This is a genomic window from Ruegeria sp. H6, from assembly GCF_056532975.1.
On the sequence record NZ_JBQFOA010000019.1, the window covers coordinates 1 to 55313 of the forward strand.

Sequence of the window (55313 nt, forward strand, 5' to 3'; positions counted from 1 at the left end):
TAGCGAAAGCCCTTCAGGCGCGGCATGCGGGATGAAATGTTCATTCATCGCCTTTAGTCGTCGTCGAAACGCCAGGCAACTTGGCAATACCTTCTGTTCACAGTCGGGCTTTTTCGAAGGTAGCGACAGAATTCATCCATTGTTTTTGGATTGTGCCCTTCGATTGAAAGCAGGACTACAATGACCAGGGGGCGATCTTCTAGCTTTGGCGAAACAATTGCAACTTCGCGCTCGATCGCGCCAATTTTCCGCAACCGCTGCACCCGACGCAGACAAGCGGCCGGAGATAAGCCGACATCGCCGGAAAGCTGATCGCCAGTCCGACGACTGTCCACCTTCATAAGCGCAAGAATGCGCCTGTCGAATTCATCAACTTCTTCCATAGTCCGACACCCAATAAACAGCTCTACTGCGGAAATCTCGCAGAGATCGCGAGTGGATGCGAGATTTTAGTGCGACGGCAGCGCGTTTTACGAGTTCGCCGCTTGGGCAATTGTTAGGTCTTGTTTGCGAAAACGAAGGAGGCAAACCGGATGAGTGTTGGAACAAAATGCAATCCGCCCAAAGTTCGAGACCGGGATAAACGGACTTTTTTTGTACTTTTGCGGCTATGGCTCACCAAGCTTTGCGCCGTTGCAGGCGTTCGCACATGATACGCGGCGCGATTGCCATTCTGCCGCTTGCACTGGCTGCATCGTTCTACGGATTCGCATTCGGTATTCTGGCCGCACAAGCAGGTTTCACCTGGTGGAGTGTGGGCGTACTTAGTGCTTCCGTATATGCGGGATCATCGCAGATCGTCGCCGTCGAACAGTTTTCCACGACCGGCTCGGTTATTGCAGCAACCATCGCGGGGGCGGCGCTTAATCTGCGCTATGTCGCAATTGTTGCTTCTCTGTCAGAGGTGCTGGACGGTCTTTCCATCAAACAAAAACTACTCGCCATCCATCTGGTCAGTGATGAAAACTGGGCACTGACGATGGCGCAACGAGAAAGATCACCCGATGTTGGAGCGGCATTTCTTTATGGTTCTGGCCTCGTCATGATAGGTGTATGGGTCTTGTCCACCACCATGGGCGCCGCGGTCGGGAACGCTCTGCCTGGTCTGGAGCGCTACGGAATTGGTTTTGCGTTTACGGCTGCATTTATAGCGATGACTTATGGTCTCTGGCAAAGAAAGTCTCAGTTACTGCCATGGTTTACCGCGGCAGTATTCGCCTTGGGAACCTGCAGTACTGGCGTCTCTTCCGCGTTTGGAATTTTGGCCGGTGCCTTCGCAGGATTAGTCGCAATTTATCTGCAGAAAGTTCTGCAGGAGGAGCACCCATGACCTCGGTTCATTTGTATCTTATCGGATTTCTGGCGATAGCGACGATAATGGTCAGATTATCAGGGCTCGTTGCCGGCCAATGGATTCGACGGTCCAAGCATACCTGGATTCTGAAGGAGCTTCCTGGGTTGATCCTTGTCAGTCTGATTGCGGTGTCTCTTGCAAATGAGTCTGTGGTTGGCTGGATCTCGGCGATGGCGGCTCTTGCAGCAACCTATTTCACGAACAACGTCGTCATGGCGATGTTGTTTGGCGTGTTGGCTTTCAATGGCGTCGGCGTGTTCATCGGCTAAAGTTTGGACCAACCTTTCAGACGAAGGCCGCGAGAAAGCCTCGCGATAAACCTTTGGCCAAGGTCCGCATTGGGCCGCTCGTTTCGGCACGAACTTTACTGACTTATAAGTTGCTACGGGTTCTTCAAAATTGGCAAATTGCCCAGACTAGTTATGACTCAACGGGCATCAATTGTTCCCTTCGCCCAGCTGATTGTCACTCACTTCAACTACAGGTTTCGGGCGTAATGCTGCCGCCTTGTCTTATCTCTCCATCCTCCAGGATATCGGCTCTTAAGCCGCCACGATGAACAAGACCTCGGAGCATGCCGGGCGGCGTCGTTCTTTGCAGCCATGCGCACGGTTCCGCCAGCCGAGATCCCTGGCACAGGATGCCGCCAACCCGAAAGCGTTGACCCATTAAGGCATTTAGATCGATACCGCGCGTCACAATGTTCCTTCGAGCGTCCACGGCTGACATCTCGACATCGTGTTCCGATGCCAAAAACTCTATTGCTTCTGCTTCAATGAGCGTGAGAGCCTGACCCCAACGGCCTTCGCTCTGGAAGTGTCCCTTTCCGAGTGCGTAGCGGTCGCCGTCAATGCCGACGCCTGCAATAAGGCGCGCCGATGACAGCAATTCTCCGGGTGCGCCGGAGTCTGCAAACCGGAAAATTGCTTCGATGGTCCCTTGCTTTTCATCGCGGCTGGGCAGAGCCAATGCAGGGGGGGCGATGACCCAACCCTCCAAGACATCTCCACATCCACTCATGATTCCTTCTGGCACCCAGGCCACACCGGATGGCGTACCCGCCATCACAACATACCCATCACCGCCCTCAAGTCGCCCGATCCACCATCCGGCCCATTGAAAACAATCGGGCGCACGGACAGGGATCAGAGCAAGGTTTTGAGCGGCCAGCCAGTAACCGATTTTCTCTAGCCCAAGGTCATCGGGCGCAGCGGGAATTTCGTTCAAATCAGCGCCCAGAATTTGGGCCAAACAATCCGAAAAAGACTTGTTTTCGGAGGACCGGATAGAGGATGGGAAAGCTGTCTTTTTCATAGCTGAAGATATCCAAACTTAGATCGTAAACGACGAAAAACTCCGAGCCAGCATCAGGAAACACCTTCCGCGATCAGAAAATCTGCATCTGCATTTGCCTGCCTAATGGCGCGCGCAGCGCTGTATTCGGGAGAGTTATAGCATGCCAATGCCGTTTCGAAGTCCTTGAACTCAACCACCACATTTCGGTCACGTGAGGCACCTTCAAGGGCGACGTATCGACCTCCACGCACGTGGAATTTTGCATCGAACTTTTCAAAAGCCTCTCGCGCGGCTTCAAGATACTCGGGATACTCACTGTTGTTGTGTACGGCTACCCGCACAATCCAATACCCTTTTGGCATTTTTGTTCCTCTTTTGATTTAATGTATTATGTCGCTTGCGGGGGCGATCATGGGGACGTCTGCATTGGGTGAAATGTGGATTTGGCTTTCCAGGACATGTGCGGGGTCTTGGTTGTCCATTTCGTTCTCCTGAAACTCGAGATGTGGCTTTCAGTGCGTTTAATGCAGTGGTGCCATCGACAAAAACGAGTTATTCTGATCTAAAAGATCGATTTCGGAGATGGATAGATGGAGCTTTCCGATTTGCGGGTTCTTCGCGCGGTCGTGCACGAGGGCGGCGTAACACGCGCTGCAGAGCGTCTGGGTCGCGTGCAATCCGCAGTTACAAGCCGCATCCAGCAACTTGAGGGTCGATTGGAGACGACGCTCTTTATCCGACAAGGTCGTAAGATGGTTCTTACCCCGGCTGGCAAGATTCTGATGGAGTATGCCGAGCGACTTCTGGCGCTGGCTGAAGAAGCAGAGGACGCACTGCATTCGGACAAGCCAACAGGCGTCCTGCGTATCGGATCGATGGAAAGCACCGCGGCGGTTCGCCTCCCCGGACCGCTTGCTACGTTCTCCGAACGTTTTCCCAGTGTGATTCTGGAGATGCAGACGGGCAATCCTGTCATGCTTCTCGATGCTTTGATGCAAGGTGAGATCGACGCTGCCTTTGTCGCGGAGCCTGTTCCGGAGAAGCGATTTGACCAGATGACCGCTTTCACGGAAACGCCGGTCCTTGTGACGTCGGATACACATGCACCGATTGGAGGTAAGAATGGCTGCCCTCGAACAGTATTGGTTTTTGAGCATGGATGCCCCCACCGCAAGCTTCTTGAGCAATGGTATGCGCAACAAGCAGATGTTGCTGAGCGCACAATCCAAATGGGTTCTTATCATGCCATGCTGGGCTGCGTACTGGCTGGAATGGGTGCGGCACTCGTTCCGTACAGCGTCATTGATACCTTTCCATCGGCTCGTAGGCTGCGGGTCACGCATCTGCCGGAAGGGAGCAACACGTTGCGAACAAAGCTGGCGTGGCCGAAGGGTAGATTGTCGCCCAATGTCGCAGCGCTAAAAAGTGCCGTCAAAGATCATTGCGACCAAGCCCGAAACTTGGAGCAACAAACAGACTGTTGAGACGAGAATGGCTACGGAGATGTTTGGCCATCTTTGCGAACTCACACCGCTACGGCGCTCTGAGCCGCGCAATCGCCGAGGGTTTGATCGATAGAAGACACTTGACCGAGATAGACGCGCTCACCGGCGTTGTGCCGAAATTAATAGGCAAAACAACGATAGCGTGCTTGTCAGGTTTGGGAATTCAGGACTTAACTACCGTCAATACGTTTTGTAGCAAATTACAATCTGTTTCAGACAGCAAAGAACGCAGTTTCAAGTAGTTATTCTGAGGTCTAATACCGCTGGCGTGCTGATCGGGAGAAACCATGCGGAAAACCATTGTGCGCCCTGAGTTGTTGGTTATCGTATTTGGGGCGGTTCTGTTAAATACTGTTCCAATTTGGGTAGGTAGTTTGGCTCGGGCTCACGTACTCACCGACACTGCCTCGGGACTTCATGCAAGTTTGCTCTTGCTCTCCGCTGCCAGCACATGTGCTGGCTTCATACCTTTTCTGAATGAGCGGTTTTCAACGGTATTGGCGTTTCTCGCGCTAGTGACCCTCTCGGCCGGAGCCCACCTTTCTGTATTCGTGGCGACGGTAGCATGTGGGGCTCTTGGTCTGGCACTAGGCGCTCTCAGTCGGGGGGCACTTAGTTGCGTGTCCCAGGACCCACGACGGGTGCGTCAGTTGAGTGTCGCTCTGACTATCGGGCTTGGTTTGTCCCTTTGCGTCTACCTTGTTGAGCCGTTGCTTCGGGTTGGTCCATTTCCGGTTTTGACGGTTCTTGCAGTCATCCTCTTTGTACCGCGATGTGAAGTTTCCAAATCGCGCCTGCCAATCCGATCCGAGATGGTTCTTTCCGGCACCACACTTCGAATGGTCCCGTTTTTCGTGATGATGGGGGCCTATTGGACGTTTCTGGAGCTTTTTGGACAAACCATCGGTTCGGCCGAGGCGATGTCATACTGGCTCTTGGGGAGTTTGGTAGCGAGCGCCGTTGGATCGTGGATCGCTGGAGTGGTTCCAGTGTTTGGGACAAGAATTTTGCGCGACGTGTCCTTGTTGGCGGCGGGGATTTCCGGCGCTGCAAGCTACGTGACATCCGACATGCTCGCACTGGGACTCATGATCCTTGCAAACGGTTTTGCGTTGTTTCTGTTCTTTCCGCTTTACCTTGGCCTGGCGGGCGCGCGGGCGACAGAGGCAATGGCAATTTACCTTTTGGGTTTTGCCTTCGGTGGCGTCGCAGGGGCGCTGATCATTTCGCTCGGAGGATACACTCTGCTTGCCGCGACTATTCTTGTTGCTGCGTTTGCGGCATTGTCACGATCGCCTTTTCGTCGGGAAGACTGACTATGAGCCCTGCCTTGCGCCATCCTTCAAAAGCCTTGTTGACCAATGGCCCTGTGAAATGATTAAAGACCATTTCTTCGGGAACGTGATCTTCGAAGTCCGGCAATATCCCCAGCAGTGCGTCGCGTGCGGCCTCCGCCTCTCTCAGATTGCCTAGTTCCGCGTGAAACCATGCGAGGTGTGCATGGTACCAGGGGAATCCGTCCATCGGGACTTTTTCGATCTCCAGAAGCGCGGCCTGCCAGAAATCGCCAAGGGCAAATCGCCAGGCATGGGCATAGTGATACCAGCCGGGGTGAATGGGGCTTAGGTCAATCGCTTGATCAAGCAAAGGAATTGCGCGGTCAAAATCACCCAAAAAGGCATGGCAATGCCCGATTTCGGCGAGGATATCGGCATGTCCCGGATTAAGTTTGAGGGCCGTGTCTGCGGACGCTCGAAAGCCCGGAAGATCGTGTGTGTGGAACTGGCAAAGCGCCAACACCATACGGGCGAACCCGCTTTGAGGATCGCAAGCGACCCCCCGCTGCGCTGCTGCCAAGGCCTGGTGTGGGGCGTCGATACCGGGACGTTCGTTCAGGTGATACCGCCGTTCTTCCAGCAGAACATGCGCATACGCGGCCCAACCGTCGGACGAGCCTTGATCGACTTGCAGCAGCACTGGCAAAGTATTGCGAAGTTCCAAGTGTAGCTGCGGGTCGTAGGTTTTATAGAACTCATAGAACTTTGCGACCGCCGCGTAGACGTCCCAGGTTTTCGATTGCCCAGTGACCGCTCGCTGCCGGATGCGGTAGCCGAGATCACCGTGCTGGGACCCGACGCGACCGGCGGTCAACAGTCCAATCTCGTTCTGCAATTCAAAGATGTCCTGCGGCTGCGCGGTTCGGTCAAATTGCTCGATCAGGGCAATCTCACCCGAATAGGCGTCGCTGACTTGAATGGTCACCCGCAGTCGCTCAGAGGATCGGCGCAAACTGCCTTCCAGGATAAAATCGACGCCATAATATTCAGCAATTCTTGCGTGATCCATCCGGTTTTCATGAATGTGCAGGCCGGTGAGTTGCGACAAGACGCGCAGATTACGGAACCGTGTCAGGTTTGAAGTGATTTCTTCGCTGAACCCGTCGGCGATTTGTTGGTCGTCTTCTTGCGCACTGAGGCTGCGAAAAGGCAAGACGATCATGCAGGGCAACTGCGATCGCGCATTCGCGCCACAGGCGATGGGTTTGGCGACTTCGGACAGCCGAAATCCGACCCCATGCACGGTCTTGATCACTCTTTGAACATTGCCTGAGTCCCCGACGGCACGCCGTGCCTCTTTGATCGCCGTCGAGAGTGTTGCATCCGTGATGATACGCCCGTTCCAGACTTGCTCGATCAATTCGTCCTTGCTTACGATTTCTCCGCCCGCCGCGTGCAGCGCGCGCAATATACCGAGAGTTTGACGGGTAAGCGCCGCCGTGTGACCGCCCCTGAGGGTCGTCATCTGATCAAAGTCGATCTCGGTATCAGCGATCATGATTCTCATGGCCGGGCTAGAATCCTCTAACTTCTTACCGAATAAAAGCACGATCTCAGGAAATTCTCAGACTTCTCTCAAGCTCTGCGTGTCAACGCAGCGTAGGTCCACTCTCAACACCTTGTCGCGATTCAACGATGCGTTTTGGAGAGTAGACCATGAAATACCGCAGTGCTTTGCCGCAATTGAACGGTACACAGATGATCACTGATGGCGGACTTGAGACGACCCTGATCTTTCACGAAGGCATCGATTTGCCTTTGTTCGCTGCCTTTACTGCGCTCGACACCGATAAAGGTGTGGCGACGATGGACGCCTATATGGAACGTCACGCACGGATCGCCCTTGCCGAGCAGCGTGGATTTCTAATGGACACGCCAACCTGGCGTGCCAGTGCCCGATGGGCGGCTGAACTTGGTGTATCGCATGACGAACTTCGCGCAGTGCATCGTGAAGCCGTTTGCGCGCTCAGGGCCTTGCGGGAACGGCTAGAGCAACCTGAAACGAGCCCATTCGTCATAAACGGGGTAATCGGCCCGCAAGATGATGGATACGCGCCCGCACGCCTGCTGACCGAGGATCAGGCGGAAGCCTACCACGGCGTTCAGATCGGCTGGTTCTATGAGTTTGGGGCGGACATGGTGTCTGCCATAACCGTGACCTACTCCGAAGAGGCCATCGGCATCGCCCGAGCGGCCAAGGCGAAGGCCATGCCGCTTGCAATCGCCTTTACGGTGGAAACCGACGGCAAACTTCCCTCCGGTGAGACGTTGAAGGATGCCATCGCGCGGGTTGATGCTGCCACGGACGCAGCACCGGCCTACTACATGATTAATTGTGCGCATCCGGATCACTTCGCGCACGTCCTTCACGGGGATTGGACGGCGCGCATCAGGGGAATCCGGGCGAACGCTTCGCGCCTGAGCCATGAAGAGCTCGACTCAGCTGATACGCTTGATGATGGAGACCCAATTGAACTTGGTGCGCTCTATGCGGGCCTCGACGTCCTATTGCCCAACTTGACGGTAGTCGGTGGCTGCTGTGGCACTGACCATCGGCATATCGCGGCCATCTGCGAAGCGCTTGGCACATCGGATCACGCAAATCGCAGTCAAAATCGCATCGAAGGAAAGAAACATGCCAGCTGATACGACCTTTACGACCTCTTGGGCGTTGCCCCCGTGTCGGCGCGGTGGCTTATCGTCGGCCATTCTTCAAGTACGCAAAGCGCTGCGAGCGCGTTGGCGTCAACGTCAGATGGGATCCTTGGTCGACTATCTGGATGATCACCTGCGGTCTGACATCGGGTTGCCGCCGCAAGGTCGGCGGGAAATGCCCAACCTAGAATTTCCGCGGCTCTGAAGATCTCGCGTGAATCAAGAACGACCGACCGGTGCAGAAACCGGACGGCGCCACAGGCGTTACCTGCGCCCATTTCCAACCTCAACCGCTATTTAAAAGGAGACCAAAATGAAACCGAACAACCTTCTGATCGCCACAGCGATCGCCCTTGCGCCCGGGTTTGCAAATGCCGAGATGCTGTCGGCCTTTGACGTGGCAGAGGACCACACACGCATCTTCATGGCGGCCCAGCCCGTCCATGAAAACGGAATGCCCGCTCATGGCAATGCCTTTGTCAGCCAAGGTTACATCTACCCGGAAGGCACGCTTGCCGATGGGACGGTAGGCGTTCTCGAGGACGGCAGCCCAGCATTCCCGGATCTCGTTCTTGGCACATGGACTTGTGATGGGTACTTCGTCGGCGAAGGTGGGAATGCCACCACCGGTGTCTGGATCATCAGCCGTCAGACCTTTGCGTTCGACGACGGCGCAACGGTCGTCACCCAAGGCACCGAAATTGCAGATATCGGTCAGCCCAACCTGCGTCCGGTGACCGGGACAACCGGCGACTATGCGGGAATTGATGGTGGCCTGATCCAAACGACGCTGGGCTTCACCGATTTCTGGGGACTGAGTGCAACATATGCGTTCGAACAGCCTGTTGAGGCTGCGGCTGGCGCACAAGACGCAGCTTACGAAAAAGGAGACGAGCGACCGTTGCCCATCGACGAGCATGACCACCTGGAGTGGGATTCCGGTGTGCCGGTAGGACCAATCTCTGAAGCGCACTTTGCCCCGTCAACATAAACTTCGATCAGTTGGCGAGCCACTTACTGGCTCGCCCCTATCTCTCCTTTGAGGCTTAGAAATGAATATCCAGACACCTCCTCCTATTCGCCAGGCAGAACCTTCGGACGCTGAAAGCATGGCCAAGCTGATCAATCTTGCGGGTGAAGGCATCCCGAACTGGCTCTGGACCCGCGCCTGTGTCGAAGGGCAAACGCCCCTCGAGATCGGCATCGAACGAGCCAAGCGCAAGATCGGTGGGTTTTCCTACACGAATGCGTTGATCGCTGAGCCACATGGATATCCTGTTGGCATGGTGTTGAGCTACGCAATTACCGAAGTGCCAGCGGATAATCCTGATGATCTACCGGCACCGATAGCACCATTTGTTGCACTCGAAAAGCAGTCGGAGAACACATGGTTCATCAACGCCTTGGCCGTATTCGCCGAAGGACGGAACCAAGGCATTGGTACGCGATTGTTGGCGGCAGCCGAAGATCAGGGGCGCGCAAACGGATTCGAAAAGATGAGTATTCAGGTCTATGCGCAGAACACCGGAGCAGTGCGGCTTTATGAACGGCTAGGGTACGATCGCGTTGCAAGTGAACCCGTGCGTCTGCATCCAAGTCCGCCCTACTACACAGGCAATGTACTTCTGTTGATGAAATCCCTCACAGTCCACGTTGCGTGAAGCAGCAACGTTCCGAAGGAAACAACAATGACGTCCTATTGGTTCGTTCTTTCTGCGGCCGGTGCCAGCTTCACTTTGGGCAGCGTACTGCTCAAACAGTTTGCTGACACGGGTGCCGGTTTTGTCCTGCTGATCGCCATTGTCGTACTTGGGCTTGGCAATTTGGCCTATTTTCGACTGCTAGCGCACGGGCTTGGGCAAGGTGCAGTCATGTCCAACATGAGTCAGGTCATCGCGCTTTCTGTACTTGGCGTGCTTCTTTTTGGCGAGCGCCTTGGGTTGCCGCAATTGGCTGGATTGGGGCTGGCCATCGTCAGCATCTGGCTCTTTTCCCAACCGCGTTGAATTTTTGTGAGGTATCAAAAGTGAACAATCGACCTCAATCCCTCTTGGTATTTGCCGCGCTTGCTGGCGGCCTGTTTATTGCAGTTCTGGCTTCAGCATCTAGCGAAGAGACTCAGACTGCTATTTCCCTTCCCTCGCCGTTGACGGACCTAGACTTTCTTTATGACGGTGCGCCCGAGCCACCCCTCGTGGAGCTCGGACGCAACCTCTTTTTTGATCCGATCCTGTCGGGCAATCGCAACATATCATGTGGTACCTGCCATGATCCCGCGCTCGGATCGGGCGACGGCTTGGCACTTGGCATCGGAGAAGGTGGCTCAGGAGCAGGACCAAAGCGCGTGGCCGTTGACCCGGTCACTGGGCGGGTGCCCCGCAACGCGCAGCCGCTTTGGAACATAGGCGCGCGAAGCTATGTCTCGCTGTTTCACGACGGGCGTGTGGAAGCGTTGAACCCAGCCGATCCCACAGGCACCATCCGTAATCCCGCAGGGTCGGATTTACCCAAGGACCTATCCGGCCCCTTGGCGGCACAGGCATTCTTCCCCGTGACTTCACCGATTGAAATGGCCGGGCAGTACGGCGAGAACCTGATCGCCAACGCCGCCCATCACGAAGATAGGCCACAGATCTGGGAAAACCTAGCGCAGAGGGTTGCGAATGTTGCTGAGTACCTAGAGATGATCCGCGCTGCATTTCCCGAGATCACGGGTGCCGAGGATGTTGATTATTCTCATATCGCAGAAGCACTGGCGGCGTTCCAAACGACTGCGTTCCGATCTGATGAAAGCCCTTTCGATACGGTTTTGCGAACTGGGAATTTGTCGCTGCTAACGCCGGATGCGCAAGCTGGTCTTAGACTTTTCTACGGCGCTGCAGGTTGCGCAAACTGCCATAGCGGCCCGTTACTGACCGATCATCGGTTCCATGCCATCGCCGTCCCGCAAATCGGACCGGGCAAAGGGCATGGAGGAGATATGACCTATCTGCAAAAGACCGGTTTACCGGGCCGGACAGAAGATGAAGGCAGGTTCCGAGTGACTGGTGATCCCGCAGATCTGTTTGCCTTTCGGACGCCATCCTTGCGCAATGTGTTTTTGACCGGACCGTGGGGCCACAGCGGCGCGTTTGCTTCGCTTGAAGACATGGTGCGGCACCATATTGATCCCAAGGAAAGCTTTGCCGACTTCGATCCCATGGATGTGTCTCTGCCAAATCTTGACCACGTGCAGCGCCTTGTTTCTCGCGGTTCGGCGCTTGAATTCGGACCACTGGAAGATACACGCCGTGATGCTTTCGATCTGCGGGACGGATGGGTGATGAGTTCACCCGCATTGCGCGACCGCATTGTCGCGGCAAATTCGTTGGATCCTGTTGTCTTGAACGATGAAGAAGTCCGCCAGCTTGTCGCGTTCCTTCATAGCCTTACCGATCCAACTTTCCTGAACCGAGGTGAGATGGTCCCGACCGATCTGCCGTCCGGTTTGCAACCGCAACCACGAGCCCAAATTCACCCAACTCGACACTGAGGCGTTGCGAGATTCTGAGCGGCACATTCCATTCGTCGGTGCCGCTCTGCTTTTGGCTCCGCTCAAAAAACCATTAATCGCAGTTCGCGATCCAATGCCGAATGACAGATAAGTCCGCAATCTGTGAATTCGTCCAATTACAAATTTTGCAGGCGCGGCGAATGACCGGAATGCGGGCGCAAATGCAGAAATTCGGCACCGTGTCGAGTGACCGGTATGGGCCGGGCTTACCAGTGGAAACCGTTCCTTGGTTATAGGATGTTACGCTGCCTCTTAAGTCCAATGGGGAGCCCAAATTGACTGAAGTCGCTCGACGGACTTATGTCTGCCTTAGATTAAGTGAGCCCAGAGTTGCCAAGTCCTTCAGGCAAGCATTCACCGCTCCAGAGCCCAACTGCATTAGAAATTGCGGGGGTATTGGCTCATCATCACCATGATCCCGAGGTCGTTCTGCAAGGCTTCGGGATTGCACGCGATCACTTCGCGCAGAAAAGCGCGCTCTGCATAGGCTGCTTCATGTTCTGGCACTTTGCTTTCAGTAGATGTGGCGTCGGTCGTTGTGATGGCCACTTTCAACACGGACAGATTGAATGTCGGGAACGTTAGTGTCATTGGGTGATCCTTTCATGGGTGTTGCACTCAGCTTAAGGATCGACTTATCGGGGTGGTATCCGCTCTGGCATTGTGCTGTTCTACGAAAATGAAGAGCGTTTTCCAGAGCCTTTCGGACGTGCGTGTTTTCCTTTCGGTTATACGTGAAGGTTCCACGCTTGGTGCTTCCAAGACGCTTGGGATGGCACAACCTACTGTCGCCAGACGGATAGAAGCGCTGGAACACACACTAAATTTGGTTCTGTTTGAACGGAGTACACAGGGCTTTCGGCCAACCCAAGATGCTTTGGCATTGGTTGAGAGCGCTGAAGCGGTCGAACAGGCAGCCAAAAGTCTGGATGTGCTGGCCGACCGATTGGCCTCTGCCAAGTCTTGCACAATTCGAGTTACGGCCGTGACAGATGCCTTTAACCCAAGGCTTTCTGCAATTCTCGAATCCTTCGTGGACAACTACGGACGAAACGTAAAGTTCGAGCTGATCCCCAGTGATGAGTCCGTCGACATTTCCGGTGGCGACGTTGATGTTGCAATTAGATGGACAAATAAGAAGATAGATGATCCATCATTGATTTGTCGGAAGCTAGCGTCGGTTAGCCTTTCGCTGTTTGCCTCAAAATCCTATGCGGCGAAATCTGATCTTCCGAAATCGGAAACAAGTATGGGTGGTCACAAATATCTGGTTTGGGGCGGTAAACTTGCCGACGATGCAATGAATCAATGGTTGCTTGAGCGTATTGAGCCCGAACAGGTCGCCATGACGTGTCAGGATTTCAAATCGATGGAGACCGCAGTTCAAATGGGTGCTGGTATCGGCATGCTTCTGACGCGTTTCATGAAAACCGACGAAACACTCGTCCAGTGTTTTGAGTTACCGGAAAGTCTGGCGTCATCGGTTTGGTTGTTGGTGAATCCTTCCTCCTACCGCCGCCCTGAAGTTAGGGCGTTCACGGCATTCTTTGCTCCGCGATACAGTGGCATAATCCGGGACACGTAGGCTTGGTATCTTTAACTACGGTAATTGGTTCTCAGGCAGCACAAAGCTGCTCTCGTCCGCTCTCTTGACCTGCGAGGTCCTGCGCATCTCGCCATTGCCGAGAATGGCCGAATTGTTAAAGGCTGAAGCGCGCCTTGGCACAGTGTGACATAAGGCTACGATGGACCGTCCTTGTTTTGGCGGTGCTGCCTGGAACGGACAACTAGTGTGATCGATTTAATGAGAGCGGTGAGCTCCAATCGCCTTTTATCGATACACACTGACCCGTTCGAGCAATCGGCGCATTTCGTGGTCTTCAATGTCCAGTTCGTTCAAGTGGCTGACGAGGGAACGGAGGTAGTCGAAGTTCGAGCCAAGACCGCCTTCGGCTACTGCGATCATCTTCGCCGCCTCTTCTTGATCGAGGTGCGGCACATAGCGACGGTTGCTGCGATCCATAACGAATACCAGGGCCTCCACCGAACCTTGCGGTGTATCGACCTCAAGGAAACGCGGTTCATATGCACCGGCAAACATTTCGCGATGCCACAGAAACTTAGTTTCCTGATCTACTAGGCCCGCTGTTATTCTGAAGACAACGCCATCACATTGACCGCCTTCATCCAAAGCGGCCATCAACCCCGGACGGTCGTGGCTGCCACGCCCGCCTTCCAACCGCATACAGAAGCTACGGTGCCAGCCCTGAAGAAGGCCGCGCCGGTATTCCGTTACATGCACGGCTGGGTCCCAGATGAGCGAGCCATAGGCAAACACCCAAAGGTCCGTCTTCAAGCGGCCGGCGAGTATCTTTTGCCGATTGGCCTCACGGTCTTCGTGGTCCATGCGCCACCCCGGCGGCCAACCTTCTTCCAGCGCTTGTTCGTCAAGTTCAGCGAAACGTTCGTAGCCGAACCGCATCTCGGACGTATCCGGTGGCGTAATTCTTCCACGCAAAGCGGGCGCATGTCGAAATACATGATCTGGAAACGGCATTGAACGCTCCTGAAGGAAAATTTGGCTAGAAGCGACCATAAGACCGTCCAAACAAGGTAGGAAGATCTGAATGGCTTGAAAAAGTCCCCCGATGCCGATCCAACATCTCCAACACGAAGGCCCGATTAGCCCAAGTATCGGAGCTCAAGTCAGTTGTCGATCGCAGACTCGGCCATGGCGAAAATCTGGTCCAGACCCGGCGGATCCAGTTTTGTAGCGCTGCAGAATATTTTGATGCGCCGGTCATGTCAGATTTCCCCAGTGATCCTCCAATTGCACTCCAGAATACGAAGCCGGGAGCTGTTCTGGTATCCGCGCAGAAGATGTGCTGTTCTACATAGATGAAGAACGAGTTCCGCGACTGGTCTGATATCCGAGTATTCCTGGCGGTGTTCCGGGAAGGATCCACCCTGGCAGCGTCACGAAAACTGGGTGTCGCGCAGCCGACTGTCGCGCGACGGATAGATGCGCTTGAGCAAGCAACAGGGCTTGTGCTCTTCGAAAGGGACACGCGAGGCTTCCAACCGACCGAAAATGCACGTGCGCTGCTCACTTTGGCGGAAAGGATGGAAGCGGATGCCGTGGAACTAGTCAAAAAGGCACAGGACTTGTCTCGACCCCGGCCCATCCGCATCACTGCACCTGAGAATTTTGGCGATACGACCATGGGCATCTTCAGTGCATTTGCCGCCGCTCATCCTGGTATTGCGATAAAGTTCGAGCATAGCATGCAGGTTCTTGATTTACTCAAGGGCGAAGCCGACATTGCGTTTCGCGTATCGAACGAGGATCATGATCCAGAACTCATCCAGCGCAAGCTTGGGATGGACCGCTTCGCGCTGTATGGCTCGCAAGACTATGCAAACAGGTATCGGCTGCCATTGTCGCAACATGATATGACGGGGCACAGGTTTATCACGTTCCAAAACCCACACGGTCCTTCCCACACGCACGAATGGTTGGTTCGCAATGTCTCATCGGACCAGATCGCATCCTCATTCAACGAAATGTCAATGGTGGATGCTGCGGCGAAGGCAGGCCATGGCCTCGCCGTGTTACACACACGGTACGCAGATAATGAAGCTGGGCTCATCCGCTGCTCCGATCCAATAGAAGAGTTATCGGTGACAGTGACTTTGCTGATGTCACCAGAAAGCTATCGCCGGCCCGAGGTCAAAACTTTCATTAAGTTCTTCGCCCCGCGTGTCACGGCAACATTTAAGTCTTGATGGGTAGTGAGCCGACCCTCTTCGAAAAAACGGCAGCTGTGTTTCGCCCTTTGTAAGCTCCTATCGATCCTGATTTTGCGGATGCGGCGAATGGCGGATTCGACGGGCCGCATCACCGCGCGTGAGTGCCCTTCAAGAGGAAGGAACATTTAGCCTTTGGTTCAGCGAATTCCCGGCTTGCGCCCAAACTGCACAATGCTGCGCTTTGATCTAACCGTCGCTCTCCGCTTCTAGCAGCTGTTGACTTAGGTCCGAAATCAACTGGCGGGTCGGCGGTTGAACAGTTACCGTACGCTGGATAAATCCATTGGAAAAAGACAATTTTTATGGCCCAAACGGTTCAACCAAAGCAAACCGCAGATGCCGCGTTGAAGGCGACGCAGGATATCCTGCGTGTGGTCTCGGAATCTCGCGACGACGCCCAGCCGGTCTTTGACGCCATCCTGAAGAACGCCTGCGACCTCTGCAAAGCGCCAATGGCCTGGATCACCTTGCTGGATGACACCGGAACCCACATCACTATCCCGGCCTGGCGCGGTGCCAGCGATGAATTTGCCGAAGGGCTCAAAGAGTTTCGCCACGCCATAACCGAAACGCAATTGACAGCTGTTGAGGCGATGCTTGAACGCAAAGTCGTTCGCATTGACGACATCGCTGCCACCGAAACATACCGGCAGGGTGACCTGGTGCGTATGTTCATGGTGGATGTGGAGGGCATCCGCAGCATCGCCACTGTTCCGCTGATCCGCGATGGCATGGGCATCGGATCGATCCTCCTTTACAAAAGAAAGGTCGATCCATTTACCGATGACGATGTCGCGCTGGTCGAAACCTTCGCCGCTCAAGCCGTGATAGCCATCGAGAATGTCCGCCAGTTTCGCGAGGTGCAGGAGCGGCTAGAGCGTGAGAAGGCGTCGGCTGAAATCCTCGACGTCATCAGCCGGTCACGCGACGATGAAGCGCCAGTCTTTGATATCATTCTGGAAAACGCCGCACGCCTTTGCGGTGCACCGATGGCGGGTTTGGTTTTGCTGAATGAGCTAGGCGATACTTTGATGGTCAAGGGGGTTTGGGGCGATGATGATAGCCGCCTTGAGCTGCCCCCAAACGGGTTCGCGGTCGATAGCGACGTCTTTCCCGCTCGCGCCTTCCGCGCAGCTGAGATTCTGCATATCCCGGACATAAAACAGGTGCCAGAGTACATCGCAGGTAATCCCCGTTATCTTGCGTTGGTGGAAGAGCGCGGGTTTCACTCGTATCTCTGTGTACCGCTGCTGCAAAACGGCAGCCCCATCGGCTGCATCGACCTGTTCCGCACCAAGGCCGCGCCCTTCGATGGCCGTCAGATCGCGCTGGTTGAAACCTTCGCCATGCAGGCCGTGATCGCTATAGAAAATGTCCTCCAGTTCCGCGAGGTGCAGGAGCGGTTGGAGCGGGAAACTGCAACTGGTGATGTGCTATCAGTCATCAGCACGTCGCGTGACGACGATAACCCTGTGTTCGATGCGATCCTCGAAAGCTCTGCGCGGCTATGCGAAACCCCCACCGCGAGCCTATTCCTGCTTGATGACAACAAAGAGGCGCTGGTTTACCGGCGCTCAGCGGGGCAGCTTCTATCTGAGGCGTATGAAATCGGTGTCTCCAAATTCCCGCTTGATCTCAACATAACGCCCGTTCGTGCGGTCAATGAACGCCGGACCGTGCACGCCCCCGACATTGCCGAACTAGACGCCTATAAGAACGGGGAACCCGCCTCTTTGAGAGCAGTCGATCAAGGAGGCATCCGAACAATGCTTTCCGTGCCACTGTTTCGCGGTGAAGAAGCAATCGGCTGCATCAATCTGATCCGCCGCGAGGTAAGGCCCTTCACCCAACGCCAGATCGCGCTGATCGAGACTTTCGCCGCCCAGGCCGTCATCGCCATCGAAAACGCGCGCCAGTTCAAGGCGCTTGAAACCCTGAACGCAGAACTTGGAGAACGCGTTGACGAACAAGTTGGCGAGATTGAGCGGATGGGCCGACTGAAACGCTTCCTCCCCGCCGCTGTCGCTGACGCGGTTGTGACTTCGGGCGACGAAAGCATGCTGACCTCGCACCGCGCCATGGTCGCGACGCTGTTCTGCGATATACGCGGATTCACGGCGTTTTGTGAGGCGGCGGAGCCGGAAGAGACCATCGAAGTTCTGCAGACCTATCATCAAGAGATGAGCGATCTGATTGACGAATTTGGCGGCGGCGTCGATCAGCGGTCGGGCGACGGGATCATGGTAATTTTCAACGATCCGATACCGGTTGATGATCCGGCGGGCGACGCTGTCGGGCTGGCCGTGGCGATGCGCGTGAAGATGAAAGAGCTGTGTGCTCAATGGAAGCGGCTGGGTCACCGTTTGGGTTTTGGCATCGGCATCTCGCTGGGATATGCGACCGTCGGTCTGGTCGGGTCAGCGGGCCGATTTGATTACACCGCCTCCGGCACCTCTGTGAACATGGCGGCGCGGCTGTGCGATATGGCGTTGGATGGTGAGATACTTATCTCTCCTCGTGTTTGGATTGCTGTTGAAGGTGATTTTCAGGCGGAAAGCCGCGGCGAGGTTAAGATGAAGGGCATTCGAGAGCCGGTTGAGGTCTTCGCGCTCAACTAACGCTCTTGGAGTGTGATGATTGAAGTCCCGGTGGTATCGTCAGCGACCGATCTAGTTCAAGTATGTTGAAACCTATGGGCGCATGCCTGCAACGTCCGCAATCGAGTATCGAATCCAGACTTACAGGCGAGCCGGGCGAACGGAAGGTTTGTACGATGTGAATTCGATCTCCGATGAATTTTGCACCTGCAGCGAACGGCAGGTTCGACGAACCGCACCGCAGCATTGCCAATGCTTAATGAACGGCAGCAATGGGCCGCCCTCAACGGTCAAGCGAAGTCAGATGGGGAACTTCCGTATTGGCTCCAACTCGCAATCAATTGATATTGACGAGCGCTGAATGACTAACAACAGCAAGTCTTTCGAAACTCGATCAATGCAACGCAATCCAGACAAACTTCACTTGGTTTTTCTCAGTTGAGAATATCACCCCAGGCTTTGTCCCAGCGGCCAGCCTTCATGTCTTTTGGATCAATGAACATACCAAAGCTTGCGACATCGCCAAACATCCAGCCCACAAGATCACTTGACGGAACCTCCAAAAGAAAGGCGGGATTGTGAGCGCGTGAGTAGATAAAGCCGCTATGCACCGGACCTCCCATCGTGGCGTATTGGTGTTCTTGGTCAAAACGCCAGAGCCTTTCATAGCGCGCCCGTGTTGAATCGGATACGCGCTCGGGGTGTGTGCGCATGGTCTCTTGCAGCTGTATTTCGAAGACATCTCGGCTGACAGAACGCGCCCAAAACTCGTCGATTGCAGAGTGTGATATCCATTTGATCCCGTCATCAGTTCTTTGGGGGCGGCGAATTTCAATCTGGTCAAGTTCGGCAATCAAAGCGTCTGTCGCGCCCGTGTCCAACAAACTGTCCGGTCCTGCCACAAGCCTGCTATAGACGTCCTCAAGAGCGGCGACGGCCGCGTCGCGCGTTGCACGTTCCTGCTGATCGTTCGCAAGGCTTAGCCGCATTCTCGCCTGGTCCTCTGCGTTTTCACTCTTTTGCAGATTGCGCTCTGTGCGTTCGATGTCTCCGGCCAGAATCTTCAATGCTTGATGCTGACCCGCCAGCAGGCTGGCAACAAAGCCACGCGCGCTGATGGTATCGAATGGACGATAAGTCAAAGACCGAGGATCATAGTCTTCCTGGATGGCAAAGCGCTGATTGTTTTCGGCTTCGACCGAGCGTCTTGTCTCCGTCGATCCCACGTGATGCCGGATGGCCACCGGAAAGCGCGGAGGATGCGGGGCAACAGTGAGGCCCACGGCTTCCAGCGCCCCGCGCGCTTTATCACCACAGGTACCGAAGTAGAAAGAGTGGGGCACGTCCGGCCATTCACGCGGTTCAACAGGGCCAGTCAGGTGAAAAACGCGGGAGTCATCATCGACACGCCCTTCTGACGGCATAAAGAAAGCCAGCCAGCCATCGCGTGGCGCCAAACCGCCCCAGATGCCCTCAGGCAGCTCATCAAGTGCAATCTGTGCAACAAACAGCATCGGTAGGTCGTTAACCTGGGGCCATTCCATATCTTCAGGAAGCATAGGGGCACCCCCAATCCAGCTTCGGCTTCGCTCTTTAGCTCCAGGCAGCAGCGGAACCAATTTAGCGGGCGCGGCATGGTGCGCCAAATCACCTGGCTCGTGCGCCAGAACGGCCAGGTTTTGTTCTATGGCCTCGGCGAGAAAGGCTTTTGCTTCTTTTGCTTCGGGAGTATCCTCAGGCTTTGCTGCTGACCTGCGAGAGCTGCCCTGCATGCCCATTAGATCGTACATCGGATGGCCACGCTGTGGCCGGAAAACAAGTGCTAAAATCACGAGTGGTAGGCTTTGCTGGACCAGCGTCCAGTTTCGCGGTGCCCCTTGAACACCGATGATAATCATTGTGATGCCCGCAAGCCCAACGATTGGTGCAACATATTGAATGAGCTGATAAAGACGCTGCATTTTCCATACCCGATTGCTGATACAATACGGCACCCTAGTTTCAACCGAAGGGTGAAATCCAGCGATCAACCAATCCGCTAAAGGTGCCTGTTGTACATATGCCAAATGGGATCGGACTTTTGCCCGATACTTCGCTGCTCAATATGCAACGATCCAATGCTTTGGTCCGTGCAAGATGAGTTCGAGAGGCTTCTGGATTGGCGCATGCAGCGAATGTCAGCAATGCGGGCGCCGATGCGGCATCCGAACGGTACCCTGTATGTCTCCTTAGGGCCGGTGAGAACGGTAATCTATATTCGTTTCAGCGACGTAAAACAGCCGTTGAAATGCGCATGAACTGGAGTGGTATGGCGAGTGTTATCGCTTACTGGACCACACCATTGCGGTCTCATAGCCAGCGGACTTTAGCACCTCGATCTTGGACGTCCATCCAGCCGGACAGACGACAAAGGCGGCTCCCATTCCGCGGTTGGCGAACGCTGCCTCGGCCGCGCGCAACAGCGCAATGGAATCCTCACTCCCTCGGTCAAGCACCACCGGGTTAGCCAATTCGGGATGGTAGTAGTCATCAATCACACCCGTACCAGTGATGTCGTGGGCCGGGGGAAAATGCAGCCGTGAAGCGGGCTGTGCGATGATGTAGCCTCGCAAGTCATCCGACTGGCCCAAAACCATCATGTCCCGATCCCGGAGCGTCAGGCTCCGCGTCATCCATGCCGAAAAACGTTCGTCGGCTTCGGGATGAATTTCCCAGAAAGAGTCGATGTCGAAGAGAACCTGGCGGTTCTCGGCGCTGCGTTTAACGATACCTGGAATATCGTCCTCTGTCGCTTGTCGAACGTCGGCTGGCATTCCCTGATCGCCAAGGTCACTACGCGACAGGTAGAGCGTCAGAGGTTCATAATCGCTTGCCTCGAACGCGGTTCGCCAGATTTTACCTGCAACGTGGGATGCCAATTTGATCTGGGCACCGGCTTCGTGAAGGGCGTCTTCGGCTGCGGCCAGCAGACTATCAACAGTGCCACTCGGTGCATCGGCTGCAACGAAGGAGTCCGGCAGGATCAGTCCCGGTTCGCCGAACGGGCCTGCATAGATTGGGGGCACAGGCAGCAGCATCGCATGAATGACACCCGTGATCTGGCCCCCATCCTCTGCGACATGCCAAAACTGTCGAAAGGGCTGTTGTTCTGCCGTCAGCGCAAAAGCCAGCGCTTTCTCAATCTGCGCGGGCGCGTCGTCCGCGATTTTCCAAAGGATCGCATCCTCAGCATGGCGTTCCTTCGCATCTAGCATGAGGAGCTCGACCATTCGCGGCATGTCGCAGGGTGTCGCTGGTCGGATTGTCAGGGTCATCTCTTGGTCTCTTGTAGCTATTGCTGAATGCTGCTTACCCGCTTGTATCGGTCGCCTGCACCATATTGACAAAGCAGAATAATTCCACCAGCGTTTAGAAATTCTATCGCCTCGAAGGTATCGAATGAAGACCGTAAACCTGAACGCACTCCGAGTGTTCTCTGTCGTCGCATCGCACGGGAACCTGCAGCGCGCGGCTAATAAGCTAAATCTATCGCGTGGCGCGGTCTCTCAGCGGATCAAGCAACTCGAAATCGAGCTGGGGGTGGTTCTTCTCGTGCGTGGCGCACGCGGTGTCTCGCTGACTCCGGAAGGTGAGCGCTGTCATGCGGCGATGGAAGACGCTTTGGCGATCCTCGATTCTGCCTTTGTGAGCATCTGCGAGGGCAATGATCGCGTCACGCTACACCTTGGGTCATCCACCGCAACGAAATGGCTGATGCCCCGGATGGACGCTTTCACTACCAAGTTTCCGACTGTCTCACTGACCACTCAGGTCCACGAGCAGGTTTTGGCGCGCAGTCTGGGCCGGAACGAAATTGCGATCTGGCCTGGCAGAGCGCACGACAAGAATGCGGCTCACGTATCGCGCCGCCTCGCCGACATCCGCCTGATTGCCGTATGCAGTCCTGATTTCCTGCGGCCGGATTGGCCAATGGGGCTGGAGACGTTGCTGACGCTACCGCTCCTTCAGGATGCGCACCGGCGGTGGGAAAAGCTGATCCAGGAAACCGGGTACGGAGACGCGCACAAACTGCTTAACTTCGACCGATCTGCCTTGGCGCTCGACGCTGCCATCGGTGGCCACGGCGTAGCAATCGCGCCGACCTACATGGTGGAGAATGATCTACACTCAAAGAAACTTGTGGAGATTTGGGTCGATCCCGACCCGTCTGATGATGGGCTCTATGTCTCATGGTCAAAGGACCACCTGGGCCAGACGCGCATCAAGCGTATCGTTGATTGGATTGCGTCAGAATTTTGAATAAAGCAAACCTTCGGGTTGAGAAAGTGAACGGCAGCGAAGTCCCGCCATCTGTGATTTCGACCTGGATTCAATTTCGCACTCGCGGCGAATGGTAGTAATGTGGGCTAGACTCGCGGCATCCGAGCGTTTTCCAAAAGGGCCGTCATCAGTGTTCGCTGACACCGACCAAAAAAACGAAGCTGCAGCACATCGGGCAACCGCTGAGAGCGGGAACCTTTCTCATTCACCATCTAGTGCACAGTGGAGCGCATATGGATGTAGGCAAGTCAGCACATCACTTTTTGACACTGTCATATTCTGGTAAAAGCTGACCGGATGAGTGTAAGCCCTGCAATGGCAAACAGAGCCGAAACCACTCCATCGACCCAACGACGTAACCTCACGTAACACTTCATAACGACGGAAAGTGAAAAGGCAACCGCATAGGCCGCGTAAACGAGAAATCCGACGAAGGCGCATCCCAAGGTCCCTAACAGTAAGTTGACTGAGGCGTCTTTATCTCCGAGGCCAACTGACAGTGCTGCCATCCAAGCTATGACCGCCTTGGGATTGGACAAGTTGAGCATGAGCCCTTTCATTAGAAAGCCCTTCTTAGTGGGTCGGGCAATTTCGCCTTGAACGGGCTTTCCAGGGGATACATGCAACGAAGAGCATGCGGATCCATACGCGAGCCAAAGCAAATAGGTGCCTCCGGCAATCTTCAACGCTGCCAAAAGTTGGGTTGACGTTTGAAGGACAGCTCCGAGGCCTGTTGCCGCGATGAGCCCCCAAAACGAGAGACCAACCGACAGACCTGCGCCAAAGATTATACCGCATTTGCGACCTGAGGCGGCAGAAACCGCGCTAAGCGCCAAGGTCGCCGGCCCAGGCGACGCCGCAACGATGAAGAACGCAGCGAAAATCGCAGCTAATCCAGTCCAGTCAATCAACTCTTATGCTCCTTACCAGTTTCTCTGTTCTCGTTATTCATTTTGGCTCACTCAAATTTGGTCTTTGACTTAGTTTGTACCTTGGTACATAAATACCTCTATGACAAGCAAAATTGAACGTACCCAAACAGGTTTGCGGATCGAAAAGCGGCTGCTCAAAGTTCTCAAAGCAACTGCTGAACATCTGGATATGACATTGGGTGACCTGGTAGAGGGCATCGCCTTGCACAGCTTTGAAAACAAACCACCGTTTTCGCCGGAGACGATCGAAAAGATCGCACAGCTCAAGTCAGTCTACGATCTCGATTTGAGCGCTAGGGACAGCCACATGTTAAATGAGGATGAGGAATGAACGAGACACAAGACCTCGCCCCGATCACAGTCGCATTCGAGGCACATGAAATTGACAACACGGCGTTTCATCATGCTGACCACGTTCGTGTCGCTTTCGATCTGCTGTCGAAGTACGAATTCATAGATGCTTCAGCCATCTACGCGAAAGGCATTAGAACGCTCGCTGCAAAAGCCGGAGCGCCGAAGAAGTTCAATCTCACGATCACCTACGCGTTCATGAGCCTGATTGCAGAGAGATTGGTCAACCGTCCTGGCCTGGATTTTGATGCCTTTGTTCGCACTAACACTGATTTGATGTCGAAGGATGTGTTGATGAAATGGTATGACAGCGAACGGCTAAACACAGACGCAGCACGAGAGATTTTTCTCCTGCCGGATGTCGCTTAGTCGACAAGAGCGCAAGGTCGCGAAGTGGTGCGCATCGTGATTTTGAACGCCGGGACGTTCTGGCGGCAAACCAAGAGGCACTTCAAACATGATGGCATATGTCACATTTGGCGTTGACGACATTGAGCGCGCCGAGCGCTTTTATTCAGCGTTTCTTCTGGATCTCGGGTATCGGTTGGAGCGATATCACGGTGATCTGAGCTTCGCACTGCCCGTAGAACCGGGACAGCGACAAAACCAGCCAGAGTTCTATGTGAAAGCACCATTTGACGGTCAGCCTGCGACGGCAGGAAACGGAACGATGGTTGCTTTCGAGGCGCGCTGCCAGCAACAGGTCCGTGATCTTCATGCAGCCGCGTTGGCAGCCGGTGGAACCGACGAGGGTCAGCCGGGTTTTCGTCAGGCTTACGGGCCGAATTTTTTTGTCGCATACCTTCGTGATCCGCAGGGCAACAAGATTGCCTTGTTTTCCAGCAACTCTGACGAACCCGGGCGCGATGGATGATGGGCGCCGGATGAATACCAGAGCTCTGCGGCGGCCGTCTTGGCGTCGTGCAAGAATTTTGTTATTCCGTCATCACGGTCGGCAGACACCGAGGCGTCGCTGCTCCTTTGGGAGAGCTAAACCTGCCAAAAACATCGGACGGCATAGCATCATTTCACTTGGATCTGAGCGCCGCTTCGTCAAGTCGGCGACCAACGATCAAGCACCGGCGCTCGCTGTGGAAAAATCATGCCGAAGAACCCTTTACCGCTACATGCGAACGACCTCACGACATTTGTGCGTGCGCTCTCCAATCAGCTTGGTGATGAAAGTCCGAAGCATCTGTCCCTTATGAATATGGTCGCCCGCGCTGCGGGCTTCCAGAACGTTCAGCACATGCGATCGGCGCATGCAGCTGCCCAAAGGCTCAAGCAGCTGGCCGAAGCACCACCAGCAGATGCGCGGGTCGTGGAACGTGCTTTGCACCAGTTCGATTCCTTTGGTCATCTGCGCCAATGGCCGTCCCGTCGCAACGTACAGACACTCGCGCTTTGGGCACTTTGGGCGAGGTTGCCTGCGGATCAGTCCCTGTCAGAGCGGGAGGTCAACGAAAACCTGAATGAGGAACACGTGTTCGCTGATCCTGCGACCCTGCGCCGGACGATGGTCTCATGCGGATTGCTGTCGCGCCGAAACGATGGAACCGACTACCGACGCGTCGAACAGGAACCGCCTACCGAGGCCAAGGCGCTCATCCGAGCACTCGGCGTTCGCCGTCATGCGCGGCCCCAAGTAGCGTTGGAGGTGGGCCATGCATAAGGGGTCATGCCTGTGTGGAGCCGTGCAAGTCCGGGTCCAAGGCGACCTGCCGCGCCCAACCGCCTGCCACTGCACGGCGTGCCGCAAGCACAGCGGCCACTATGAGGCCTCCATCGACATTCCGCGAACCAAGCTACAGATCGGCGGTGAAGACCAGGTCCGTTGGTACCAATCCTCGGAGAAAGTCCGACGCGGTTTTTGCGGCACCTGTGGCTCGACCCTGTTCTGGGACCCGATTCATCATGATTGGACTGCCGTGGCCATGGGTGTGTTTGACGGACCGACGCACACCACATTGTCGACCCATATCTTCGTGTCGGAGAAGGGCGATTATTATGAAATCGGGGATGGGCTGCCGCAGAACAAACGGTGAGCGCGGCGTGTGCTGATGTAGATGAGCGGTGACCCAGTCAGCGCCCCTCGGTTTGCGACTCTACGGGATCAATTGGTTGGTGAAAGCGTAGCGACAGGCGAAATCATAACGGAAGCAACGTCCCCATTCGGGAATGCTGCGAGGTGCCACCGTTTGTCGCGATGAGGGTCCGCTAAGGGCCGAGCAAAGACACCGACTTTTGTTGCATCCTCAACTGTGACTACTCTCATACACCTTGCGGGAACAAGAAAGCACCGCGAAACGAGTCCGCGGTGCTGTGTGGCTAAATTGTAGGTCGTCATTCAGCAGCCATTGCGGTCACGTTGCTGGGTGTTTCGAAGACGCCCAGGAATGTGTCTGGGTGTGGACGGCGGCGGTAGTTGTCTGTCTCGTCGCCGAAGATCACGTTGCCTTGCTCATCCAGAGCTATGACAGTCGCCATAACCGTATCGTTCGGGTAGCCGGGCATACCGGACGGTGCGCCGCCCATATCTTCGATGCCGAGGGCCTTGGCTGCGCGGAGGTCTTCGTCCTGCAGGATTTCGAAGTGCGCAGGCAGGTCCATGTCGTTCGCCAGCTTCGCGGAGTTGTCGAAACCTTGGTTGGAAATGAATTTCACCTTCACGCCGTTTGCAGCCAGACGGTCAGCTTGCGCTTTCACGTCCTTGAGCTGGTTCATGCAGAATGGGCACCAGTTTGCACGGAAGAAGACCAGCAGCGTCTTGTCACCGGTGAATTCCAAAGAAGACACGGGCGTCTGATCAAGGCGGTGCAGCGGCAGCTCAGGCAATGCCTGACCTTTCACGATGGCCTTGCTTGGGGTGCGCTTGTAGTTCGAGAAGATGTGGATGTACCACTGCATGGACAGCGCGCCATAGAGGGCCAGACCGATGGAGGCATATTCTGCCGTTGTCGATTGACCACCGCGACCGAAGAGCGTGTAGGCCACGAAGGCAACAGCAGCCAGATTGATCAACTGGATCACAGGCAGGTTTTTCGAGGTACGGGAGAGGCCAAGGGCACCGGCCAGAACCATCAGGAAGAATGGCATGGTGAAGGTGGCGAAGAATGTGCCGATCCAGATGGGATCATAACCAGAGTACCAGAACATTACGGCGGAGCCGACGCCTGACAGCATATTGGTCATGATGTATGGGAGAATGAGTTTGCCTTTCATTGGTCTCGTCCTTTCGGGTTCGAATTGTTGGTCCTGCGGAGGCCTGGTTGCTGCATTGTGCAGGGAGCTTTGAATTGGTGAGATGCGCGGCCCAACGTGCGGGCCGCACCGGGAGCGTTATTCAGCGGCAACGGAGGCAGCGAGGTTGTCGAGAACCGGGAACAGATCGGCAGGCTCAGGACGGCGGGTGTAATCGGGGTTCACTTCCGCATAGGCAATGCTGCCATCGGTATCGACGACGTAGCGGGCGGGCATCGGCAGGTTCCACTGACCGTCGCCATGGATGCGCGGCAAGTGAACACCAAAGCCGTCATGGACCGGGATCACATAATCTTGCAGCGTCCAGCGGATGCCGAATTTCGCGGCCAGCTCACCATTCTTGTCCGTCAGGATCGGGAAGCTCAGCCCATTGTCTTTCTGGGACTTGCGGCTGTCGGCGGCACCCTGCATCGAGATTGCAACCAGGGTTGCACCACCGGCGCGAATGTCTTCGGCAACACCTTCAAGGGCCTTCAGTTCGATGTTGCAGTAGGGGCACCACACACCGCGATAGAAGGTCAGAACGACCGGGCCTTTGGCCAGCAGGTCTTTCAGAGCGACTTCGTTGCGATCCGAATCCGTCAGCACGAAATCAGGAACATCATCGCCAGCCTTGAGAGCGCGTTCGGCTTGGCCGCTTTCGATCAGCTCTTGGGTGGACCGGTCAAAGGCTTCAAAGGCTTCTGCTGGGGCTTGGGCTTTGAAGGTCTCTTTGAAGGCGTCCAGTTTGTCTTGGAGGGTCATTTTTCATTCCACTTCGAGGGTTTGTGTTGTGTTCAATCGAATGGGCGGCACGTTTCTCAATCCGCCTCGCTCCTTGGATGCCGAGGAAGCGCGCTGCCTATGCGGACAATATTGAACATTTGATATTTCGTTTGTAGAATGTGGATATGACTAACTATTATTCATTTTCCAAATGACTAATAACGTTGCTGCGCTTCGTCTTTTTTGCCGTGTGGCACGTACCGAAAGCTTCACAGCGGCAGGAAAAGAGATCAGTCTCTCTCAACCCTCCGTTTCCCGAATAATCTCCAAGCTTGAGAAAGACCTTGGTGCCGCTCTGTTTGTGAGAAGCACGCATGCTGTGAAACTGACCGAAGTTGGTGTCAATTATCTGGACAGAGTGGAAGGCATCATCGCATCTCTCGACGAAGCCAATCATCTTGCCCGAGGAGATGGAACTCTAAAGGGACGACTAAGAGTAGGCTGTGCAACCAGCTTTGCGGTCCGAGAGATCATCCCAAGAATCCCAGAATTCGTAGATGCAAATCCTGAGCTGCAAATTGATTTTGTTCTAACGGATACAATGCAGGATCTGATAGATCAGGCAATTGATGTCGCCATTCGGTTTGGTGAGCTGGCAGACTCAACGCTGATTGCGCGGAAGATCGGTGAAACCCAACGCATGATTGTGGCATCGCCCGCCTATCTTGAAAAAGCGGGTAACCCGAAATCACCGTCCGATCTGGCAAGTCATAAGATCATTCTGGGACCTGCGGGAAGAGGTGCTCAAGGTTGGAAGTTCTCAAAGAACGGAAAGGCGCTCTCAGTTAAGGTCGATAGTCCCGTAACCGTCACAGTCAATGAAGCCGCTACCGCTGCTGCAGTTGCTGGGATGGGCATCATCACAACCAGTTACTGGGGATGCAAAGCAGAGCTTAAGACAGGGCAACTCGTTCGGTTGTTTCCAGAATGGGAGATTGGGCTTGTCTCCGTCCATGCCGTTCTGGCGGGTGGGCGCCATGCAAAACCCTCTGCTAAAGCGCTGACAGACTATCTCATCCAGTCATTTAAGGACCAATCCGTTAGACCGGTAACATAAGCAGCAATTCAAATAACCGCAGAGAATAGTAGTTTGATCCGCAGACAGTGAGTTCGAGCTTTCCCCGATTTCGCAATCGCAGCGAATGTCCGGAAAGCGGGCTGCGGCTGCAGAATTCTGATCGTATGCTCAACGGCAGCAAAGGGCCGTCTACGCATTTAGCTGACGGCGGAGCAGGGAATTGTGCTCCAATGGCATCCGAGGTCTGGAATGAGCCCATTCCGACAGAGCCGCTGAGGGATCGCGAGCGTCGGGTTTGGTGCCGCTGCCCAGAAACACGCATAGGCCGCTTTCGGAACATACTTGGCAAAGGAGGTCTATCCCGACCGTAAATTTCGGTGTTCAACAGTGTTCTTTTCTGCGACCGGTCCTGTTGCCGCCGTCATATTTTTGATGTCTTGAAACAATGTGTCTGAGACAATTCAAACAAGACAAGTTTAACCAGAAACGGCACGCGACTCTTGTCCAGTTGCTCGAATTTTGCGTGGTACAGAGACGGACATTCTGAACCAGTCGTGATTGGAGCACAATTCTTTTACGGAACCTTGACAAGAACACGGTTTCGATTAATTTTAATCGATAAAATATTTAATCGGGTGGCGTTGAATGTATCTTGGTTTGGATTTGGGAACGTCAGGTCTCCGCGGGATTCTGGTAGATGACACAGGACACGTTGTCGGTGATGCCGAGGTCAGCATTTCTACCTCGACGCCTAGGCCTGGCTGGTCTGAACAGGATCCTTTGGATTGGACCAACGCTTGCGAAGAGGTTGTTGGAATGCTTCGCGTCGGCAATCAGCAAGCATTCTCAAAATTGCGAGGTATAGGCCTAAGCGGACACATGCACGGCGCTACACTACTGGATTCTGATGGCGAAATATTGAGGCCCTGTATTCTTTGGAACGATACACGGTCAGCTGATGAGGCGAGGATACTGGATCAATCGCCAGAGATGCGCGCAATATCGGGAAACATCGTGTTCCCTGGGTTTACGGCGCCAAAACTCGAATGGTTGCGTGCGAATGAACCGCATGTGTTCTCAAAGGTGGGCAAGGTATTGCTGCCGAAAGATTATTTGCGGTTTTGGCTGACTGGCGAATATGTTTCAGACGTGTCTGACAGCGCAGGAACATCCTGGCTGGACGTTGACACTCGGCAGTGGTCAGAAAAGGCACTAGCCATAGGTCACATGCGTGTCGAGCAGATGCCGAACTTGGTTGAGGGCAGTGATCCGAGTGGAGAGTTGAAGGTCAGTTTGAGGCAGGAGTGGGGGCTTTCGAACCCAGTTGTCGTGGCTGGAGGCGCTGGCGATAATGCTGCCGCTGCCTGCGGGATCGGAAGCATCAACGACGGCACCGGTTTTGTCTCACTCGGAACGTCTGGCGTGTTGCTTGTTGCGCGGGAAATTTATGCTCCTGATCCGGAAACAGCCGTGCACTGTTTTTGTCATGCGGTTCCTGATCGCTGGATACAAATGGGTGTCATGCTTTCAGCAACGAACAGCATGAACTGGCTTGCGCGCAATCTGGGTGAACCCGTGGAAAGACTCGCTTCAGCTATGCCTGAAAAACTGAATGGACCAACAGCGATCACCTTCCTGCCATATCTGTCAGGAGAACGGACGCCGCATAACAATAGCCATATTCGAGGCGCGTTTTTGGGCGTGGACATCTCGTCGGAACCCGCTGAGTTGACCCAGTCCGTAATGGAGGGTGTTTCATTTGGAATGAGAGATTGCCTGGAAGCACTGAGGAGCACCGGAACCCAGCCAAATAGCCTTATGGCAGTAGGGGGAGGTGCACGATCTCGGTTCTGGCTGGAAACCTTGGCTATTATCTTGCAAGTTCCACTGGATTTGCCAAAAGGCAGCGAATTCGGTGCCGCTTTGGGCGCTGCACGACTCGCGATATGTGCTGCCAACGGCGCTGAACCGGCGCAAGTCATGACGCCGCCGGAAATTCAGGAACGCATTGAACCACGTGGCGATCTGATTGACGCCTACGAAAACGAATACCGGAGATACAAGCAATTCTATCAGGCGCTTGCGCCGCTGGCAGTAAGATGAAACCAGAAACGAGTAGAGCCTCAGGGATCGAAGCTGCTATTATCACGGATGGGAATATGCGTGTTTCAGTCCTGAACTATGGGGCTATCACGCAGGGGTGGTGGTACAAGGACGTCCCGCTCATCCTTGGGTTCGAGGACCCAAATGAGTATCTCACCGATACGCGTTACCTGGGCGCAATTGTTGGGCGCATTGCCAACCGGATCAGCGGCGCGACGTTTGATTTGGATGGCACCAGTTTTGAATTGAACGCCAATGAGGGAAAAAACACCCTGCATGGTGGCGACGATGGACTGTCTAAACAGTTTTGGTATCTCGAACAGATTGCACAGAACGAAGTCTTTCTGAAGTATGTTTCTCGCGACGGCGAGAGCGGCTTTCCGGGGAATATCAGGTTCGAAGTCAGGATATGCTTACAGGGCTCACGCTTGGTCTATTCAATAGCTGCACAGCCTGATCGGCCGACGCCGATAAGCATTACGCAACATAACTACTACACTTTGGGTGCTGCAGAAGGCGTAGACGGGCATAAGCTGAAACTCGCTTCAAATCGGTATCTGGAAATCGATGATCAGGGTATTCCGTCGGGCAGAGTGCTTGCGACAAACGAAAGCGGGTTGAATTTTTCAACGCCCAATACGATTGGGAGTGTTTCCGAAGGGATCGATCACTATTTCTGCTTTGATCAGGATCGCGACCCAAATGTCTCGGTGGCGGAAATCACTTCACTCTCTGGCCTTGCGTTGACCGTCTACTCAGACCAACCCGGAGCACAGGTCTATTCGGGCTATGAGCTGACAAAACCGCTTCGCGCTTCGCGTGGTGTGTGTATCGAACCATCGGGTTATCCCAATGCACCGAATATCTCGTCGTTTCCTTCAATCATCTATACTCCGGAGAATCCGTATCGGCAGGAACTTATTCTAGAAGTTTCTGAGGAATGACATGAGAGCAGTTTCGCTATTCTTGGCTTTCGGATTAGTAATCTCAGTGGAGAGCGGTGCGCGTGCCCAATCGCTTGGTCCTTTGCCGGAGTTCCTCGATCCTGACTTTGGAAGTGCTGAGCTGGGGCGTTTGCTGTTCTATGACCCGATTTTGTCTGGCAACAAGAATATCAGCTGCGCGACCTGTCATCATCCCAGGCTTGGCACGTCCGACGGTGTTTCCCTTGGTATAGGGGAAGGGGGAATTGGGTTGGGTCCAGAGCGAACATTAAACCCAGAGAACACCCCGGAACAGCGTATCCCACGAAACTCGCCAGGGCTCTGGAACCTCGGAGCCACTGAGTTCACTACGTTTTTCCATGATGGGCGGCTGGAGGCAGACACAACGCAACCTGATGGCATCAGAACCCCGTTGGGTACTCATATGCGTTCTGGTTTCAATTCAGCGCTTGCCGCACAGGCCATGTTCCCGGTTTTGTCGCCAGACGAAATGGCGGGTCACTATTCTGAGAATGACGTTAGCAAAGCGGTTCGCCTCGGATTTCTGACACAGCAAGGCGGTGCGTGGGATCTGATTGCAGAACGTGTTTCGGCCATTCCGGAGTACGAGCAGAGGTTTGATGACTTAGCGCCGGATGATGAAATTACGTTCACGGCAATTGCCAACGTAATCGCGGACTTTATCGCGTTCGAGTGGCGCGCTGATAACAGCCTCTTCGATCGCGCGATGCGAGGTGAGGCTGAGCTGTCAGAAGAGGCTGAGATTGGTATGGGCTTGTTTTATGGAAGAGCCGGATGCAGCAATTGCCACTCGGGCTGGTTCCAGACCGACCACAAGTTTCATTCGGTTGCACTGCCGCAGATCGGCCCGGGAAAGGCGGCGCGATTTGAAAACCACGTCAGGGACGACGGGCGTCTTCGCGTGACCGGTAATCCCGACGACGCGTTTGCTTTCCGCACGCCATCTTTGCGCAACGTGACACTGACAGCTCCGTACGGGCACAACGGAGCTTTTGCCGAACTTGAGGACATCGTGCGGCATCATCTGGACGCGGTTTCGTCATTAAAAAACTACTCGATCGAGTTGGCCGCATTGCCGGACTTCCCGGGCACCAAAGATCAAAGGGCAATGTTGGACAATGAGCACGTGGAGGCGATTGCCCAAAGCAACAGCCTGTCGAATATTAAACTAACCGATCAGGAAATCGACGCTCTTCTCAGATTTCTGGAAAGCCTTGAAGACCCGGCAGAGCGGCTAGGTGTGCCCGATCAAGTTCCAAGCGGGTTACCGTTTGAAAAGTAATCAGCGGCGAAGACGTATGATTTGGTTGGGCTGATAGTCCAACCACTCGCCTTTCGACCCGTCCGGCCAGATCATACGAACCTGCACCTGGTACTCACTCCCAAGCCCAAAATGCTGAAACCCAGCGATACCACCAGCGTGACCGCCGCCGATTGTTAGCTCGCGGGTCTGAACGCCCAGCGAGGTTTTGACTTCAATAAATCCACCAATTGCTGCGTGATTGGTTTGATCCTGAGTGACATCCAGCAATAGCCAGTTGCCACTCCGAGTAGTGTTCTGACTGACTTCGAGCTCAGAACCTCGGTTGACGACCACCAGATCCAGCCTCCCATCGTTGTTAAGGTCAGCAAGCGCCGCGCCGCGAGACTTAGCCATCGAGGCAGCACCGGCATCTGCTGCGGCTTCAATAAACTGACCGTCGGAGTTCTGTAGTAGTAGGTTATTGGGGTCGTTCAGAGCCGCATCTGGCATCTGTTCTACGTTTCCCTTGGCCACGAAAATATCGTCTCGGCCGTCGTTGTTGACGTCGCCGAACTGTGCGTGCCATCCGGTCGATGGCCTTCCGTCTCCTCCAATATGCGGCCTATGAGCGGTCGTACCCTTTTCGTAAGTCGCGTCGCGCCAGGTCGGGCCGTTTGCAACTGGGTCAAATACCTGGAGTTTCTGATCACCCATCGAAGTCAGGTAAACTTCGGGAAATCCGTCCCCTGTGAGGTCCCGAGAGGCGATCCCCATTCCCCAAATCGAAAATGGAAGCCAGCCCTCGTCTTCTGTATATTGCCGGGGTTCCGGCGCCATCGCCCACAATTGTTCCTGACCGCCGCGCACATAGTAGTGACGGTCATTGCTGACGCGAAGATCCGCGCGACCAGTTCGGGCCCAGTCCGAAAACAAAATAGAAAGTGAGCAGTAGCCGGGCGCAAGATACAGTGGCTCACGGTACAAACCGCCTTCGGGGCGATAGAGAAGGGTCGGGCCGCATGATTCAAAAGGACCTTCGGGATCGAACCGATCAACGTAAGTGCCAAATGCCAAGGTCGGTAAGGTTTGCCCGCTTTCCCATGTTGCTGAGAAACCTGTGGTCCAGTGATCTTCCGTTTGAAAACCGAGTGTATCGAAAGGGCTGAATTGACAGTCGGCGTGGCCACGAAGAAGCAGGTCTGGGCCAACACGCAAAATCGCCAGATCCATTATGCCGTCACCATCAACGTCAAGAGGATAAGCCCCAGTCACACCTGTCAGCGACAAGCTTTCTGGTGTTTCTGTCTTAAAGGATATCTGTTCTCTCGAAGTGTTTATGAACAGTTGAGAGCTATTGGATCCGCCTGCTAAGAAGAGCTCCGGCAGGGTATCCCCATTGCAATCAAAAACGGCGACGCCTCCGCCAACAAAATGCTCCCAGCCTCCATCATAGATATGTTTCGGCACATCCACGTTTGAAAACCTAGGAACGTAGGTGTTCGCGTTCGCAACAGAGGCAAAAGCCACAAGTATCGTAAGCTCAGGACGCATTCGCAGAAAGTTCCTTAACTTTGAGGATCGAGATCTGCTCGATCCCATATGCTGCGGCACCTTTTGCCCACATCATGTCGCCCCAATGATGAACTTTGATCTCGGGTAAAGGCGCATCGACCTTCACGACCCCGTTTCGAATACGGTTCATTACTTCGTTGGAACACAGATGTTCGAAACTCATTTGTGCTCCTGAGACGATGATGCACTCTGGGTCATACAAGTTGATCAGGTTGGAAATCCCGAGGCCAAACATCTGACCTGCGCGAGCAAGCACTGATGATGCTCTTTCGTCACCTGAGTTAGCGCGGTCATGTATGTCGGAAATGGATTCCATGCCGTTGGTATGACCGGTGACCGTCAGCTCGCGGATCAAAGCATAGTCGCCCACATAGGCTTCAAGACATCCGCGTTGGCCGCATTGGCACAAAGCCCCGTCAAGTTGAACTTTGGTGTGCCCAAACTCAGCGCCGCAGCCTCGTTCTCCACGGTATAGTTTACCGTCCAATACGATGCCAAGGCCAACACCGTGTTCGATCGTAACAACGAGGAAGTTCTTCAAACCCTTGCCCAAGCCAAAAAGCTGCTCGGCCTTGGCGACAAGATTGGCGTCGTTGTCAACGAATGCAGGGCAAGGCAGCTCATTTGAAAGCAAGTGATTGAAATCAATATTTCTCTCAGTAATCGAGGAAGACCAGTGGACAAAATTCTTGTTAGCATCGACCAGTCCAGCCACCCCGATAGAAACACCTGCCAAATGAGCGACAGAACGATCGATCTGACTGCAGGTCTCTTCAAGAGCTTCGTGGATCGCCGATACAAATTCCTGCGGCGACATTCTGGCTTGATCCAGAGCATATTTATGGGATGCGACTTCGTTACCTTCAAAGTCGACCAAGATAACTGAGATTACTTGCCGGGCCACCTTGAGGCCGGCCACAAGGTGCATCTGGCCGTCCAATTGCAGCAATACTCTGGGTCTGCCTCTCTTCCCCGACATTGACTGTGCTTGGCTTTCAGTCTCTTTGACCAGCCCGGCCGAGATGAGATCAGCCGTGGCGGCGGTGACAGTCGCAGGGCTGGTTTGCAAGGCGGACGCAATATCGATCCGCGAGACGGATCTCTTGGCTCTGATGTGCTCCAATACCCGCAATCGGGTTGCGTTTCTTTGTTCCAAAGAAACCGGAGAGGCTTTGCTTTTCAGCATCTTGTCCTCGCGAATCTTGCTGTTGGCCCAATCTATTTGAATTTTAACGCCGCTTGTAGAGTAAATATTTTACCGGCTGAAATAAATATGATATTGAAATTTGTGAGAGCCGCGAATCGAAATGCGATGGCTCGGCAAATGGGAGGAAATCATGAAAAAAATTCTCAGCTTTTCGGCTGTGGCCACTTTGTTGGCTTCGACCGCATTCGCAGAGCCAGTGGTCGGCGTAAGCTGGTCGAACTTTCAGGAAGAGCGTTGGAAAACGGACGAGGCGGCCATCAAGTCGGCGCTTGAAGCTGGAGGTGCCGAGTACATCTCTGCAGACGCACAGTCGTCTTCCGCAAAGCAACTTTCGGACATTGAAAGCCTGATCGCCCAAGGTGTAGACGCGCTTATCATTCTGGCCCAGGACGCGCAGGCAATCGGACCGGCTGTTCAAGCTGCAGCGGACGAAGGTATTCCGGTCATTGCCTATGATCGCCTCATTGAGGATGACCGTGCGTTCTATCTAACCTTCGACAATGTCGAGGTAGGCAGAATGCAGGCCCGGGCTGTTTTTGAAGCCATGCCCAAGGGCAATTATGTGATGATCAAGGGTTCACCCACCGATCCAAACGCGGATTTCCTGCGGGGTGGTCAGCAAGAGATCATCGGCGCGGCCGTCGACAGTGGTGACATCGTTATCGTGGGGGAGGCCTATACGGATGGTTGGTTGCCCGCGAACGCGCAGCGGAACATGGAGCAAATCCTTACCGCGAACGAGAACAACGTGGATGCAGTCGTTGCGTCGAATGACGGTACTGCAGGCGGTGTTGTTGCAGCGCTGACCGCACAGGGCATGGAAGGCATTCCGGTTTCCGGTCAGGACGGCGACCACGCAGCGTTGAACCGTGTCGCACTGGGAACGCAGACGGTATCGGTTTGGAAGGATGCTCGCGAACTTGGAAAGGCCGCTGGCGAAATCGCTGTTGCGCTGAGCGGCGGCACAAGTCCTGCTGATGTCGAAGGTGCAGTGAGCTGGACTTCACCAGGTGGCACCGAGATGAATTCGGTTTTCCTGGCACCGGTTCCGATTACCAAGGATAATCTGTCTGTTGTTGTGGATGCCGGATGGATCCCGCTGGCTGACCTCTGCCAGGGTGTCGAAAACGGCCCTGCGCCCTGCAATTAAACTCCCTGGTCCCTGGCCCTTTGTGGGCCAGGGACAATTGCTGACAATGAAAGATCGGAAATGACCGAAACTTCGTCTCAGCCGATACCGGAAAAAGCAAAACCCAGCCTGTTCCAGCAGTTGGAACTGGATATGCGGCTTTTGGGAATGATCGGCGCGTTTGTCATCTTGTGCATCGGATTTAACATCTTCACAGATGGAAGGTTCCTGACGCCGCGCAATCTGTTCAACCTGTCCATCCAGACAGTATCGGTTGCTATCATGGCATGTGGGATGGTGTTCATTATCGTCACGCGACACATCGACTTGTCGGTTGGCGCACTATTGGCAACAACCTCGGCTGTGATGGCAATGACTCAAACCGAGCTTTTGCCGCAGGTGCTTGGGATGGGTTTGAACAATCCTGCAACCTGGGCGATCACCATTGTCGTCGGGTTGTTTGTCGGCACGCTGATTGGTGCGTTTCATGGCTGGATGGTTGGTTATCTGACGATACCAGCCTTCATCGTTACGCTTGGTGGATTCCTGGTTTGGCGAAACGTGGCGTGGTATTTGACCAGCGGCCAGACGATTGGTCCTCTGGATAGTACATTCCTGATGTTTGGCGGGACCAACGGAACATTGGGAACGACGACAAGCTGGCTGTTCGGCTTGTTTGCGACAGCAATCGCGATCTGGGCTTTGTGGAGCGGTCGCCGAGCAAAAGCGGCACATGGTTTCCCGGTCAAACCTGTCTGGGCCGAGGCCACTCTGGCCGGGATAATCGCAATTGCTATCCTTGGGTACGTTTACATCGTTAACAGCTACGCCATTCCGACGCGCCGGCTGCAACGTATGTTCGAAGCGCGCGGAGAGACAATGCCAGAAGGGCTGGTTGTAGGATACGGTATACCGATTTCTGTACTCATCTTAATCATAGTGGCTGTCACGCTGACAATTGTGGCGCGGAAAACCCGGTTTGGACGCTACATCTTTGCCACCGGCGGCAACCCGGATGCGGCAGAGCTTTCAGGTATCAACACTCGGCTGCTGACAGTGAAAATCTTTGCTTTGATGGGTTTCTTGTGCGCTGTTTCCGCGGTGGTCGCCTCTGCCCGCTTGGCAAACCATTCGAACGACATTGGCACGCTCGATGAACTTCGGGTCATAGCCGCTGCAGTGATCGGAGGAACCGCATTGTCGGGTGGTATCGGTACCATCTATGGCGCAATCCTTGGTGCATTGATTATGCAGGCGCTGCAATCGGGCATGGCAATGGTTGGTGTCGACGCGCCGTTTCAGAACATCGTGGTCGGCGGCGTCCTCGTGTTGGCTGTCTATATCGACATCGTTTACCGCAAGCGACTGGGGGCCAAGTGATGCAAGCTCAGGATACTCAGAAAAAACCTTCTGGCACTGGTCGCGGTTCAGGCGCGCCGCCATTGGTCGAGATGCGCGACATCTCAATTTCCTTCGGTGGGATCAAGGCCGTCGACCATGTTTCGATCGATCTCTATCCGGGTGAAGTCGTTGGTTTGCTTGGCCACAACGGGGCCGGAAAATCCACGTTGATCAAGGTTTTGTCCGGCGCCTATCAGATGGATCACGGTGAGATCCTGATTGATGGCAAGCCAGTCGAGATTGGCAATCCCCGTGACGCCAGGGCGAATAACATCGAAACGATATATCAGACGCTCGCCTTGGCCGACAATCTGGACGCGACATCGAACCTGTTCCTAGGGCGCGAGATGACGACGCCTTTTGGTTTGGTCAACGACGCAGCCATGGAGGCCGAGTGCCGAAAGATCATGGCTCAGCTCAACCCGAACTTTCAGAAGTTCAATGACCCGGTCTCCGCCTTGTCGGGGGGGCAAAGACAATCAGTGGCGATCGCTCGGGCCGTCTACTTCAACGCCCGTATCCTGATCATGGATGAACCCACAGCAGCGCTCGGGCCACATGAAACTCAGATGGTGGCGGATCTGATCCACCAGCTAAAGGCACAAGGCATCGGGATATTTCTGATCGACCACGACGTGCATGCCGTTATGGAACTGTGCGACCGCGCATCGGTCATGAAGAACGGAAAACTGGTTGGGACGGTCGATATCGCAGACGTCACTGATGACGATCTTTTGTCGATGATCATTCTCGGCAAGCAGCCAGCACAAAAAGCAGAATAGGGGGCAGAAATGCCAAGTGGATTTTTTGAAGGGATCGAGAAGGTCCAGTTTGAAGGCGTGGATAGCAAGAACCCGTTGGCCTTTCGTCACTACGACCCGGATGAAATCATCATGGGCAAGCGTATGGAGGACCATCTGCGATTTGCGGTGGCATGGTGGCATTCCTTCGCGTGGGAGGGTGGGGATCCGTTTGGCGGTCCGACATTTGATCGTCCATGGTATCCTCAGGACGATATGGGCCGGGCCCGCCATAAGGCAGATATTGCTTTCGAATTGTTTGAGCTTTTGGGGCAGCCATTCTTTTGCTGGCACGACGCTGATATCCGGCCCGAACAGGGAAATTTTGCCGATAACCTGCGCACATTGGAAGAAATCACCGATTACATCGGTGAAAAGATGCAAGTTTCTGGCACCAAACTGCTTTGGGGTACGGCCAATATGTTCAGTCATCGTCGCTGGATGTCTGGCGCCAGTACCAATCCTGATCCCGACGTTTTTGCATTCGCTGCAGCGACCGTGAAATCCTGCATGGATGCAACTCACAAACTAGGCGGCGAAAACTATGTTCTGTGGGGTGGTCGTGAGGGCTACGAAACCCTTCTGAACACGGACCTGACAACTGAGCTGGACCACATGGGCCGTTTTCTAAACATGGTCGTAGAGTACAAACACAAGATCGGGTTCAAAGGCACTATTCTTGTGGAGCCGAAACCTCAGGAGCCTTCCAAGCACCAATACGACTATGATGCAGCTACTTGTATCGGATTTCTTAGGAAGTACGGTTTGGAGAAAGAAGTGAAGCTGAATCTCGAGCAGGGCCATGCGATCCTTGCCGGGCATAGCTTTGAACATGAAATTGTGGTTGCGGCTTCTGAGGGAATGCTGGGTTCAATTGATATGAACCGAAACGACTACCAGTCTGGATGGGACACAGACCAGTTCCCGAACAACACACCGGAAGTTGCCCTGGCTTACTACTACATCCTGAAGGCTGGTGGTTTTACCACCGGCGGCACAAATTTCGACGCCAAAATTCGCCGGCAATCGATTGACGCTGTCGATCTGGTGGCGGCTCATATCGGTGGAATGGACATATGCGCACGCGGTTTGAAAGCAGCGGCCGCTATGATTGATGATGGGGGATTGGAGGACTCACTGATGGAACGGTATTCAGGTTGGAATACACCAGGTGCAGTGTCCATGTTGGGCAAAGGCCTGGAAGAAATTTCCGCCCGAGTTTTACGTGATGGGATAAATCCCGATCCCAAGTCAGGCCGACAGGAAATACTAGAGAATTACGTGAATAGATTTGTGTAACCGCATTTGTGGAACACATCTGGGCGCGATTGACCCAAAATACCCACAACCAGACAATTGGCATTGTTTGTTTGATGTCTGGTTTGTCCCGCAATCCGTGAATTCGACCGTGTTCGTATCTCACTCATGCTGCGAACGGCGGCTATGCGGGCTGCGACCGCAGCATCTGAGTAATCCGATGAGAGTCCGGTTAGGGCCGCCCTTGTCTCTTTCTAGGTGTTTGAGATCGTTCTGATGCCGCGCCGCCTGTGAGGTCCGCTCGGAGCCCAAACTGCTAAATGCTGCGATCCAAACGAATAGGCACCAAGTGCCCAAAGCCGCCGTTTAATCGAGAGCAATTGGTTTCTTGTTGTCGATAGTTTCATTGGCCATTGATGCTGAGTGATCCCCAAAAGGTATCTAAGGTATGTCTCGGTGGTTATACATTGACGTTTAAGCGCAAAGGTCTTTTTCGGTCCGGTATAAGAAATCCGACAGCACCGCATTGAAGATATCGGGCTTTTCCAGATGTACTGCGTGGGCGCAGCCGGGAACGACGGAAAGTTCAGCCTGATTTATTAATTTCCAAAGCTGTTCGGTCTGAGACCATGAATACGTGAGGTCCTTGTCACCCCAGATCACCAGAGTTTTAGCTTTGATGGCAGCAAGATGATTATCGCCGCGCCACGCGCGCATAGCGTCCAGCCCCTTGATCATGGCATCCGGTGCACATTGCTCGGCTATCTCAGCGCAGTCTGAATAGGCCTCAGCGGACCGGCCTTCCAAGAACCACGTCGCAGCGATCCGACGAGCCGTTTCCTGGTACCCTTCGGTTTGGGCGCGCCGTTTGCTTTCCTCAATCGTCTCGAAACGACCGGGCAGGATACCGACCGCGCCAGTGGAGTAGAGGATCAATTTATCGATGCATTGCGGGGCGCGGTGTATCATCTCCTGCGCTATCATTCCGCCCATCGAATGCCCCAAGAGGTTGAAGTATTCGATGCCGAGGCGGAACAACTGGTCCAGAACCCAATCAGCAAACCCGCCGATCGTGTCGATGCTAGGCAAGCCTGCATTTTGTCCGAACCCAGGCAAGTCTATCGCGATCAGCTTATGGTTTTTTGAAAACTCGCGCTGTTGCGGCTCCCATTGCGCGCCTCCTCCCATGAAACCATGGACCAGGACAAGCGGCCTCACTTGCGCTGTCCCTGCACAATTCGGTCAAGTATCATGGCGCAGAATAGGATGGCAAAGCCTGCCAGAATTCCCTGTCCGACATTGGCGTATTGCAGCGCCTCAAGTACATCCTCGCCCAGACCCTTGGCACCAATCAGCGAAGCCACCACCACCATGGCGAGCGAGAGCATGATGGTCTGGTTGATTCCTGCCCGGATCGAGGGGCTTGCCAGCGGCAGATCGACCTTAGTGAGCAAATACCATTTGTTTGCACCAAAACTGATTGCCGCTTCGCGCACGCTTTCAGGTACACCGCGCAGGCCCAGTACGGTCAGGCGCACCACAGGAGTACCGCCGAAAATCATCGTGACAATAACAGCTGCAGGCTTGCCGACGCCAAAAAACGCGATCACAGGCACCATGAAGACAAACGCCGGCATGGTTTGCATGAAGTCCATAATTGGTTGGATGAATGCATAAAAACGCGGGCGCCTTGCAGCGAACATACCAAGTGGAATGCCTATCACGATTGAGAGACAAGCCGCAGTGCCTAGCAATGCCAGTGTCGTCATCGCCGCCTCCCAAAAGCCCAAAAGGCCCATATAGGCCAGGAACGCTCCTGAATAGATGGCAGTGCTGATACCGGCTGTTAGCCATGTGAGCAGTATGATCAGACATGCAATTACGATCCAAGGAGTCTGGACAAGTATGACCTCTAAGGCATCGAGCAGTGCACGGATACCGATTGTCAGCCCCTCAAAAAAAGCTTCACTGTTGCGGACGCAAAACGCGATGAAGTCTTCCACCCAAGTGATGCCGGTCAAACGGATATCGGGGTCTGTTGGAAAGTGACTGAGCAATGAAAAACGCCCGGGGAAGCTGTAGTGCAACATTGCCGCCGTCACGATTAACGCCATGAAAATTGTGCTGAACACGATCTCTGAAACAGGCATAGCTGAACGGATCGATCGATCCGATATCCACTCTGAAAACCGCGCCTCAAGCGCCCAGTTTGCCACCACCGACTGAACCGCTTTTATGAATAACAGAATAACGAGGCCCGACAATATGATCGCGGGGCCTTGGGCGGCCAATGCTTCGGCTTCGGCTCGTATACCGCCGATATTGGCCTCAAGAGATTCGACGGTGCGCTGGTAGACATCAATCTTGTCGGAGTTTGCTTCGATCGCAGCAGCCAGTTGCTGACGGCGCAATTCCAACGTTCCCTCAATCGAAGCGATACGAGCCATCGCGTCGGCTGCGAGATCTCCAAAAAGACCGCGGGCAATCTGCACATAGGCAAGTGTTTCAATGATTAGGAATGGGAGCGCCCATGACCACAATCCACGCGCTCCGAACCAGATCGGACCAAAAATCCCGGCCATCAGATTGAAGGTCGCCGTAAAGCGAGCGGACGCGCCGATCTTGTCAAAGTTTTTGATGTAATAGTCGGGGTTAGTACGAACAAACGTGCGAATGTTCTCGCGCCGCTCTTCAGCATAGGCCAGAGCAGCTTCGCTTTCGGTATCTTCCAGCGGGTTTACGCCATCAGGGTTCGCGTCGGATGTGCTCATGATACTTCCGTCCCCTCGATTACTGTGCGCAGCAAATCAGCGCGGGTAATCAAACCCACATCCTTGCCGCCGTCCTCCACCAGGATGGCGCTGCTGTGGTCAATCGCCAAATTGATCAGAGTGCTAAGGTTTTCCGCCTCATTGACGCGCGGTGCGTCTGCGGCCAACGGGCCATGGGCGGCTACATAGTCTGAAATCGGTTGCATCACTGCATGGGCGCGCACCACTTTGAGGCGCGAGATACCTGCTACGAAGTCTGCCACGTAATCGTCGGCAGGATTCATAACGATGTCTTCGGCAGTGCCGATCTGAACTACTTTGCCGTCGCGCATGATTGCAATTCGATTACCGATGCGCACCGCTTCGTCCAGATCGTGCGTGATGAAGATGGTGGTCTTCTTCAAAATCTTACTGAGCCGAATAAATTCATCCTGCAATTGTCGTCGGATAAGTGGATCGAGCGCCGAGAACGGCTCATCCATCAGCAGCACATCTGGGTTCGCAGCCAATGCACGCGCCAAGCCCACGCGCTGCTGCATTCCACCAGACAACTCATGCGCGAACTTCGATCCCCAGGCCCCTAACTCAACGATGTCCAGAATTGCCGCGGCCTGTCGCATACGTTCATTTTTGCTAACTTGTCTGATTTCCAAGGGCAGCGCCACGTTGTCCAGAACCGAACGGTGCGGCATCAGAGCGAAATTCTGAAACACCATACCGATTTTGTTATTGCGGAACTGCTGCAGCTCTTGCGGCCCCAGTGCCATAACGTCGGTTCCTTCGATTTCTATCTTGCCGCCGGTAGGTTCCAAAAGCCGATTGAAGTGACGCACCAGCGTGGACTTGCCACTGCCAGACAGGCCCATGATGCAGAATATTTCACCGCGGTTCACAGACAGGCTGACATCGGCTACACCGACAACACAGTTGAATTCAGCTAGAACCTCGGCTTTGCTCAGCCCACGCTCTCGGATTGCCTGTAACGCGACTTCTGGCTTCGCTCCAAAAATCTTCCAGACATTCGAAATTTCAATAACCGTATCGTCGCCCATGCGTCCCCCAGCGGCCTCGGAATGGGCCTTGTTGGCTCATGATGGCAGCGAAGTGGAGCTGCCACCATGGATGTTGCTTCAGGTTGGGCTCAAAGACCCAGCCAACCATCCACTCGTTCAGGATTCGCTTCGACCCATTCTCTTGCTACGTCCGCCGGGTCACGGCCGTTGGCACTGATTTCGAAGGCAAAGGCTGAAACATCATCAGCCGTCAGTTGGAAGTTGGCAAAAAACTCAGCTATTGCCGGCGAACGATCAACCAGCGAGTTGGACCATGCGATCTGCACGTTCTTAAGCGCGTCCTTGGTAGCAACCGTTGACTTTTCGTACCAATCCGGATCATCCGACGGCTGCACCATCACATATTTTTCGGGGTCAAACGTGGGTTCCGACAGCATTTCCACATCAAACATGTACCAAACCGCGTGCGGTTTATAGCAATAGAAGGCATAGCCCTCGCCCTTGGCAATGCTGTCCTTGATGCGCGCTGTCTTTACGCTTTCTTCGGCACGGACCGGTTCGATGAAGTCAAGCAGGCCATAGTCGCGTACTTTGACTTCGTTCACATTTGCCGAAGCCCAGCCTGGCGCACCGATCCACATTTCGCCACGGCCATTCCCGTCACTGTCCATTAGCTCGGCGACATCTGGGCGACCCAGATCGGCAATATCGGTGATGTTGTTCGCTTCACCAAAGTCCTTGGATACACAGAACCCTTGATTTCCTTCGTAAGGGTTAGACGACAAGGTGACCGTTCCCGCGTCATCTACGTATTTTTGAGTAAAGCTTTGTTGATTAGGTAGCCAAACATCAGGGTGAACATCGATGTCGCCCTTACCTTGGTCCATCGCCTGGAAAATTGTCGCGTTGTTGCCGGGAACATACTCGACCGTGCCTCCGATCCTCATCTCGACAACCGCCCCTAGAATATGTGCGATTGCCTGAGCACCAGTCCAGGATGGGACTCCGATTTTTACCTCTTCAGCCGCTGCAGCGGGCAGGGCCAAGAGACCCAGTGAGACCGACACTGTCAGGGATTTCATGCTTAGATTCATAGTAACTCTCCTGCTGGTAAGTTGAATTCTTATGCGCGCGCCCGCTTTCGTTGCGGGTCTATGAACGGAATTTCTGTGACTTGCGCACCAAGGCGTTTCATGCGCCCGTCAAGCTGCCCGATTTCGAGCCTAGTTTCAGTGTTTGAGTGTTCCACCGAAAGACGTGCGATCGCGATACCGCGCTCAAGCATTGGAGATCTGGTTGCAGAGGTAATAACCCCGACCTGTCTTTCCATTGCAAATATCGCGGCGCCATGTTTTGGAACATCGTCAGTCTCCAAAAGTAATCCTTTGAGGACCTGCCGAGGGCTCTGCCGATTACGCTCCAATGCTGCCTTGCCGGAGAATTCAGCTTTGGTCAGATCAACCGCAAATCCCAGGCCGGCCTCGAACGCGTCGACGCCTGGTGCGAACTCTGCGTTTGCTGCCGCCAGGCCCGCTTCGATCCGGATTGTCTCCAGGGCGGCTGACCCCATCGGGGTGATCCCGAAGTCATCACCCGCCTCCATGATTGCGTCCCAAATGGCGACAGCGTCAGCCTTTGAGCAGAAAATCTCGTACCCGAGTTCCCCGGTGTAGCCTGAGCGGGACAGCATAAAAGGCGCCCCTTCGCGACCATTTAGGCGGGCGACAGTACAACCAAACCATTTGAGCTGATCAAGAGAAGGCACATGTGGTTGCGTGAAAACGATTTTGCGCAAAACATCTCGGGATTTCGGCCCTTGCAAAGCCAAGTTTGGTAGCGAGTTCCGCAGATCATGGATACGCACCTGGAACTCGCGTTCCTCCGCCAATGACTGCAATGCACGACCGCTCTCCTCGGTGCCACAACACCAGCGGAACAGGTCATTTGCGAGTCGGAACAACGTACCGTCATCAATTACCGCGCCGGTATCGTCACACATCAGCGTGTAAGCACCACGCCACACCGGTAGTTTGGCGACATTGCGCGTGGTTGCCAGCTGCAACAATTTCTCAGCGTCTGGCCCAATGATGTCGAATTTACGCAACCCGCTCATGTCCTGCAAAGTTACCGCTTCTCTGCAGGCCCAGTATTCGCCCAATGTTCCATATGACGGGAAGCTAACAGGTGCCCACATGTCCCTTGCAGGCGCAAAGTGTTGGGTCAGCGGCTCCAGACGTTCGTGAAAGGCCGATTCCTGACTTATGGACATGGGGGCATCTTCCTTTTCGCGGTAAGCGACAGCACGGCGGATCGGAGTGTCAGGATGGTAAATCCGCACATGCACATCTGTGGGATTCCAACCGTTTATCGGGTCAATGTCATCTGGGCACGCCGTGGAAGCGCAGACCAAGTCTTCCATTGCCCGCATTGCGATGTAATCACCTGGGCGCGAATGGCTTTCATCTACCAGCAGTTCGTGGGAATTTTGATCAATCCAGGTATTCCAGAAGAAATTGATCGCGGGCCATGCCGCGCGGCGTCTGACACCATATTGCGCCAGTGTTTCAGAAATGTTGTCAGAACAGTTGATATGGCCCGGAAAACCTCGCTCGGCGTATCCTCGTGCGGTGCATGCCAAACCGTAAGTATCGTGTCGTCCGCACGTGTCATGAATGACATTCAGAAGCGGCCTCATGTCACTATCGAAGAACTTGTCGAGCATGCCGGGACTAGGATAGGCGCGCCGGACCAACGACCGGGTTGCGGTACTGTCGATCAGCCATTCCTCGCCCTTTTCGAGCCTATCCGCGCGCATGGCTACAAAATCCGAGCACTGTTGGCCTTCAACATCAATGATTTGGATTATTTCGCCTTGCTTAACTTCATATGACAATCCGGTGCCGCGCTTGACGGTGAATTCCTTACGCACATCTCCCAAAGGCTCGGGCAATATCGGACTATTGGCATTCGCCACTTGATGAGAGATCTTGACCGAACCACCGCCGGTTCCGGCCGCTAATTGATCGCGGTCCATTGCTCGCATGATCCAAAACGATATTGTGGCTTTGGCCTTTAAAACGATATGATCATCGTTTTCAGGAAGGTGAGCGACACCAATATCGGATGCCGGTTCGCCTCCCCGGGCTGCAATCCAATTGATCAGTTCTTCGCCATCTATCGCAGAGAAATCCAAAACACCGGCATTGACGAGCGCCAGCGAGGAAAGCGCATCGCCGCCGCGCTCGTCAAAAGCGATGACTTGCAGTTGGCTTTTAGGCCAATCGCCTGTCACCGACAGGAGATCACCGGGTCGCAGGGAAACATTCAATACTTCGCGCGGACCCAGCGTATATGTCTTTCCATGCGACGGCTTCTGAAACCCTGGATAGAGGCGTCCAGGCCTCATGTAACCAGTATTGCTGAATTCATGGAGTACCGAATGATCGCGCATTGTGTTCCGAAGTGAGTCGCTTCTTGTAACTAGTTACATAGTGTTGATGAAACTAGTTACATGTGTCAAGTTAACCGTTGCGAGATTGAGGATGCCCAAGGAATTTATAGGAATTGACCGAGCAGAAAAGTAAGAAGCGTGCGAATCTTCGGGATGTTGCCAAGGCAGCAGACGTCTCCGTTGCGACTGTGTCGCGCGTGTTGAATTCTCCGAAAACCGTATCTGAAGATACACGCCGTCGCGTGCTGGATGTTATTTCGAAGTTGCATTTTGTACCAAGCGCTGCAGCCCGTGCGATAAACTCCGGCAGAACCCGAGTAGTCGGGGCCATGGTGCCAACCTTGGACAACGCAATATTCTCAAAATTTCTTGCGGCGCTTGAAAAAGGCCTGGCAAAACACGGTTTGTCGCTTGTCGTGGCAACTACAAATGGCGACCCGGAGATCGAAACAAACAAAGCGCAAGGCCTGGTTGATATTGGTGCAGAAGCTCTAATTGTTTCCGGTATTACGCATAGTCAAGACTTCGAGAAGATTATCGAACGAACACGTCTCCCTGTGATCGCGACCTCTTATTATGACGAGAGATATCATTTCCCGACGATCGGTTATGACAATGCCGGCGCTTCTCGCACCGCTCTTAACTTCCTTCTGGCCGCTGGGCACAAGAATATTGCCGTGGTTCACGGACCAGTAAAGAACAATGATAGGACACTGGCCCGACTAGAAGGTTTGAAGAATTCGAATCTGAACCACACTTTGCGAATGTACGAAACGGAAATTTCAGTTGAAGGTGGCTGTACCGCAACTCAAATCCTTCTCGCCGAGGATATTACGTTTTCCGCAATTCTATGCTTTTCCGATGTTCTGGCTCTGGGCTCTCTGTTCGAGTTACAGAGAAACCGGATAAAAGTGCCCCATGATATTTCAATTATAGGCATCGACGATCTTCCTTCTTCATCCCACACCTTTCCTGAAATCACGACGGTGCATCTGCCCGTCACACGTATGGGCGAAGCGACTGCCGCAGCGATAGTTGAATGGCTGGAAAATCAAGCTGTTCCCAAATCGAAACTTCTTCAGGCTGAACTGATTGTGAGAAACTCCACGCGAACATTGGCATAGATTAGTTTCATAATTGGAAACTGACTGAAGTGGAGTTCAATATGTGTTTTGCATCCAATTGCTGACGCGATGAACACATTTCCGCCATTGCGCCACTTTCAGCGAAAGGAGGCTTTGTCCCGCGATGTGTAAGTTCAACGAAGCACGGAGTTCGCTCTTGCCGTGAATGACCGCAATGCGAGCTGCGAGCGCAGCATCCTTATCGGTAGGTGAACGGCAGCAATGGGCCGTTTCTCGATGCATCTTCACGACAAGCGATTGCCGATGCTGCGCTTGCTCGTATGGTCGGCAATGAGCCCATTTCGACCAATGCTGCGCTTGGTTTAAACGTCCGTAAGAAATTAGAAGTGGTGTAAGCCTTGTTGTTTGGTCAACTGATTCACTGGCTCTATGTTTGACCGCTCTTTGGGACCGGCTATTCCGAAGCCTCGTGCGCCGCGAAGGCATCCACATAGTCGGGATGCCAGCGCGAAAGAGCCGGGCGATTGTTGATGATATCGCCTACGGCCCATTCAATCCGTTTGCGGTCAAGCTCTTCGGACACATCGTTGTCCGGGCAGAGAATATAGAAATCCCCGTCCGATATGCGCTTCAGCAGATAGTCAATTGCCTCTTCGCTTGTCCAAGCGGCGGCAGGTTTTTCCGGCATGAACTTCGCGATCATACCAGTATAGGTAAATCCCGGCACAAACAGATGGGCGGTGACATCCACCTCGGCTTGCCGCAAATCGTGCGACAACATCTCTGTCATGACCTTCACGGCGGCTTTGCTGGTATTATAAGCGGGGTTTCCCGGTGGTGTGGTGATGCCCTGTTTTGACCCGGTGTTGATCACCATAGCGGGGCGCCCCGCCTCAATCATACGCGGCAGGAAAGAATGCACGCCATTCATGACGCCAAAAAGGTTGACCTCTAACAGTTTGCGCCAGTTTTCCGCGTTTTCCCAGCTGCCGGACGGCACCGCGATACCGGCATTGTTCATCAGGACTGCCACCTCGCCGAGCGCAAAGACCTGATCCGCCAAATCATCTACAGCTCTGGCGTCGGTGACATCCGTTGGAACCGCCTGAACAATCGCGGACGCCCCGGCCTGATCACGCAAGTCCGCCTCGGCTCTGTCCAAGGTCTCACCTGCCAGATCGACCAGCACAACCCCCAGTCCGTCTTGAATAAATCGTTGAGCTGCGGCTTTGCCGACACCGTTTGCTGCCCCGGTTACGACGGCCAGACCACCTTTGTCGATTGCTTCGCGGTACATGGATCATCCTCTTTTGCTATGAATAGACTGGGCGGCCCTTCAGGGCGCCATCTTTTGCTTAAGACTACCAAAGAACGTTTCGTCATCCTGTTGTTTGCGGGTGTCGAGCAGTTCTTCGGCATCAGACCCGGCGCGAAAACGCAGGCGGTTTCCGGTCTCGTTGGCCGCATCCCAAATGACCTGCGCAACCGTTTCTGGTTCAGACGGGTTTGCGGCCAGCTTGCCAAACAGGCGCCCCATGGCTTCGGCCATTGGTTCGTAATCCGGCAGGTTCTCATCCATCGCAAAATCAAAGGAGCTGCCGCCAAAGTTGGTCCGGATCATTCCAGGCTGGACAATTCGGACACGAATGCCAAGTGGCTCTAACTCGTAATGCAGCGCCTCAGAAAGCCCTTCCACTGCGAACTTGGTGCCATGGTAGAGCGCCCCAAGTGGAAAGGTGATCTGTCCTCCGATGGACGAGATATTTATGACCGTTCCTGAGCGGTTCTGACGGAAATGGGGCAGAATCGCTTTGGTCACTTCCATCAACCCAAGCACGTTGGTGTCGAACTGACGCCGGATACGGTCCATCGAAAAGGCCTCTAACGCACCGTAGGCCCCGTAACCCGCATTGTTCAGCAAAACATTAATCTGCCCAAACCGTTCGATGCCAGCGCCCACGGCCGTTGCAATTGAGCCCGTATCCGTCACATCCAGTTGGGTCAGATACACGTTGTCCAAAGCCCCAAGATCCGTGCTGCCCGCGGGGTTGCGCATCGTGGCAACGACATTCCAACCGTTCGCCTGGAAATGCCGGGCGGTTGCCGCGCCAATACCGGATGAGGCCCCGGTGATCAGAATGGTTTTCATGATCTTGCTCCGCAAGTTTATAAACACACGATAGTCATCAATAAGAGGACATATCTTTCAACTTTCTCCAATTTTCTTGCTCAATCCCCCAGATTTTCGTGTTTTCAGTAATAACTCACTTTGCTTTTGTGCTAGCGATGTGGGCAACGACAGGAGGCAGTCATGGAACCCCGTGCCCTATTGGACTATGTTCTTGCGCTGCTTGACCACGCAGGCGTCGCGCAGGGTGTCCTGACGCATAAGGAAAGCGGGGCAGTTTTTCTCACCCATCCGGCGACCACCCAACATGAATCAAATGTCTACCGCCCGCTACTTTGCGCGGTGCTGCAAGGTGCCAAAGAGGTCGGGACCAGTACCAGAACGCTCACCGTGCAGGCCGGGCAGTCGCTGATCGTCAGCAACGCGCTGCCGGTTGTCTCAAGTATTACCGAGGCAACACCCGAACTCCCCTACGTCGCGCTCGTGTTCCCCCTTGATCTGGATCTCTTGCGCGCCCTGGCCGCGTCACTGCCGCAGTCATCCACCCATCGAGCGACTGATCCATTTTCGATCTGCCTCGCGGAAACCGGAGACGAAATAAAAAGCGCCCTGTTGCGGTATCTTCTGCAATGCGAAACCGAAGAGACGCGTCACATGCTGGCGCAGATCACGGCGCGCGAAATCCATGCCCGCCTGCTAATCGGGCAGCATGGCGGCACACTTCAAAAACTGGTGTGGCACGAAAACACGGCCAGCCGGATTTTCGCGGCAACGCACGAAATTCGGTCAAATCTGGCTAATCCTCTTGTCGTCGGAGAGCTTGCCGGGCGAGTGGGTATGAGCAATTCGGCCTTTTTTGAGCAGTTCAAGGCCGTCACAGGAACCTCGCCACTGCAATACCAGAAAGATCTGCGCTTGCTTCAAGCCCGCAATGAACTGCAAACCACCGGCTCGAAGATATCAGAAATTGCCTACGGGGTCGGATATGAAAGCCCGGCCCAATTCTCAAGAGAATATGCCCGAAAATTCGGACGCTCCCCTAGACAGGATCGCGTTTCCGAAACTGTCCAATAGGGCTGCTGGGATAAAGCTTAAACACAGCAACGCTTTTGGCCGGAGCCTTTTTGCATCAGGCATCCGTCATATGCTGGACCAGTGATGTCAGCTGTCTGTCGCCGTGGCCATCGTCCCAAGCCGTTTTGGTGCGGTCATGCATCAACTGGATGAAATCAGCGGGCGCATTAAGTGAGAGATAGGTCTTCAACGCATCCTCTTGCGCCATCGCGTAAACCTTCAGGGAGGCTTCCGCACTGTCGTATTCCTCAAACGGAACAGTTCTGGCAAAGAGATCATGGTAGTCATTGACCAGTTTGATCGTGGCAGGGAGTTGGTCGGCATAAACCTGCATCGGGATGCCCGCTTTTTGGCAAACAAGTGCACCATAGATCATTCCGAACATGAACCCCTGTCGAACCGTGAAGAGGCCGGCAAAGAGCGCGGCAAGTGCCGTTGGTTTCTCTCCAACATTGGCGGACTTTCTACCCAATTCTCTGATGATACTGCCATAGCGGTCCCAGGTTCCGGCACTGCCCACCGTAAGGATTGTGGTTTCGTCACCACCAATGCCGGAAGGGTAGGCATTGATCATGCCCAGCATGTAGCCAGCTCCCTGTCCCTCAAGGATGGCGACCAGTCTATCGGCATCCGAGGTATCGCCCGTGCTCATGTCACAGATGGTCTTACCCTTTAGCGAGACGCTCAGCCCGTTGACCAGTTCAACAGTTTCCTTGTGGCTCTTGATACAGATGATGACAAAATCAGACGCCGAAATAGCATCATTCGGTGAAGAGCAGATCGTGGCTCCAGCCTCAGCAAAAACCGCTGCCTTTTCCGATGTGCGGTTCCAAACGCTGACTTCGTGGCCTGCCCTGAGCAAGCAATGCGCCAGCGCTGAGCCCATATTGCCCAGTCCCAAAACAGCAATTTTCATGATGTTTGTCTCCGATGTTCGCCAATGAGTTACTGCACCAGCATGCGCCGGCATCGGGGGATCACATAGTTGTAAACTTTTCTATATTGTTAGATGATCTTACTTATGGATTGGCGCACACTTCCTTCTTTGACATCTCTCAGAGCCTTCGCCGCCGCTGCCGAGTTTCGAAATCTGACCCGGGCGGCCGAGGCATTGAACGTGACCCATTCCGCAGTCAGCCAGCAAATCCGCGGGCTCGAACAACATCTCGACACTCGGCTCATCACTCGTACCCGACATGGCATTTCTCTGACATCGCAAGGTGAATTCCTGTCAGCTGGCCTGCTTGAAGCCTTCGCTGAAATGGCCTCCGTGACCGAGAGCGTGTCGAGTGCAGAGGCGGTTCGACCGTTGGTGGTTAGCGCGACTCCGATGTTTTCAAGCGCATTCCTCATGCCGCGTCTGTCGACGTTTATCGACGAATTCCCCAATATCGAGTTGAGGATCGATTCAACGATCCAAGCTGTCGACCTCAAGCCGGGCGGAATTGATATGGCCATCCGATATGGAACAGGTCGCTGGCAAGGGCTTGTCTCGCAGATGCTGCTGCCAGGCTGTCTGACGGTCGTCGCGTCCCGCGAACTAATCGGAAACCGGGAGCTCACAAATCCTGCAGAATTGCTTGATTTCACGCTTCTTCAGGAGCAAGCGTCAGTCGAGTTTGACCTGTGGTTAGAAAAAGTCGGAATTCCGACCGACGCCGACCGGAGAGTTGTCCGCGTGCCGGGCAATATGCTGCTGGATGGCATCCGTCGCGGTGATGGTATCGGGGCGACGGTACCAGCTTTTGTTTCTGACGAGTTGAAGTCGGGACAACTCGTGGCGCTGTTCGACGATCCAATACCGCAGATCGGCTACTACCTTGTCACGTTGCCGGGCCCGGTTCGACCAGCGGCAAAGCTGTTCATGCGGTGGCTCTCGAAATCAATTACCGAATATGAGAAAAGCCTTTTCCGATGGACGCCCTCTCACTTGCTGTAGGCAGTAAAGAGCACCGACTACTGTCAAATTGGGTCTGATCTCGCAAGATAACAGCCTGATAATGCTGCTCTATTGATGAAAGTCCGTTTACAGGAAGTCAAAACACCGGATATTTGAACGGATGAGTGTCTGTTATGGGCCATCCACACCTAAGCAAGTTGGGGCCATCGAAAAGATGACGCGATCGCTCCGACGTTAGCAAGTAAGCCATATTGACAGGTGCTGCGAGAGGCATGAATGGCAAAAACACTTGCATAGTAACCTTTGCAAAGATCGGAAGATTCCCGACTGTGGAAATCTGAGTCGATTGCAGCGCGCGGAAAGCCGGATTCTCTGAGTTAGAGTAGTATGTTGGTACAACAGCCTGCCTTGCGCTGCCTTTGTCGCGACAGCTATTCCAACTCAGCTATTCAAATCTTGGTTTCCGGGACCCCTAGTCTGCGTAAGTCATCTAGCCATCGATTGAGGTAATCGTCACTCTCGAACGGTGCATTCCTTGCCTCTTCGATGCTGTAATTAGGGTTGTCTTCCAAAAATTGGCCGATCATTGTTTTTGCTTCCTCTTCTCGCCCCAACCGCAAGAGTATCGGCGCAAGCGTGCGTCTTAGACGATCCGGGACCTCGTTCATCTTTTCAATTGAAGCAAGCGCGCCAGCGTAATCCTCTGCAAAATACTGTGCCCATCCCAGATTCCACAGATACCAATCGGGATGATGCGGGTTGAGGCGAATGGCCGAAAGCATCCGTTCAACGGCTTCATCGGCGCGTCCGCTGTAGACCAGCGGGTCAGTTGAGTTCACGAGGGTGCCCGCAGAATTCGGATTTAGAGAGATAGCCTTGTCATATAGCGTTACAGCCCGGTCAAGATCTCCGCTATACATCGTCGCATAAGCCAGAACGGCGTAGCCGGCAAAGTTGAGGGGTTCCAGGTCAATCGCCTTTCTGGCCATTTTGAAGGCAAGATCGAGGGACTCTTCGCGTGAGAGATCCTCGCTCCAACCAAAGCGGTACCCAAAGGAATGCGCCCAAGCAAGTTCGGCATATGCGCCCGCGAAGTTTGGATCGAGCGCAATCGCTTGCTCACTCAGTTGCTGTGCTTGAATATTGTCCATCTTGCTGAATCTAAGCGAGTGTTCCTCTGCACGCCTGGAGAGTTCATAGGCCCCGAGGCTGTCAGTGGGTTGGTGCTTCAACCGGTCATACTCTGCGAGATCGATACTAGTACTCAACGTCGAAGCGATAGTTCGCGTAATCTCATCTTGAACGTCGAATATGTCTTGCAGATTGCGGTCGTATTGATCGGCCCAGAGATGCTTGCCGGTAGTGGCATCGGTATTGCCAAGTTGTTGGCGGCCGATTGTGAAGCATCGGAAAAGGCAGGGTTATGCTGCCATTTCGGCGGTGTAAGCGGACCAGAGGCT

Annotated in this window: 51 protein-coding genes; 29 read left to right on the forward strand and 22 right to left on the reverse strand. The window is 54.2% G+C overall.

What is annotated here, in order from left to right; translation table 11 throughout:
• Positions 1-53: 53 nt before the first annotated feature.
• Positions 54-383: an Lrp/AsnC family transcriptional regulator gene (locus ACR0AG_RS20940; protein WP_480842402.1), complete on the reverse strand. Its 330-nt coding sequence runs from the start codon at positions 381-383 to the stop codon at positions 54-56.
• Positions 384-649: 266 nt separating this feature from the next.
• Between ACR0AG_RS20940 and ACR0AG_RS20945 the strand changes: the two genes are divergently transcribed.
• Positions 650-1330: an AzlC family ABC transporter permease gene (locus ACR0AG_RS20945; protein ID WP_480842404.1), complete on the forward strand. Its 681-nt coding sequence runs from the start codon at positions 650-652 to the stop codon at positions 1328-1330.
• Positions 1327-1623: an AzlD domain-containing protein gene (locus ACR0AG_RS20950; RefSeq protein ID WP_480842406.1), complete on the forward strand. Its 297-nt coding sequence runs from the start codon at positions 1327-1329 to the stop codon at positions 1621-1623. Before ACR0AG_RS20945 ends, ACR0AG_RS20950 begins: the two co-directional genes overlap by 4 nt.
• A 205-nt stretch (positions 1624-1828) precedes the next feature.
• Here ACR0AG_RS20950 and ACR0AG_RS20955 read toward each other — a convergent pair whose 3' ends face one another.
• Positions 1829-2668, reverse strand: a complete 840-nt coding sequence (locus tag ACR0AG_RS20955; protein WP_480842408.1) for an MOSC domain-containing protein — start codon at positions 2666-2668, stop codon at positions 1829-1831.
• A 53-nt stretch (positions 2669-2721) separates the two neighbouring features.
• Complete coding sequence (locus ACR0AG_RS20960; protein WP_480842410.1) at positions 2722-3012, reverse strand: DUF1330 domain-containing protein; 291 nt, start codon at positions 3010-3012, stop codon at positions 2722-2724.
• A 228-nt stretch (positions 3013-3240) separates the two neighbouring features.
• Here ACR0AG_RS20960 and ACR0AG_RS20965 point away from each other — a divergent pair, with 228 nt between their 5' ends.
• On the forward strand, positions 3241-4134 hold the full coding sequence (locus ACR0AG_RS20965) for a LysR family transcriptional regulator (RefSeq protein ID WP_480842412.1): 894 nt from the start codon (positions 3241-3243) through the stop codon (positions 4132-4134).
• 833 nt (positions 4135-4967) lie between these two features.
• A complete protein-coding gene (locus ACR0AG_RS20970; RefSeq protein ID WP_480842414.1) occupies positions 4968-5471 on the forward strand; it encodes a hypothetical protein in 504 nt (167 codons plus the stop codon).
• Here the strand turns inward: ACR0AG_RS20970 and ACR0AG_RS20975 are convergent.
• Positions 5413-6999, reverse strand: coding sequence for a winged helix-turn-helix domain-containing protein (locus ACR0AG_RS20975; protein WP_480842417.1), 1587 nt, complete (start codon positions 6997-6999; stop codon positions 5413-5415). The two genes, ACR0AG_RS20970 and ACR0AG_RS20975, sit on opposite strands and share 59 nt — an antisense overlap.
• Before the next feature lie 149 nt (positions 7000-7148).
• Between ACR0AG_RS20975 and ACR0AG_RS20980 the strand changes: the two genes are divergently transcribed.
• From ACR0AG_RS20980 to ACR0AG_RS21000, 5 genes are all read left to right on the forward strand, one after another.
• A complete protein-coding gene (locus ACR0AG_RS20980) occupies positions 7149-8138 on the forward strand; it encodes a homocysteine S-methyltransferase family protein (RefSeq protein WP_480473177.1) in 990 nt (329 codons plus the stop codon).
• A gap of 322 nt (positions 8139-8460) precedes the next feature.
• Positions 8461-9138, forward strand: coding sequence for a hypothetical protein (locus ACR0AG_RS20985; protein ID WP_480473175.1), 678 nt, complete (start codon positions 8461-8463; stop codon positions 9136-9138).
• A gap of 61 nt (positions 9139-9199) precedes the next feature.
• Positions 9200-9808, forward strand: a complete 609-nt coding sequence (locus ACR0AG_RS20990) for a GNAT family N-acetyltransferase (RefSeq protein WP_480842419.1) — start codon at positions 9200-9202, stop codon at positions 9806-9808.
• A gap of 27 nt (positions 9809-9835) precedes the next feature.
• A complete protein-coding gene (locus ACR0AG_RS20995) occupies positions 9836-10153 on the forward strand; it encodes a hypothetical protein (RefSeq protein WP_480842421.1) in 318 nt (105 codons plus the stop codon).
• Between the two features lie 140 nt (positions 10154-10293).
• Complete coding sequence (locus ACR0AG_RS21000; protein WP_480842423.1) at positions 10294-11679, forward strand: cytochrome-c peroxidase; 1386 nt, start codon at positions 10294-10296, stop codon at positions 11677-11679.
• Positions 11680-12078: 399 nt separating this feature from the next.
• On the opposite strand, the gene ACR0AG_RS21005 is transcribed toward ACR0AG_RS21000, so the two are convergent.
• Positions 12079-12291 carry a hypothetical protein gene (locus ACR0AG_RS21005; protein ID WP_480842425.1) on the reverse strand — a complete coding sequence of 71 codons (213 nt, stop codon included), beginning with the start codon at positions 12289-12291 and terminating at the stop codon, positions 12079-12081.
• Positions 12292-12379: 88 nt separating this feature from the next.
• Here ACR0AG_RS21005 and ACR0AG_RS21010 point away from each other — a divergent pair, with 88 nt between their 5' ends.
• Complete coding sequence (locus tag ACR0AG_RS21010) at positions 12380-13285, forward strand: LysR family transcriptional regulator (protein ID WP_480842427.1); 906 nt, start codon at positions 12380-12382, stop codon at positions 13283-13285.
• Positions 13286-13531: 246 nt separating this feature from the next.
• On the opposite strand, the gene ACR0AG_RS21015 is transcribed toward ACR0AG_RS21010, so the two are convergent.
• Positions 13532-14257, reverse strand: a complete 726-nt coding sequence (locus ACR0AG_RS21015) for a gamma-glutamylcyclotransferase (RefSeq protein WP_480842429.1) — start codon at positions 14255-14257, stop codon at positions 13532-13534.
• Between the two features lie 341 nt (positions 14258-14598).
• Between ACR0AG_RS21015 and ACR0AG_RS21020 the strand changes: the two genes are divergently transcribed.
• Positions 14599-15486, forward strand: coding sequence for a LysR family transcriptional regulator (locus ACR0AG_RS21020; RefSeq protein WP_480842431.1), 888 nt, complete (start codon positions 14599-14601; stop codon positions 15484-15486).
• A 326-nt stretch (positions 15487-15812) separates the two neighbouring features.
• Complete coding sequence (locus ACR0AG_RS21025; protein ID WP_480842433.1) at positions 15813-18128, forward strand: GAF domain-containing protein; 2316 nt, start codon at positions 15813-15815, stop codon at positions 18126-18128.
• Between the two features lie 413 nt (positions 18129-18541).
• Here the strand turns inward: ACR0AG_RS21025 and ACR0AG_RS21030 are convergent, their stop codons facing one another.
• Both ACR0AG_RS21030 and ACR0AG_RS21035 read right to left on the reverse strand, forming a co-directional pair.
• Positions 18542-20068, reverse strand: a complete 1527-nt coding sequence (locus ACR0AG_RS21030) for a DUF1963 domain-containing protein (protein ID WP_480842435.1) — start codon at positions 20066-20068, stop codon at positions 18542-18544.
• 357 nt (positions 20069-20425) lie between these two features.
• The gene (locus ACR0AG_RS21035) at positions 20426-21421 is read right to left on the reverse strand and encodes an N-acetyltransferase family protein (RefSeq protein ID WP_480842437.1); all 996 of its coding nucleotides are present in this window, start codon (positions 21419-21421) and stop codon (positions 20426-20428) included.
• 124 nt (positions 21422-21545) lie between these two features.
• On the opposite strand from ACR0AG_RS21035, the gene ACR0AG_RS21040 reads away from it, so the two are divergent.
• Positions 21546-22406: a LysR family transcriptional regulator gene (locus ACR0AG_RS21040; RefSeq protein WP_480842439.1), complete on the forward strand. Its 861-nt coding sequence runs from the start codon at positions 21546-21548 to the stop codon at positions 22404-22406.
• Positions 22407-22699: 293 nt separating this feature from the next.
• On the opposite strand, the gene ACR0AG_RS21045 is transcribed toward ACR0AG_RS21040, so the two are convergent.
• Entirely contained in the window at positions 22700-23338 is a 639-nt protein-coding gene (locus ACR0AG_RS21045; RefSeq protein ID WP_170797428.1) for a LysE family translocator, read from the reverse strand.
• A 100-nt stretch (positions 23339-23438) separates the two neighbouring features.
• Between ACR0AG_RS21045 and ACR0AG_RS21050 the strand changes: the two genes are divergently transcribed.
• The 5 genes from ACR0AG_RS21050 (at position 23439) to ACR0AG_RS21070 (ending at position 25755) form a co-directional block, all read left to right on the forward strand.
• Entirely contained in the window at positions 23439-23690 is a 252-nt protein-coding gene (locus ACR0AG_RS21050) for a hypothetical protein (RefSeq protein WP_170797426.1), read from the forward strand.
• A complete protein-coding gene (locus tag ACR0AG_RS21055) occupies positions 23687-24079 on the forward strand; it encodes a hypothetical protein (RefSeq protein ID WP_480842442.1) in 393 nt (130 codons plus the stop codon). The genes ACR0AG_RS21050 and ACR0AG_RS21055 overlap by 4 nt, the downstream gene beginning before the upstream one ends.
• Positions 24080-24167: 88 nt before the next feature.
• The gene (locus ACR0AG_RS21060; protein ID WP_170797422.1) at positions 24168-24584 is read left to right on the forward strand and encodes a VOC family protein; all 417 of its coding nucleotides are present in this window, start codon (positions 24168-24170) and stop codon (positions 24582-24584) included.
• Between the two features lie 228 nt (positions 24585-24812).
• Positions 24813-25382, forward strand: coding sequence for a DUF2087 domain-containing protein (locus ACR0AG_RS21065; protein WP_480842444.1), 570 nt, complete (start codon positions 24813-24815; stop codon positions 25380-25382).
• Positions 25375-25755, forward strand: coding sequence for a GFA family protein (locus ACR0AG_RS21070; RefSeq protein WP_480842446.1), 381 nt, complete (start codon positions 25375-25377; stop codon positions 25753-25755). Before ACR0AG_RS21065 ends, ACR0AG_RS21070 begins: the two co-directional genes overlap by 8 nt.
• A gap of 298 nt (positions 25756-26053) precedes the next feature.
• Here ACR0AG_RS21070 and ACR0AG_RS21075 read toward each other — a convergent pair whose 3' ends face one another.
• Complete coding sequence (locus ACR0AG_RS21075) at positions 26054-26932, reverse strand: peroxiredoxin family protein (protein ID WP_480842448.1); 879 nt, start codon at positions 26930-26932, stop codon at positions 26054-26056.
• Positions 26933-27049: 117 nt separating this feature from the next.
• Entirely contained in the window at positions 27050-27715 is a 666-nt protein-coding gene (locus ACR0AG_RS21080; RefSeq protein WP_480842450.1) for a peroxiredoxin-like family protein, read from the reverse strand.
• Between the two features lie 172 nt (positions 27716-27887).
• Between ACR0AG_RS21080 and ACR0AG_RS21085 the strand changes: the two genes are divergently transcribed.
• From ACR0AG_RS21085 to ACR0AG_RS21100, 4 genes are all read left to right on the forward strand, one after another.
• Entirely contained in the window at positions 27888-28793 is a 906-nt protein-coding gene (locus ACR0AG_RS21085) for a LysR family transcriptional regulator (protein ID WP_480842453.1), read from the forward strand.
• A gap of 606 nt (positions 28794-29399) precedes the next feature.
• Entirely contained in the window at positions 29400-30857 is a 1458-nt protein-coding gene (gene xylB, locus ACR0AG_RS21090; protein ID WP_480842455.1) for a xylulokinase, read from the forward strand.
• Positions 30854-31801, forward strand: a complete 948-nt coding sequence (locus tag ACR0AG_RS21095; protein WP_480842457.1) for an aldose epimerase family protein — start codon at positions 30854-30856, stop codon at positions 31799-31801. The genes xylB and ACR0AG_RS21095 overlap by 4 nt, the downstream gene beginning before the upstream one ends.
• Before the next feature lies 1 nt (position 31802).
• Positions 31803-33104 (forward strand): cytochrome-c peroxidase, encoded by a 1302-nt coding sequence (locus tag ACR0AG_RS21100; RefSeq protein ID WP_480842459.1) that lies wholly within the window; start codon positions 31803-31805, stop codon positions 33102-33104.
• On the opposite strand, the gene ACR0AG_RS21105 is transcribed toward ACR0AG_RS21100, so the two are convergent.
• Both ACR0AG_RS21105 and ACR0AG_RS21110 read right to left on the reverse strand, forming a co-directional pair.
• Positions 33105-34616 carry a CRTAC1 family protein gene (locus tag ACR0AG_RS21105; RefSeq protein ID WP_480842461.1) on the reverse strand — a complete coding sequence of 504 codons (1512 nt, stop codon included), beginning with the start codon at positions 34614-34616 and terminating at the stop codon, positions 33105-33107.
• The gene (locus tag ACR0AG_RS21110) at positions 34606-35823 is read right to left on the reverse strand and encodes an ROK family protein (RefSeq protein WP_480842463.1); all 1218 of its coding nucleotides are present in this window, start codon (positions 35821-35823) and stop codon (positions 34606-34608) included. Before ACR0AG_RS21110 ends, ACR0AG_RS21105 begins: the two co-directional genes overlap by 11 nt.
• A gap of 151 nt (positions 35824-35974) precedes the next feature.
• Between ACR0AG_RS21110 and xylF the strand changes: the two genes are divergently transcribed.
• The 4 genes from xylF to xylA are packed head-to-tail and all read left to right on the forward strand — an operon-like array spanning position 35975 to position 40473.
• On the forward strand, positions 35975-36994 hold the full coding sequence (gene xylF / locus ACR0AG_RS21115) for a D-xylose ABC transporter substrate-binding protein (protein ID WP_170663757.1): 1020 nt from the start codon (positions 35975-35977) through the stop codon (positions 36992-36994).
• 60 nt (positions 36995-37054) lie between these two features.
• A complete protein-coding gene (locus tag ACR0AG_RS21120; protein WP_480842465.1) occupies positions 37055-38353 on the forward strand; it encodes a sugar ABC transporter permease in 1299 nt (432 codons plus the stop codon).
• Entirely contained in the window at positions 38353-39156 is an 804-nt protein-coding gene (locus ACR0AG_RS21125; RefSeq protein WP_170663755.1) for an ATP-binding cassette domain-containing protein, read from the forward strand. Before ACR0AG_RS21120 ends, ACR0AG_RS21125 begins: the two co-directional genes overlap by 1 nt.
• Positions 39157-39165: 9 nt before the next feature.
• Positions 39166-40473 carry a xylose isomerase gene (gene xylA / locus ACR0AG_RS21130; RefSeq protein WP_480842468.1) on the forward strand — a complete coding sequence of 436 codons (1308 nt, stop codon included), beginning with the start codon at positions 39166-39168 and terminating at the stop codon, positions 40471-40473.
• A 432-nt stretch (positions 40474-40905) separates the two neighbouring features.
• On the opposite strand, the gene ACR0AG_RS21135 is transcribed toward xylA, so the two are convergent.
• The 5 genes from ACR0AG_RS21135 to ACR0AG_RS21155 all read right to left on the reverse strand — a co-directional run bounded on the left by ACR0AG_RS21135 (position 40906) and on the right by ACR0AG_RS21155 (position 47666).
• Complete coding sequence (locus ACR0AG_RS21135) at positions 40906-41649, reverse strand: alpha/beta fold hydrolase (protein WP_480842470.1); 744 nt, start codon at positions 41647-41649, stop codon at positions 40906-40908.
• Positions 41646-43202: an ABC transporter permease subunit gene (locus ACR0AG_RS21140; protein WP_480842471.1), complete on the reverse strand. Its 1557-nt coding sequence runs from the start codon at positions 43200-43202 to the stop codon at positions 41646-41648. Before ACR0AG_RS21140 ends, ACR0AG_RS21135 begins: the two co-directional genes overlap by 4 nt.
• Positions 43199-44254, reverse strand: coding sequence for a quaternary amine ABC transporter ATP-binding protein (locus ACR0AG_RS21145; RefSeq protein WP_480842473.1), 1056 nt, complete (start codon positions 44252-44254; stop codon positions 43199-43201). The genes ACR0AG_RS21140 and ACR0AG_RS21145 overlap by 4 nt, the downstream gene beginning before the upstream one ends.
• Before the next feature lie 89 nt (positions 44255-44343).
• A complete protein-coding gene (locus tag ACR0AG_RS21150) occupies positions 44344-45309 on the reverse strand; it encodes an ABC transporter substrate-binding protein (RefSeq protein WP_480842475.1) in 966 nt (321 codons plus the stop codon).
• Positions 45310-45338: 29 nt separating this feature from the next.
• A complete protein-coding gene (locus ACR0AG_RS21155; RefSeq protein ID WP_480842477.1) occupies positions 45339-47666 on the reverse strand; it encodes a DUF1989 domain-containing protein in 2328 nt (775 codons plus the stop codon).
• Positions 47667-47779: 113 nt separating this feature from the next.
• Between ACR0AG_RS21155 and ACR0AG_RS21160 the strand changes: the two genes are divergently transcribed.
• Positions 47780-48790, forward strand: coding sequence for a LacI family DNA-binding transcriptional regulator (locus ACR0AG_RS21160; RefSeq protein WP_480842479.1), 1011 nt, complete (start codon positions 47780-47782; stop codon positions 48788-48790).
• A gap of 415 nt (positions 48791-49205) precedes the next feature.
• Here ACR0AG_RS21160 and ACR0AG_RS21165 read toward each other — a convergent pair whose 3' ends face one another.
• Positions 49206-50048 (reverse strand): SDR family NAD(P)-dependent oxidoreductase, encoded by an 843-nt coding sequence (locus ACR0AG_RS21165; protein ID WP_480842481.1) that lies wholly within the window; start codon positions 50046-50048, stop codon positions 49206-49208.
• A gap of 39 nt (positions 50049-50087) precedes the next feature.
• The gene (locus tag ACR0AG_RS21170) at positions 50088-50900 is read right to left on the reverse strand and encodes an SDR family oxidoreductase (RefSeq protein ID WP_480842483.1); all 813 of its coding nucleotides are present in this window, start codon (positions 50898-50900) and stop codon (positions 50088-50090) included.
• Positions 50901-51062: 162 nt separating this feature from the next.
• On the opposite strand from ACR0AG_RS21170, the gene ACR0AG_RS21175 reads away from it, so the two are divergent.
• Positions 51063-51953, forward strand: coding sequence for an AraC family transcriptional regulator (locus tag ACR0AG_RS21175; RefSeq protein WP_480842486.1), 891 nt, complete (start codon positions 51063-51065; stop codon positions 51951-51953).
• Between the two features lie 55 nt (positions 51954-52008).
• On the opposite strand, the gene ACR0AG_RS21180 is transcribed toward ACR0AG_RS21175, so the two are convergent.
• Complete coding sequence (locus tag ACR0AG_RS21180; RefSeq protein ID WP_480842488.1) at positions 52009-52923, reverse strand: NAD(P)-dependent oxidoreductase; 915 nt, start codon at positions 52921-52923, stop codon at positions 52009-52011.
• A gap of 51 nt (positions 52924-52974) precedes the next feature.
• On the opposite strand from ACR0AG_RS21180, the gene ACR0AG_RS21185 reads away from it, so the two are divergent.
• Positions 52975-53892: a LysR family transcriptional regulator gene (locus tag ACR0AG_RS21185; protein ID WP_480842489.1), complete on the forward strand. Its 918-nt coding sequence runs from the start codon at positions 52975-52977 to the stop codon at positions 53890-53892.
• A gap of 410 nt (positions 53893-54302) precedes the next feature.
• On the opposite strand, the gene ACR0AG_RS21190 is transcribed toward ACR0AG_RS21185, so the two are convergent.
• Positions 54303-55004 (reverse strand): hypothetical protein, encoded by a 702-nt coding sequence (locus tag ACR0AG_RS21190; protein WP_480842491.1) that lies wholly within the window; start codon positions 55002-55004, stop codon positions 54303-54305.
• Positions 55005-55313 lie beyond the last annotated feature (309 nt).

What these genes read in the sequence shown, in the direction of transcription:
- ACR0AG_RS20940 (WP_480842402.1), bottom strand. Translation starts at nt 383, where the DNA reads ATGGAAGAAGTTGATGAATTCGACAGGCGCATTCTTGCGCTTATGAAG.
- ACR0AG_RS20945 (WP_480842404.1), top strand. Translation starts at nt 650, where the DNA reads ATGATACGCGGCGCGATTGCCATTCTGCCGCTTGCACTGGCTGCATCG.
- ACR0AG_RS20950 (WP_480842406.1), top strand. Translation starts at nt 1,327, where the DNA reads ATGACCTCGGTTCATTTGTATCTTATCGGATTTCTGGCGATAGCGACG.
- ACR0AG_RS20955 (WP_480842408.1), bottom strand. Translation starts at nt 2,668, where the DNA reads ATGAAAAAGACAGCTTTCCCATCCTCTATCCGGTCCTCCGAAAACAAG.
- ACR0AG_RS20960 (WP_480842410.1), bottom strand. Translation starts at nt 3,012, where the DNA reads ATGCCAAAAGGGTATTGGATTGTGCGGGTAGCCGTACACAACAACAGT.
- ACR0AG_RS20965 (WP_480842412.1), top strand. Translation starts at nt 3,241, where the DNA reads ATGGAGCTTTCCGATTTGCGGGTTCTTCGCGCGGTCGTGCACGAGGGC.
- ACR0AG_RS20970 (WP_480842414.1), top strand. Translation starts at nt 4,968, where the DNA reads ATGGTTCTTTCCGGCACCACACTTCGAATGGTCCCGTTTTTCGTGATG.
- ACR0AG_RS20975 (WP_480842417.1), bottom strand. Translation starts at nt 6,999, where the DNA reads ATGAGAATCATGATCGCTGATACCGAGATCGACTTTGATCAGATGACG.
- ACR0AG_RS20980 (WP_480473177.1), top strand. Translation starts at nt 7,149, where the DNA reads ATGAAATACCGCAGTGCTTTGCCGCAATTGAACGGTACACAGATGATC.
- ACR0AG_RS20985 (WP_480473175.1), top strand. Translation starts at nt 8,461, where the DNA reads ATGAAACCGAACAACCTTCTGATCGCCACAGCGATCGCCCTTGCGCCC.
- ACR0AG_RS20990 (WP_480842419.1), top strand. Translation starts at nt 9,200, where the DNA reads ATGAATATCCAGACACCTCCTCCTATTCGCCAGGCAGAACCTTCGGAC.
- ACR0AG_RS20995 (WP_480842421.1), top strand. Translation starts at nt 9,836, where the DNA reads ATGACGTCCTATTGGTTCGTTCTTTCTGCGGCCGGTGCCAGCTTCACT.
- ACR0AG_RS21005 (WP_480842425.1), bottom strand. Translation starts at nt 12,291, where the DNA reads ATGACACTAACGTTCCCGACATTCAATCTGTCCGTGTTGAAAGTGGCC.
- ACR0AG_RS21010 (WP_480842427.1), top strand. Translation starts at nt 12,380, where the DNA reads ATGAAGAGCGTTTTCCAGAGCCTTTCGGACGTGCGTGTTTTCCTTTCG.
- ACR0AG_RS21015 (WP_480842429.1), bottom strand. Translation starts at nt 14,257, where the DNA reads ATGCCGTTTCCAGATCATGTATTTCGACATGCGCCCGCTTTGCGTGGA.
- ACR0AG_RS21020 (WP_480842431.1), top strand. Translation starts at nt 14,599, where the DNA reads ATGAAGAACGAGTTCCGCGACTGGTCTGATATCCGAGTATTCCTGGCG.
- ACR0AG_RS21025 (WP_480842433.1), top strand. Translation starts at nt 15,813, where the DNA reads ATGGCCCAAACGGTTCAACCAAAGCAAACCGCAGATGCCGCGTTGAAG.
- ACR0AG_RS21030 (WP_480842435.1), bottom strand. Translation starts at nt 20,068, where the DNA reads ATGCAGCGTCTTTATCAGCTCATTCAATATGTTGCACCAATCGTTGGG.
- ACR0AG_RS21035 (WP_480842437.1), bottom strand. Translation starts at nt 21,421, where the DNA reads ATGACCCTGACAATCCGACCAGCGACACCCTGCGACATGCCGCGAATG.
- ACR0AG_RS21040 (WP_480842439.1), top strand. Translation starts at nt 21,546, where the DNA reads ATGAAGACCGTAAACCTGAACGCACTCCGAGTGTTCTCTGTCGTCGCA.
- ACR0AG_RS21050 (WP_170797426.1), top strand. Translation starts at nt 23,439, where the DNA reads ATGACAAGCAAAATTGAACGTACCCAAACAGGTTTGCGGATCGAAAAG.
- ACR0AG_RS21055 (WP_480842442.1), top strand. Translation starts at nt 23,687, where the DNA reads ATGAACGAGACACAAGACCTCGCCCCGATCACAGTCGCATTCGAGGCA.
- ACR0AG_RS21060 (WP_170797422.1), top strand. Translation starts at nt 24,168, where the DNA reads ATGATGGCATATGTCACATTTGGCGTTGACGACATTGAGCGCGCCGAG.
- ACR0AG_RS21065 (WP_480842444.1), top strand. Translation starts at nt 24,813, where the DNA reads ATGCCGAAGAACCCTTTACCGCTACATGCGAACGACCTCACGACATTT.
- ACR0AG_RS21070 (WP_480842446.1), top strand. Translation starts at nt 25,375, where the DNA reads ATGCATAAGGGGTCATGCCTGTGTGGAGCCGTGCAAGTCCGGGTCCAA.
- ACR0AG_RS21075 (WP_480842448.1), bottom strand. Translation starts at nt 26,932, where the DNA reads ATGAAAGGCAAACTCATTCTCCCATACATCATGACCAATATGCTGTCA.
- ACR0AG_RS21080 (WP_480842450.1), bottom strand. Translation starts at nt 27,715, where the DNA reads ATGACCCTCCAAGACAAACTGGACGCCTTCAAAGAGACCTTCAAAGCC.
- ACR0AG_RS21085 (WP_480842453.1), top strand. Translation starts at nt 27,888, where the DNA reads ATGACTAATAACGTTGCTGCGCTTCGTCTTTTTTGCCGTGTGGCACGT.
- xylB (WP_480842455.1), top strand. Translation starts at nt 29,400, where the DNA reads ATGTATCTTGGTTTGGATTTGGGAACGTCAGGTCTCCGCGGGATTCTG.
- ACR0AG_RS21095 (WP_480842457.1), top strand. Translation starts at nt 30,854, where the DNA reads ATGAAACCAGAAACGAGTAGAGCCTCAGGGATCGAAGCTGCTATTATC.
- ACR0AG_RS21100 (WP_480842459.1), top strand. Translation starts at nt 31,803, where the DNA reads ATGAGAGCAGTTTCGCTATTCTTGGCTTTCGGATTAGTAATCTCAGTG.
- ACR0AG_RS21105 (WP_480842461.1), bottom strand. Translation starts at nt 34,616, where the DNA reads ATGCGTCCTGAGCTTACGATACTTGTGGCTTTTGCCTCTGTTGCGAAC.
- ACR0AG_RS21110 (WP_480842463.1), bottom strand. Translation starts at nt 35,823, where the DNA reads ATGCTGAAAAGCAAAGCCTCTCCGGTTTCTTTGGAACAAAGAAACGCA.
- xylF (WP_170663757.1), top strand. Translation starts at nt 35,975, where the DNA reads ATGAAAAAAATTCTCAGCTTTTCGGCTGTGGCCACTTTGTTGGCTTCG.
- ACR0AG_RS21120 (WP_480842465.1), top strand. Translation starts at nt 37,055, where the DNA reads ATGACCGAAACTTCGTCTCAGCCGATACCGGAAAAAGCAAAACCCAGC.
- ACR0AG_RS21125 (WP_170663755.1), top strand. Translation starts at nt 38,353, where the DNA reads ATGCAAGCTCAGGATACTCAGAAAAAACCTTCTGGCACTGGTCGCGGT.
- xylA (WP_480842468.1), top strand. Translation starts at nt 39,166, where the DNA reads ATGCCAAGTGGATTTTTTGAAGGGATCGAGAAGGTCCAGTTTGAAGGC.
- ACR0AG_RS21140 (WP_480842471.1), bottom strand. Translation starts at nt 43,202, where the DNA reads ATGAGCACATCCGACGCGAACCCTGATGGCGTAAACCCGCTGGAAGAT.
- ACR0AG_RS21145 (WP_480842473.1), bottom strand. Translation starts at nt 44,254, where the DNA reads ATGGGCGACGATACGGTTATTGAAATTTCGAATGTCTGGAAGATTTTT.
- ACR0AG_RS21150 (WP_480842475.1), bottom strand. Translation starts at nt 45,309, where the DNA reads ATGAATCTAAGCATGAAATCCCTGACAGTGTCGGTCTCACTGGGTCTC.
- ACR0AG_RS21155 (WP_480842477.1), bottom strand. Translation starts at nt 47,666, where the DNA reads ATGCGCGATCATTCGGTACTCCATGAATTCAGCAATACTGGTTACATG.
- ACR0AG_RS21165 (WP_480842481.1), bottom strand. Translation starts at nt 50,048, where the DNA reads ATGTACCGCGAAGCAATCGACAAAGGTGGTCTGGCCGTCGTAACCGGG.
- ACR0AG_RS21170 (WP_480842483.1), bottom strand. Translation starts at nt 50,900, where the DNA reads ATGAAAACCATTCTGATCACCGGGGCCTCATCCGGTATTGGCGCGGCA.
- ACR0AG_RS21175 (WP_480842486.1), top strand. Translation starts at nt 51,063, where the DNA reads ATGGAACCCCGTGCCCTATTGGACTATGTTCTTGCGCTGCTTGACCAC.
- ACR0AG_RS21180 (WP_480842488.1), bottom strand. Translation starts at nt 52,923, where the DNA reads ATGCCGGCGCATGCTGGTGCAGTAACTCATTGGCGAACATCGGAGACA.
- ACR0AG_RS21185 (WP_480842489.1), top strand. Translation starts at nt 52,975, where the DNA reads ATGGATTGGCGCACACTTCCTTCTTTGACATCTCTCAGAGCCTTCGCC.
- ACR0AG_RS21190 (WP_480842491.1), bottom strand. Translation starts at nt 55,004, where the DNA reads ATGGACAATATTCAAGCACAGCAACTGAGTGAGCAAGCGATTGCGCTC.